The 56,280-nt window shown below is 70.3% G+C and carries 53 protein-coding genes (2 of these 53 cut by a window edge); 29 read left to right on the forward strand and 24 right to left on the reverse strand.

What is annotated here, in order from left to right; all coding sequences use genetic code 11:
- Positions 1 to 400: the 5' portion of a MerR family transcriptional regulator gene (locus AB0I77_RS40270; RefSeq protein WP_363287852.1), read on the reverse strand. It extends 221 nt beyond the left edge of the window; the window shows 400 of its 621 coding nt (coding positions 1–400); the start codon lies at positions 398 to 400; the stop codon falls past the left edge of the window.
- A gap of 158 nt (positions 401 to 558) precedes the next feature.
- Here AB0I77_RS40270 and AB0I77_RS40275 point away from each other — a divergent pair, with 158 nt between their 5' ends.
- The 4 genes from AB0I77_RS40275 (at position 559) to AB0I77_RS40290 (ending at position 4,180) form a co-directional block, all read left to right on the forward strand.
- Positions 559 to 2,079, forward strand: coding sequence for an NAD(P)/FAD-dependent oxidoreductase (locus tag AB0I77_RS40275; protein WP_363287789.1), 1,521 nt, complete (start codon positions 559 to 561; stop codon positions 2,077 to 2,079).
- On the forward strand, positions 2,076 to 2,996 hold the full coding sequence (locus AB0I77_RS40280; RefSeq protein WP_363287790.1) for an alpha/beta hydrolase: 921 nt from the start codon (positions 2,076 to 2,078) through the stop codon (positions 2,994 to 2,996). The genes AB0I77_RS40275 and AB0I77_RS40280 overlap by 4 nt, the downstream gene beginning before the upstream one ends.
- Entirely contained in the window at positions 2,993 to 3,877 is an 885-nt protein-coding gene (locus tag AB0I77_RS40285) for an SDR family oxidoreductase (protein ID WP_363287791.1), read from the forward strand. The genes AB0I77_RS40280 and AB0I77_RS40285 overlap by 4 nt, the downstream gene beginning before the upstream one ends.
- A gap of 87 nt (positions 3,878 to 3,964) precedes the next feature.
- Complete coding sequence (locus tag AB0I77_RS40290) at positions 3,965 to 4,180, forward strand: hypothetical protein (protein ID WP_363287792.1); 216 nt, start codon at positions 3,965 to 3,967, stop codon at positions 4,178 to 4,180.
- A gap of 162 nt (positions 4,181 to 4,342) precedes the next feature.
- Here AB0I77_RS40290 and AB0I77_RS40295 read toward each other — a convergent pair whose 3' ends face one another.
- Positions 4,343 to 7,588, reverse strand: coding sequence for a S41 family peptidase (locus AB0I77_RS40295; protein ID WP_363287793.1), 3,246 nt, complete (start codon positions 7,586 to 7,588; stop codon positions 4,343 to 4,345).
- A 160-nt stretch (positions 7,589 to 7,748) separates the two neighbouring features.
- Between AB0I77_RS40295 and AB0I77_RS40300 the strand changes: the two genes are divergently transcribed.
- Positions 7,749 to 8,348 carry a TetR/AcrR family transcriptional regulator gene (locus tag AB0I77_RS40300; protein WP_363287794.1) on the forward strand — a complete coding sequence of 200 codons (600 nt, stop codon included), beginning with the start codon at positions 7,749 to 7,751 and terminating at the stop codon, positions 8,346 to 8,348.
- Positions 8,349 to 8,449: 101 nt separating this feature from the next.
- Positions 8,450 to 10,702: an MMPL family transporter gene (locus AB0I77_RS40305; RefSeq protein ID WP_363287795.1), complete on the forward strand. Its 2,253-nt coding sequence runs from the start codon at positions 8,450 to 8,452 to the stop codon at positions 10,700 to 10,702.
- A 68-nt stretch (positions 10,703 to 10,770) separates the two neighbouring features.
- Here AB0I77_RS40305 and AB0I77_RS40310 read toward each other — a convergent pair whose 3' ends face one another.
- From AB0I77_RS40310 to AB0I77_RS40320, 3 genes are read right to left on the reverse strand one after another with little or no spacing between them, the layout of a single operon-like run.
- Positions 10,771 to 11,256 (reverse strand): MarR family transcriptional regulator, encoded by a 486-nt coding sequence (locus AB0I77_RS40310; RefSeq protein ID WP_363287796.1) that lies wholly within the window; start codon positions 11,254 to 11,256, stop codon positions 10,771 to 10,773.
- On the reverse strand, positions 11,249 to 11,899 hold the full coding sequence (locus tag AB0I77_RS40315; protein ID WP_363287797.1) for a GNAT family N-acetyltransferase: 651 nt from the start codon (positions 11,897 to 11,899) through the stop codon (positions 11,249 to 11,251). The genes AB0I77_RS40310 and AB0I77_RS40315 overlap by 8 nt, the downstream gene beginning before the upstream one ends.
- A 29-nt stretch (positions 11,900 to 11,928) precedes the next feature.
- Positions 11,929 to 12,351 (reverse strand): ATP-binding protein, encoded by a 423-nt coding sequence (locus AB0I77_RS40320; protein ID WP_363287798.1) that lies wholly within the window; start codon positions 12,349 to 12,351, stop codon positions 11,929 to 11,931.
- Between the two features lie 136 nt (positions 12,352 to 12,487).
- Between AB0I77_RS40320 and AB0I77_RS40325 the strand changes: the two genes are divergently transcribed.
- The 5 genes from AB0I77_RS40325 (at position 12,488) to AB0I77_RS40345 (ending at position 16,745) form a co-directional block, all read left to right on the forward strand.
- A complete protein-coding gene (locus AB0I77_RS40325) occupies positions 12,488 to 13,333 on the forward strand; it encodes a helix-turn-helix transcriptional regulator (protein ID WP_363287799.1) in 846 nt (281 codons plus the stop codon).
- Positions 13,330 to 13,515 (forward strand): DUF397 domain-containing protein, encoded by a 186-nt coding sequence (locus AB0I77_RS40330; RefSeq protein ID WP_363287800.1) that lies wholly within the window; start codon positions 13,330 to 13,332, stop codon positions 13,513 to 13,515. The genes AB0I77_RS40325 and AB0I77_RS40330 overlap by 4 nt, the downstream gene beginning before the upstream one ends.
- 893 nt (positions 13,516 to 14,408) lie before the next feature.
- Complete coding sequence (locus tag AB0I77_RS40335; RefSeq protein ID WP_363287801.1) at positions 14,409 to 14,978, forward strand: YbaK/EbsC family protein; 570 nt, start codon at positions 14,409 to 14,411, stop codon at positions 14,976 to 14,978.
- Positions 14,975 to 15,820 carry a DMT family transporter gene (locus AB0I77_RS40340; RefSeq protein WP_363287802.1) on the forward strand — a complete coding sequence of 282 codons (846 nt, stop codon included), beginning with the start codon at positions 14,975 to 14,977 and terminating at the stop codon, positions 15,818 to 15,820. The genes AB0I77_RS40335 and AB0I77_RS40340 overlap by 4 nt, the downstream gene beginning before the upstream one ends.
- A gap of 649 nt (positions 15,821 to 16,469) precedes the next feature.
- Entirely contained in the window at positions 16,470 to 16,745 is a 276-nt protein-coding gene (locus AB0I77_RS40345; protein ID WP_363287803.1) for a DUF1876 domain-containing protein, read from the forward strand.
- A 40-nt stretch (positions 16,746 to 16,785) separates the two neighbouring features.
- Here AB0I77_RS40345 and AB0I77_RS40350 read toward each other — a convergent pair whose 3' ends face one another.
- The 6 genes from AB0I77_RS40350 to AB0I77_RS40375 all read right to left on the reverse strand — a co-directional run bounded on the left by AB0I77_RS40350 (position 16,786) and on the right by AB0I77_RS40375 (position 21,655).
- A complete protein-coding gene (locus AB0I77_RS40350) occupies positions 16,786 to 17,964 on the reverse strand; it encodes a serine hydrolase domain-containing protein (protein WP_363287804.1) in 1,179 nt (392 codons plus the stop codon).
- Between the two features lie 66 nt (positions 17,965 to 18,030).
- Positions 18,031 to 18,480 carry an organic hydroperoxide resistance protein gene (locus tag AB0I77_RS40355; protein ID WP_363287853.1) on the reverse strand — a complete coding sequence of 150 codons (450 nt, stop codon included), beginning with the start codon at positions 18,478 to 18,480 and terminating at the stop codon, positions 18,031 to 18,033.
- Between the two features lie 105 nt (positions 18,481 to 18,585).
- On the reverse strand, positions 18,586 to 19,056 hold the full coding sequence (locus AB0I77_RS40360) for a MarR family transcriptional regulator (protein ID WP_363287805.1): 471 nt from the start codon (positions 19,054 to 19,056) through the stop codon (positions 18,586 to 18,588).
- A 10-nt stretch (positions 19,057 to 19,066) separates the two neighbouring features.
- A complete protein-coding gene (locus AB0I77_RS40365) occupies positions 19,067 to 19,855 on the reverse strand; it encodes an ABC transporter ATP-binding protein (protein WP_363287806.1) in 789 nt (262 codons plus the stop codon).
- Complete coding sequence (gene cbiQ / locus AB0I77_RS40370) at positions 19,831 to 20,592, reverse strand: cobalt ECF transporter T component CbiQ (RefSeq protein ID WP_363287807.1); 762 nt, start codon at positions 20,590 to 20,592, stop codon at positions 19,831 to 19,833. The genes AB0I77_RS40365 and cbiQ overlap by 25 nt, the downstream gene beginning before the upstream one ends.
- Position 20,593: 1 nt before the next feature.
- The gene (locus AB0I77_RS40375; protein WP_363287808.1) at positions 20,594 to 21,655 is read right to left on the reverse strand and encodes an energy-coupling factor ABC transporter permease; all 1,062 of its coding nucleotides are present in this window, start codon (positions 21,653 to 21,655) and stop codon (positions 20,594 to 20,596) included.
- 184 nt (positions 21,656 to 21,839) lie between these two features.
- On the opposite strand from AB0I77_RS40375, the gene AB0I77_RS40380 reads away from it, so the two are divergent.
- Positions 21,840 to 22,214: an SsgA family sporulation/cell division regulator gene (locus AB0I77_RS40380; protein ID WP_363287809.1), complete on the forward strand. Its 375-nt coding sequence runs from the start codon at positions 21,840 to 21,842 to the stop codon at positions 22,212 to 22,214.
- Here AB0I77_RS40380 and AB0I77_RS40385 read toward each other — a convergent pair.
- The 7 genes from AB0I77_RS40385 to AB0I77_RS40415 form a co-directional block, all read right to left on the reverse strand.
- Positions 22,191 to 23,873: a penicillin-binding transpeptidase domain-containing protein gene (locus AB0I77_RS40385; protein ID WP_363287810.1), complete on the reverse strand. Its 1,683-nt coding sequence runs from the start codon at positions 23,871 to 23,873 to the stop codon at positions 22,191 to 22,193. The genes AB0I77_RS40380 and AB0I77_RS40385 overlap by 24 nt on opposite strands.
- A gap of 108 nt (positions 23,874 to 23,981) precedes the next feature.
- Positions 23,982 to 25,622, reverse strand: coding sequence for a penicillin-binding transpeptidase domain-containing protein (locus AB0I77_RS40390; protein WP_363287811.1), 1,641 nt, complete (start codon positions 25,620 to 25,622; stop codon positions 23,982 to 23,984).
- Between the two features lie 182 nt (positions 25,623 to 25,804).
- Positions 25,805 to 26,767: an agmatinase gene (gene speB, locus AB0I77_RS40395; protein ID WP_363287812.1), complete on the reverse strand. Its 963-nt coding sequence runs from the start codon at positions 26,765 to 26,767 to the stop codon at positions 25,805 to 25,807.
- 30 nt (positions 26,768 to 26,797) lie between these two features.
- Positions 26,798 to 27,568, reverse strand: a complete 771-nt coding sequence (locus AB0I77_RS40400) for an SDR family oxidoreductase (RefSeq protein ID WP_363287813.1) — start codon at positions 27,566 to 27,568, stop codon at positions 26,798 to 26,800.
- A 1-nt stretch (position 27,569) separates the two neighbouring features.
- Positions 27,570 to 28,265: an SDR family oxidoreductase gene (locus AB0I77_RS40405; RefSeq protein ID WP_363287814.1), complete on the reverse strand. Its 696-nt coding sequence runs from the start codon at positions 28,263 to 28,265 to the stop codon at positions 27,570 to 27,572.
- A complete protein-coding gene (locus AB0I77_RS40410) occupies positions 28,262 to 29,722 on the reverse strand; it encodes an amino acid permease (protein ID WP_363287815.1) in 1,461 nt (486 codons plus the stop codon). Before AB0I77_RS40410 ends, AB0I77_RS40405 begins: the two co-directional genes overlap by 4 nt.
- A 143-nt stretch (positions 29,723 to 29,865) precedes the next feature.
- A complete protein-coding gene (locus AB0I77_RS40415) occupies positions 29,866 to 30,822 on the reverse strand; it encodes a polysaccharide deacetylase (protein ID WP_363287816.1) in 957 nt (318 codons plus the stop codon).
- A 194-nt stretch (positions 30,823 to 31,016) separates the two neighbouring features.
- On the opposite strand from AB0I77_RS40415, the gene AB0I77_RS40420 reads away from it, so the two are divergent.
- Positions 31,017 to 32,609 (forward strand): PucR family transcriptional regulator ligand-binding domain-containing protein, encoded by a 1,593-nt coding sequence (locus AB0I77_RS40420; RefSeq protein WP_363287817.1) that lies wholly within the window; start codon positions 31,017 to 31,019, stop codon positions 32,607 to 32,609.
- A 214-nt stretch (positions 32,610 to 32,823) separates the two neighbouring features.
- On the opposite strand, the gene AB0I77_RS40425 is transcribed toward AB0I77_RS40420, so the two are convergent.
- Together AB0I77_RS40425 and AB0I77_RS40430 are read right to left on the reverse strand one after the other, a co-directional pair.
- The gene (locus tag AB0I77_RS40425; protein WP_363287818.1) at positions 32,824 to 33,630 is read right to left on the reverse strand and encodes a hypothetical protein; all 807 of its coding nucleotides are present in this window, start codon (positions 33,628 to 33,630) and stop codon (positions 32,824 to 32,826) included.
- On the reverse strand, positions 33,621 to 35,372 hold the full coding sequence (locus AB0I77_RS40430) for a phospholipid carrier-dependent glycosyltransferase (protein ID WP_363287819.1): 1,752 nt from the start codon (positions 35,370 to 35,372) through the stop codon (positions 33,621 to 33,623). The genes AB0I77_RS40425 and AB0I77_RS40430 overlap by 10 nt, the downstream gene beginning before the upstream one ends.
- A gap of 141 nt (positions 35,373 to 35,513) precedes the next feature.
- On the opposite strand from AB0I77_RS40430, the gene rsmI reads away from it, so the two are divergent.
- From rsmI to AB0I77_RS40485, 11 genes are all read left to right on the forward strand, one after another.
- Positions 35,514 to 36,371 (forward strand): 16S rRNA (cytidine(1402)-2'-O)-methyltransferase, encoded by an 858-nt coding sequence (gene rsmI / locus AB0I77_RS40435; protein ID WP_363287820.1) that lies wholly within the window; start codon positions 35,514 to 35,516, stop codon positions 36,369 to 36,371.
- Positions 36,372 to 36,646: 275 nt separating this feature from the next.
- Positions 36,647 to 37,039 (forward strand): hypothetical protein, encoded by a 393-nt coding sequence (locus AB0I77_RS40440; protein ID WP_363287821.1) that lies wholly within the window; start codon positions 36,647 to 36,649, stop codon positions 37,037 to 37,039.
- A gap of 61 nt (positions 37,040 to 37,100) precedes the next feature.
- Complete coding sequence (locus AB0I77_RS40445) at positions 37,101 to 38,000, forward strand: TatD family hydrolase (RefSeq protein ID WP_363287822.1); 900 nt, start codon at positions 37,101 to 37,103, stop codon at positions 37,998 to 38,000.
- Between the two features lie 133 nt (positions 38,001 to 38,133).
- A complete protein-coding gene (locus AB0I77_RS40450; protein ID WP_363287823.1) occupies positions 38,134 to 39,480 on the forward strand; it encodes a ubiquitin-like domain-containing protein in 1,347 nt (448 codons plus the stop codon).
- Positions 39,481 to 39,548: 68 nt separating this feature from the next.
- A complete protein-coding gene (gene rsmA / locus AB0I77_RS40455; RefSeq protein WP_363287824.1) occupies positions 39,549 to 40,439 on the forward strand; it encodes a 16S rRNA (adenine(1518)-N(6)/adenine(1519)-N(6))-dimethyltransferase RsmA in 891 nt (296 codons plus the stop codon).
- Complete coding sequence (locus tag AB0I77_RS40460) at positions 40,436 to 41,332, forward strand: 4-(cytidine 5'-diphospho)-2-C-methyl-D-erythritol kinase (RefSeq protein ID WP_363287825.1); 897 nt, start codon at positions 40,436 to 40,438, stop codon at positions 41,330 to 41,332. Before rsmA ends, AB0I77_RS40460 begins: the two co-directional genes overlap by 4 nt.
- Before the next feature lie 347 nt (positions 41,333 to 41,679).
- On the forward strand, positions 41,680 to 43,491 hold the full coding sequence (locus AB0I77_RS40465) for an ABC-F family ATP-binding cassette domain-containing protein (protein ID WP_363287826.1): 1,812 nt from the start codon (positions 41,680 to 41,682) through the stop codon (positions 43,489 to 43,491).
- Between the two features lie 193 nt (positions 43,492 to 43,684).
- Complete coding sequence (locus AB0I77_RS40470) at positions 43,685 to 45,580, forward strand: PQQ-binding-like beta-propeller repeat protein (RefSeq protein WP_363287827.1); 1,896 nt, start codon at positions 43,685 to 43,687, stop codon at positions 45,578 to 45,580.
- Between the two features lie 87 nt (positions 45,581 to 45,667).
- A complete protein-coding gene (locus AB0I77_RS40475; RefSeq protein WP_363287828.1) occupies positions 45,668 to 47,557 on the forward strand; it encodes a PQQ-binding-like beta-propeller repeat protein in 1,890 nt (629 codons plus the stop codon).
- Between the two features lie 292 nt (positions 47,558 to 47,849).
- Positions 47,850 to 48,551, forward strand: a complete 702-nt coding sequence (locus AB0I77_RS40480) for a LuxR C-terminal-related transcriptional regulator (protein ID WP_363287829.1) — start codon at positions 47,850 to 47,852, stop codon at positions 48,549 to 48,551.
- A gap of 131 nt (positions 48,552 to 48,682) precedes the next feature.
- Positions 48,683 to 49,330 carry a dihydrofolate reductase family protein gene (locus AB0I77_RS40485; RefSeq protein WP_363287830.1) on the forward strand — a complete coding sequence of 216 codons (648 nt, stop codon included), beginning with the start codon at positions 48,683 to 48,685 and terminating at the stop codon, positions 49,328 to 49,330.
- Between the two features lie 64 nt (positions 49,331 to 49,394).
- Here the strand turns inward: AB0I77_RS40485 and AB0I77_RS40490 are convergent, their stop codons facing one another.
- Both AB0I77_RS40490 and AB0I77_RS40495 read right to left on the reverse strand, forming a co-directional pair.
- Positions 49,395 to 49,625: a DUF397 domain-containing protein gene (locus AB0I77_RS40490; protein ID WP_363287831.1), complete on the reverse strand. Its 231-nt coding sequence runs from the start codon at positions 49,623 to 49,625 to the stop codon at positions 49,395 to 49,397.
- On the reverse strand, positions 49,622 to 50,494 hold the full coding sequence (locus tag AB0I77_RS40495; RefSeq protein WP_363287832.1) for a helix-turn-helix transcriptional regulator: 873 nt from the start codon (positions 50,492 to 50,494) through the stop codon (positions 49,622 to 49,624). Before AB0I77_RS40495 ends, AB0I77_RS40490 begins: the two co-directional genes overlap by 4 nt.
- A 204-nt stretch (positions 50,495 to 50,698) precedes the next feature.
- Between AB0I77_RS40495 and AB0I77_RS40500 the strand changes: the two genes are divergently transcribed.
- Both AB0I77_RS40500 and AB0I77_RS40505 read left to right on the forward strand, forming a co-directional pair.
- A complete protein-coding gene (locus AB0I77_RS40500) occupies positions 50,699 to 51,037 on the forward strand; it encodes a hypothetical protein (protein ID WP_363287833.1) in 339 nt (112 codons plus the stop codon).
- 326 nt (positions 51,038 to 51,363) lie between these two features.
- Positions 51,364 to 51,810: an ATP-binding protein gene (locus tag AB0I77_RS40505; protein ID WP_363287834.1), complete on the forward strand. Its 447-nt coding sequence runs from the start codon at positions 51,364 to 51,366 to the stop codon at positions 51,808 to 51,810.
- A 40-nt stretch (positions 51,811 to 51,850) separates the two neighbouring features.
- On the opposite strand, the gene AB0I77_RS40510 is transcribed toward AB0I77_RS40505, so the two are convergent.
- Positions 51,851 to 52,171: a hypothetical protein gene (locus tag AB0I77_RS40510; RefSeq protein ID WP_363287835.1), complete on the reverse strand. Its 321-nt coding sequence runs from the start codon at positions 52,169 to 52,171 to the stop codon at positions 51,851 to 51,853.
- Positions 52,172 to 52,192: 21 nt separating this feature from the next.
- On the reverse strand, positions 52,193 to 53,881 hold the full coding sequence (locus AB0I77_RS40515; protein ID WP_363287836.1) for a sodium:solute symporter family protein: 1,689 nt from the start codon (positions 53,879 to 53,881) through the stop codon (positions 52,193 to 52,195).
- 201 nt (positions 53,882 to 54,082) lie between these two features.
- On the opposite strand from AB0I77_RS40515, the gene galT reads away from it, so the two are divergent.
- The 3 genes in view from galT to galK are tightly spaced (at most 54 nt apart) and all read left to right on the forward strand, a layout consistent with a single transcriptional unit that may run on beyond the window.
- Positions 54,083 to 55,144, forward strand: coding sequence for a galactose-1-phosphate uridylyltransferase (galT, locus tag AB0I77_RS40520; protein WP_363287837.1), 1,062 nt, complete (start codon positions 54,083 to 54,085; stop codon positions 55,142 to 55,144).
- A complete protein-coding gene (gene galE / locus AB0I77_RS40525) occupies positions 55,141 to 56,103 on the forward strand; it encodes a UDP-glucose 4-epimerase GalE (protein WP_363287838.1) in 963 nt (320 codons plus the stop codon). The genes galT and galE overlap by 4 nt, the downstream gene beginning before the upstream one ends.
- A gap of 54 nt (positions 56,104 to 56,157) precedes the next feature.
- A protein-coding gene (gene galK / locus AB0I77_RS40530) for a galactokinase (protein WP_363287839.1) crosses the window boundary here: on the forward strand, positions 56,158 to 56,280 show its start. Its footprint extends 1,041 nt past the window's final position; the window shows 123 of its 1,164 coding nt (coding positions 1–123); the start codon lies at positions 56,158 to 56,160; its stop codon lies beyond the right edge, outside the window.

The following is a 56,280-nucleotide window of genomic DNA, read 5'->3' on the forward strand; positions in this document are numbered from 1 at the left end:
CGTCGAGGAGGCGGCGGCTGATGTGGACTATCTCCTCGCCGTCGGTGCCCAGGTAGCCGAGTTCCAGTGCGGCGGCGAAGTTCTCCGGGGTGACCTGGCCGGCGAAGCGGTCGGCGAGTTCCTCGGGGGTGAGGTGGACCGGGACCTCCTCGGTGGGGGAGTCCATGCCGAGCAACTCGCCCACGTTGCGGCCGTTGTCGAAGGCCTCGGCCAGTTCCGCGATGCCGTTCAGGGTGTGGCCGCGTTCCAGGAGCGCCGAGATGGTGCGCAGGCGGGCCAGGTGATGGTCGTCGTACCAGGCGATGCGGCCCTCGCGGCGGGGTGGCGGGATCAGTTTGCGTTCGCGGTAGAAGCGCAGGGTGCGCACTGTGATGCCGGCCTCCCTGGCCAGCTCCTCCATGCGGTATTCACGCGTCTGTGCCACGTCCGCAGCCTATGTCGTACCCTCGGTAACTTTCCTTCGCCCCGACCCCTACCCATCAGTACGGAGCTGCTCTACTCTCCCCATTGCGCCAGTGTTCACTGGCGCAGTCGCGAGCGATGTGTGGAGGCTTCGGGATGGCCGAGCACGAGCACGAGCACGAGCATGTGCGGGTGGCGGTGGTCGGGTCCGGATTCGGCGGGCTGGGGGCGGCCGTACGGCTGCGGCGCGAGGGCATCACCGACTTCGTCGTCCTGGAGCGGGCCGACAGCGTCGGCGGCACCTGGCGGGACAACAGCTACCCGGGGTGTGCCTGCGATGTGCCGTCCCACCTGTACTCGTTCTCCTTCGCGCCCAACCCGGACTGGCCGCGCGCCTTCTCCGGGCAGCGGCACATCCGCGCGTACCTGGAGCACGTGGCGGACGTCTTCCGGATCCGCCCGCACATTCGCTTCAACTCCGAGGTGAGGAAGATGACCTGGGACGGCGAGAAGCTTCGCTGGGACATCGAGACCAGCGGTGGCTCGCTCCACGCCGACATGGTCGTCTCCGCCACCGGACCGCTGTGCGATCCGAGGATCCCGGACATCCCGGGTCTCGGCTCCTTCCCCGGGAAGGTCTTCCACTCGGCCCGCTGGGACCATGACTACGACCTGCGCGGCAAGCGGGTCGCGGTGGTCGGGACCGGTGCGTCGGCCATTCAGATCGTGCCGGCGATCCAGTCGGACGTCTCCCGGCTCACCCTCTTCCAGCGCACCCCGTCGTGGGTGCTGCCCCGCGTGGACCGGGCGATCAGTGGTGTGGAACGTGCGTTGCACCGGGCGCTGCCCCTCACCGCGCTGGCCCGGCGCGGACTCCTGTGGGGCATCCGGGAGTTGCAGGTCCAGGCGTTCACCAAACACCCCGGGGAGATGGGGCTGGTCGAGCAGGTGGCCAAGCGCAACATGGCCCGCGCCGTCAAGGACCCGGCCCTGCGGGCCAAGCTCACCCCGGACTACCGCATCGGCTGCAAGCGGATCCTGCTGTCGAACGACTACTACCCGGCGCTCGCCCGGCCCCATGTGGACGTCGTCGCCGGCGGGCTCGCGTCGGTGCGCGGCTCGACCGTCGTCGCCGCCGACGGCAGCGAGGCCGAGGTCGACGCGATCATCTTCGGTACGGGCTTCCGGGTCACCGACATACCGATCGCCGAGCGGGTGGTGGGTGCGGACGGCCGTACGCTCGCCGAAGCCTGGGCGGCGGGCGGCGGGATGGAGGCGCTGCGGGGCGCCTCGATGCCCGGGTTCCCCAACTGGATGGCGATCATCGGGCCCAACACCGGCCTCGGGAACTCGTCCATGATCCTGATCATCGAGTCCCAGCTGAACTATCTGGCCGATTTCGTACGGCAGTTGAACGTCCTCGGCGGCCGGGTCGCCCTCGACGCCCGCCCCGGCGCCATGCGCGCCTGGAGCGGCCGGGTGCAGGAGCGCATGCGGCGCACGGTGTGGAGCACGGGCGGCTGCACCAGCTGGTATCAGGACGCAGGCGGCCGCAACACCACGATCTGGCCGGGGACGACGACCGAGTTCCGGCGGGCGACGCGCAGGGTGGATCTGGCGGAGTACGACGTCCTACGGGTCCCCGCCGTCAAGAAGGCCCCGGAGCCGGCCGCGTGAGCCGGCGCGGCACGCATGTGACGTCGGGCGCTTACGCCCCGCCCGCCCCCGCCCGCACCCTCACCGCCGTCTCCGCCGACGGCGCCCGCCTGCACGTCGAGGTGCACGGTCCCGAACAGGGACCCGCCGTGATCCTCGCCCACGGCTGGGTCTGCTCGACCGCCTTCTGGGCGGCGCAGATACGCGAACTGGCCGTCGACCACCGGGTCATCGCCTACGACCAGCGCGGCCACGGACGCAGCCCGGCCGGCGCCGCCTGCGGTACGGAGGCGCTCGCCGACGACCTCGAAGCCGTACTGGACGCGACCCTCGCGCCGGGCGAGAAGGCCGTGATCGCCGGTCACTCCATGGGCGGGATGACGGTGATGGCCGCGGCCGGGAGGGCCGGCTTCCGGGAGCACGCGGTGGCCGTACTGCTGTGCAGCACGGGCTCGTCGCGGCTGGTCGCCGAAGCGCTCGTGATACCGATCCGGGCGGGCCGGCCGCGCACCTGGCTGACCAGGCGGCTCCTCGGCTCGCGCGCCCCGCTCGGACCGGTCACGCCGCTGGCCCGGCGGATCCTCAAGTACGGGACGATGGGCGCCGGTTCGGCCCCGCACATGGTCGAGGCGTGCGCCCGTATCGTGCACGCGTGTCCGCGCAAGGTGCGGTACGCCTGGTCGCAGGTGCTCGACCTGCTCGATCTCGACCACGGTGTACGGGAACTCAAGGTGCCCACGGCCGTCCTCGTGGGCTCGGCCGACCGGCTGACCCCGCCGGTGCAGGCCCGCGCCCTGGCTGCCGCGCTGCCGAACTGTGTGGGAGTCACCGAGCTGCCGGGGCTCGGGCACATGAGTCCCGTCGAGGCGCCCGAGCTGGTCACCGGCAAGATCCGGGAACTCGTCATGACGTACGCGGGGATCAGGGAGGGCGCATGAGCAGGGTGAGCCTCGAAGGACAGGTAGCCGTCGTCACCGGAGCCGCGCGGGGCGTCGGGGAGTCGCTGGCCCGCAAGTTGTCCGCGCGCGGGGCGAAGGTGGCGTTGGTCGGGCTGGAGCCGGACGCGCTCAAGCAGGTGGCCGGACGGCTGCACGGCGACAACGGCCACTGGTACGCCGATGTCACCGACCACGAGGCGATGGCGCGGGTCGCCCAGGAGGTCAAGGAGCGGTTCGGGAAGGTCGACATCGTCGTCGCCAACGCCGGTGTCGCCACCGGCGGGCCGTTCGTCGACTCCGATCCGCAGGCCTGGCGGCGGGTGATCGAGGTCAACCTGATCGGGTCGGCGGTGACCGCCCGGGCCTTCCTGCCGGTGCTGCTGGAGAGCCGCGGGTACCTGCTCCAGATCGCGTCCCTCGCCGCGATCGCCCCCGCGCCGATGATGACCGCGTACTGCGCGTCCAAGTCGGGCGTGGAGGCGTACGCGCACAGTCTGCGGGCCGAGGTCGGGTACAAGGGCGTGCGGGTCGGCGTCGGGTACCTGTCGTGGACCGACACCGACATGGTGCGCGGCGCCGATCAGGACGACGTGCTGCGGGAGTTGAGACGGCGGCTGCCGTGGCCGGCCGACAAGACGTATCCGGTGGGGCCGGCGGTGGACCGGCTCGTGGCCGGGATCGAGCGGCGGTCGAGCCATGTGTACGGGCAGTGGTGGCTGCGCGGGATGCAGGGGGTGCGCGGGTACCTGCCGGGGCTCGTCGGGACCGTCGGGCAGCGGGAGATGCGGCGGTTCGCGACCCGGCTGGAGGGGATGCGGGCCGGGCTCGTCGGCGCAGGTGGGGCGGCGGATGAGGAAGCCCGCGCTACGCAGCGTAGTTGATCGAAATGCGCACTGTGTCCGGCCATGTGAATCTGGTCGAGGCCCCACCACGGGGCCCAACCCCTCACCCCACGGGAGTGAACCCACATGGGTATGAAGGACAAGTTCCAGGACCAGTCGGAGCAGTGGCAGCAGCAGGCCAAGGAGAAGGCGCAGCAGGCCCGGGAGAAGGGTCAGGAGCGCGGCCGGCCGCAGCGTGGTCAGGAGGATCCTGAGCGTATGCGTCGTGAGCGTGAGCGCGAGGAGACTGAGCGGATGCAGCGGGAGGAAGAGGACCGGATGTCTCAGGACTATGACGCCTGACGTTGCGGTTGGCTTCGGCCTGTGAGCGTGGGTGCCCTTCCCTTTTGGGGGAGGGCACCCTGCGTTTTTGTTTGGGGTGTGGGGGTGCGTTGTTGGGTGCGGGTGCGTGGGGGCTGGTCGCGCAGTTCCCCGCGCCCCTGGGTTGGTCACCTGCACCCCTGTTTACAAGCGCGGGGGGAGCTTTGGCCTCGATCTGTTCGGGACGTGTGTGTAGTCCGGCGGCGTTGCCGGGGGGTTGGTTTCCAGGAGGTTGAGGGCCAGTTGTACTGCGTCTGTCAGTTGGGCATGGCGGCCCTCTGCCCAGTCCAGAGGGGTGCGGAGGATTTCCAGGTCCGGGGTTACGCCGTGGTTTTCGATGGACCAGCCGTAGGCGTCGAACCAGGCCGCGTTCATCGGGACCGTGATCACCGTGCCGTCGCCCAGTTGGTGGCGGCCGGTCATGCCGACCACTCCGCCCCAGGTGCGCTGACCGACCACCGGGCCGAGTTTCAGGAGTTTGAAGGCGGCCGTGATCATGTCGCCGTCCGAGGAGGTCGCCTCGTCGGCGAGGGCGACGACCGGGCCCCTCGGGGCGTTCGAGGCGTACGACACCGGCTGGGCGTCGCGGGTCAGGTCCCAGCCGAGGATCGTGCGGGTCAGCTTCTCGACGACCAACTCGCTGATGTGGCCGCCCGCGTTGCCGCGCACGTCCACGATCAGGGCGGGCCGGGACACCTCCATGCGCAGGTCCCGGTTGAACTGGGCCCAGCCCGAGCCGCCCATGTCGGGGATGTGCAGATAGCCGCAGCGTCCGCCGCTCAACTCCCGTACGACGGCCCGGCGTTTGGCCACCCAGTCCTGGTAACGCAACGGCCGCTCGTCGAGGAGCGGGACGACCGCGACCCGCCGCGCCCCGCCCTCGCCTTCGGCCGGGAGGAACGTCAGCTCCACCGTCGTACCGCCCGCCGCCGCCAGCAGCGGATACGGGCCCGCCGTCGGATCGACCGGCCGGCCGTCGACGTGGGTGAGTACCGCGCCCTCGCGGATGCCCGTGCCGGCCAGCGGGGAACGCGCCTTGGAGTCGGAGGACTCGCCGGGCAGGATCCGCTTGACCATCCAACCGTCGTCCCGTCGGACGAAGTTGGCGCCGAGCAGGCCCTGGCGGCGCTGGTAGTGCGGCGGTCCCTCGTTGCGGCGGGCGGCGGAGACGTAGGCGTGGGAGGTGCCCAGTTCGCCGAGCACCTCGCGCAGCAGGTCCGCGAACTCGTCCGGCGACGCGACCCGTTCGACCAGCGGGCGGTACTGGTCGAGCACCGCCTCCCAGTCGATGCCGCACATCCCCGGCTCCCAGAAGTACGCCCGGATCAGCCGCCCGGCCTCCTCGTACGCCTGGCGCCACTCGGCGGCCGGGTCGGCCTTGTGCAGGATGCGGCGCGCGTCGATCCAGACGGTCGTATCGCTGTCTCCCGACTCGTTGGAGGGCACCGCCCGCAGTTCGCCCTCGTCCACGACGACCAGCCGCGTGCCGTCGCCGCTGACCGCGAACCAGTCCAGGTGCTCGACGAGTTCGGCCTTCTTCGCCTTGCTGATGTTGAAGTACTCGAGGGTCGGCCGGCCGGTGGTGTCGTCGGGATTCGCGAACGTCTCGCCGAGCGCGCCCGAGATCGGCCAGCGCAGCCAGACCAGTCCGCCGCCCGCGACCGGGCACAGCGCCGAGTACTTGGAGGCGGCGACCGGGAAGGGCGTCACCCGGCTCTCCAGGCCCTCGATCTCGACGGCGGTCACCGTGCCCTCGCCGCCCTCGTCCTCCTCCGAGGTCACCGGGTCCAGGCCCCCGGCTGCCGGGCGGCCCTCCGGGCTCAGGGCGAAGGGGGAGGGGGTGGCGGAGGACAGGGGGACCAGGTATGGGCGGCAGCCGAGCGGGAAGGACAGGTCGCCGGTGTGCACGTCGTACACCGGGTCGAAGCCGCGCCACGACAGGAACGCCAGGTAGCGGCCGTCCCGGGTGAACACCGGGTTCTCGTCCTCGAAGCGGCCGTTGGTCACGTCGACGATCAGACGGTCCTTTATCCGCGCCATCTTGATCTGGCGCAGCGAGCGGCCGATTCCCGGGTGCGACCAGGTCAGCCAGGCCCCGTCCGGGGAGAAGGCGAGGTCGCGCACCGGGCCGTTGATCGACCGGATCAGCTCGGTGACATGGCCGTCCTCGCCGTCGGAGTCATCGGTCGCGTCGATGAGCAGCAGCCGTCCGTCGTGTGCGGCGATGGCGAGGCGCTCGCCCCGCGGATCGGAGACCAGCTCCAGGGCCCGGCCCAGCTCGCCCGAGGCCAGCCGCCTCGGCTCGCGGTCGCCCGTCGCCCGCGGCAGGTAGGCGATCTCGATCGCGTCCTCGCCCTCCGCGTCCGTCACATACGCGACCTGGCCGACCGAGCCCAGCATCTCCGGGAGCCGGACCCGTACGCCGGGCCTGTCGGTGATGGTGCGGGCGGGCCCGTCGCGGTGGGTGAGCCAGTACAGGCTGCCGCGGACGACGACGGCGCTGGCGCGGCCCGTCTCGTCGACCGAGATGCCGTCCACGTGCTGGGCCGCCGGGACCTGGTACGTACGCCGTCCCGCGCGCGGCCCGCGCAGCCGGACGTCGAGCCGGCGCGGCGCCGAGTCCGCGGCGAGGTCGTCGACGATCCACAGGTCGCCCGCGCACTGGTACACCACCCGCGTGCCGTCGCTCGCCGCGTGCCGGGCGTAGAAGGCGTCGTGGTCGGTGTGCCGGCGCAGGTCGGAGCCGTCGTGGGCGCAGGAGTAGAGGTTGCCGACGCCCTCGTGGTCGGAGAGGAAGGCGATACGGCCGTCGACGAAGAGGGGGGAGTGGAGGTGGCCGGGAAGTTCGGGGAGCAGCCGCTCCCCGTGCAGCCACAGCCGTCCCATCGCGCCGCCCCGGTAGCGCTTCCAGGCGGCCGGTTCGTGCGGCGGGGTGCCGGTGAGCAGCAGGGTCTTGCGCTCGCCGTCGAGGTCGGCGACCTGGATGTCGGAGACGGGGCCCCAGGGGAGCTTGCGGCCGGGGTCGCCGTCGGGGTGGAGCTTGTAGGCCCAGGTGAAGTAGGAGAAGGGCTCGCCGTGGGAGGCGACGGCGAGGATGTCGCCCTCGGGGGTCCAGCCGCGGACCTGGGTGTCGGGCGAGCCCCAGTACGTCAGCTGCGCGCCCGGTCCGCCGTCCACGGGTACGAGGTGGATCTCGGGCACCAGGCTGCGCCAGCTCGTGTACGCGATGTGGCGGCCGTCGGGGGAGAAGCGGGGGTGGCCGATCTTGGTGCGGTCGACGGTGAGCCGCCAGGCGCGGCCCGGTTCGTCGAGGGGCGCCAGCCAGAGGTCGTCCTCGGCCACGAAGCACAGCAGTTCGCCGCTCAGATGCGGCAGGCGCAGATAGCTCACCTCCCCATGCTTTGCCGGGGGATGGGACAGGGCAAGTCAGACAATTGATTGCGGCGTGCCTCACAATACGAACGAAACAGTTTCGTTTCGCTTGGGGGTGCGCTACATTCGCCATGTACGAAACCGTGTCGTCCGGCGAAGGATCAGGAAGGTGAGAGTCATGACTGAGGTCGCAACGGCGCGTCGCAGTCGGATCACCCCCGAGCGCGAGGCCGAGCTGTACACGGCCGTGCTCGAACTGCTCCGGGAAGTCGGCTACGACGCCCTCACCATGGACGCCGTGGCCGCCCGTACCCGATCCAGCAAGGCGACGCTCTACCGCCAGTGGGGCGGCAAGCCCGAGCTGGTCGTGAAGGCCATGCGGCACAGCAAGCCGGGCCGGATCGGCGGTATCGACACCGGATCCCTCCGGGGTGACCTCCGTACCCTCGCCTCGGTCGAGGACGACTGCACCATGGAGCGGAACTCCGACCTGATGCGGGCGCTGGCCATGGCTTCGCACTCGAATCCGGATCTGATGCGGGCATTCAAGGAACTGCTCATCGAGCCGGAGATGAACGAGTTCAAGCAGGTCATGCAGCGCGCGGTCGACCGCGGTGAGGTCGAGCCCGACTGTCCGGCGATTCAGTACATCGTGCACATGATGGTCGGCGCCTTCGCCACCCGCACATTGATCGACGAAGCGCCGCCCACGCAGGGTTTCCTGCTTTCGTACATCGACGCCGTGGTCCTCCCCGCCCTCGGCGTGCCCACCTCCTAGCAAGTCCCCACAGCTGGACCCCACCTGACGTATCCGCTCACGTCGTCGGGCTGATCTCCCCTGCCCTGAAACACTCACGACCTGACCGGGAGTACGCCTTCGTGGCCACTTTCCTCTACAAACTCGGCCGGCTCGCCTTCCGCCGACGACATTTCGTCGCCCTGATATGGGTGGCTCTGCTGACCCTCGCGGGCGTCGGCGCGGCCAGCGCGCCCGCCGCCGGCACCACCTCCTTCTCCATCCCCGGCACCGAAGCGCAGAAGGCCTTCGACCTGCTGGAACAGCGCTTCCCGGGGGGCAGCGCCGACGGAGCGACCGGACGCATCGTCTTCAAGGCGCCCGAGGGCCAGAAGATGACGGACGCCGACAACAAGGCGACCGTCATGAAGACCGTCGACGAACTGCGCGACGGCTCCGAAGTCGCCTCGGTCACCGACCCGTTCACGACGAACGCCGTGAGCAAGGACGGCACGGTCGCCTACACGTCCGTGAAGTACGACGTCCCCGGCATGGAGCTGAAGGACGCGACCCGGGACGCCCTGGAGGCGGCCGCGGACCAGGCGCAGGCCACCGGCCTGACCGTCGACGTCGGAGGTGACGCGCTACAGGCCGGGGCCGAACCGGGAGCGGCCGGCGAGATCGTCGGCATCGCCATCGCCGCGGTCGTCCTCGTCATCACCCTGGGCTCGCTGGTCGCGGCCGGACTGCCGCTGCTGACGGCGATCATCGGCGTCGGCATCGGTGTCTCCACCATCACCGCCCTCGCCAAGGCGCTCGACCTCGGCGACACCACCTCCACGCTCGCGCTGATGATCGGTCTCGCGGTCGGCATCGACTACGCGCTGTTCATCGTCTCCCGCTACCGGAGCGAGCTGGCCGAGGGCCGGGACCGGGAGGAGGCGGCGGGCCGGGCCACCGGCACGGCCGGCTCGGCGGTCGTCTTCGCGGGTCTCACGGTCGTGATCGCCCTGGCGGGCCTCGCGGTCGTCAACGTCCCGATGCTGACCAAGATGGGCCTCGCCGCGGCGGGCACGGTCGTGGTCGCCGTCCTCATCGCGCTGACCATGATCCCGGCGCTGCTCGGGTACGCGGGCAGGAAGGTCCGGCCGACGGGCGAGAAGGGCAAGCTGCGGGGCCGCGACAAGTCCGAGAAGGCGAGGTCTGAGAAGGCTGGGACGCAGGCCAAGCCCGGCCTGGGCACCCGCTGGGCGAGCTTCGTCATCCGCCGTCCGGCCGCCGTGCTGCTGCTCGGCGTGGTCGGCCTCGGAGTGATCGCCGTCCCGGCCACCCAGCTGGAGCTGGGCCTGCCCGACGACGGCTCGCAGCCGACCTCCACGACGCAGCGACGGGCGTACGACCTGCTGTCGGAGGGCTTCGGCCCCGGCTTCAACGGCCCCCTGATGATCGTGGTCGACGCCAAGAACAGCGACGACCCCAAGGCGGCGGCCACCACGGTGGCCGACGGGATCAAGGGCCTCAAGGACGTCGTGACGGTCACCCCGGCCGCGTTCAACAAGGCCGGCGACACCGCGACGATCACCGTGATCCCGGACTCCAAGCCGTCCTCGGTACAGACCGAGGACCTGGTACACGTCATCCGTGGCCAGGGCGCCGACGTCAAGGCCGACACGGGCGCGGAGGTCCTGGTCACCGGCACCACCGCGATGAACATCGACTTCTCGCAGAAGCTCAACGACGCGCTGATCCCGTACCTGGCCCTGGTGGTGGGCCTCGCCTTCCTCCTCCTGATCGTGGTCTTCCGCTCCATCCTGGTCCCGCTGAAGGCGGCCCTCGGCTTCCTGCTCAGCGTGCTCGCCGCGCTCGGCGCCGTGGTCGCGGTCTTCCAGTGGGGCTGGCTCTCCGGCCTGATCGGGGTCGAGCAGACCGGCCCGATCATGTCGATGATGCCGATCTTCATGGTGGGCGTGGTCTTCGGTCTCGCGATGGACTACGAGGTCTTCCTCGTGACCCGCATGCGGGAGGCGTACGTCCACGGCGAGTCGCCGAGCCAGGCCATCGTGACCGGCTTCCGGCACAGTGCCCGGGTGGTGGCCGCCGCCGCGATCATCATGATGGCCGTCTTCGGCGGCTTCATCAGCTCCAGCGAGTCGATGATCAAGATGATCGGCTTCGGTCTTGCCATCGCGGTCTTCTTCGACGCGTTCGTCGTCCGCATGGCGATCGTCCCCGCCGTACTCGCGCTCCTCGGCAAGAAGGCCTGGTGGCTGCCGAAGTGGCTGGACCGGGCTCTGCCCAACGTGGACGTCGAGGGCGAGGGCCTGCGCACACAGGCCGACAAGGACGGGGACGCGGACGCTGACCCGGACGAGGAGAAGGAGCTGGTGCGCGCCTGAGGCGCGGCTGATTTCCTGATGTCCTGAGCAGAACTGGCCGGTGAGGGCTCCGTGGGGACGGGGCGCCCTCACCGGCTTTCTGTCGGGGCCTGGTGGCCGAGAGGCGCGTCGAGGAGGTCGGTGAGAGTGCGCTTGAAGTCCTCGGTACGTACGTCGTCCAGCCCGCCCAGCGGAGCGAGGAGCTGGTCGAGCAGCACCTGTACGGCGTCAATGGCGGGCCGCACGGCGCCCAGCCCGGCGTCGGTGAGCGCCAGCCGTACGACCCGGGTGTCCTCGGCGTCGCGAGTACGGCGGACAAGTCCGCCCGCCTCCAGCGAACGGGCCAGCTTCGACACGTACAGCGCTTCCAGCCCCGTGTAGTCGGCGAGCTCCCGCTGACTGGGCCCCCGGCCTGGCTGTCCGGAACGCTCCATCCCGGACAGGGAGGCCAGCAGCACGTACTGGGCGTGGGTCAGGTTCAGGGGGGCCAGGGCCTGGTCGACGGCGGTGCGCCACTTGTTGGCCAGGCGCCAGACGAGGTAGCCGGGGGTGGGCCCCTTGGGTGTGTCACTCACCCGGGATACTGTACATAGCTACTGTCTTCCGTCCGAGATAGGTGATGCTCGGATCGGCTTCCGGCACGTCGATCTCGTGGAAGCCGAGGCGGTCGTAGAAGGACCGGGCGGGGGTGTTGGCGGTGAGCATGGAGAGGTGCACGGCCGGTACGGCCTTCTTGTGCAGGGCGTCGAGGAAGGTCTCCATCAGCGCCCGCCCGTACCCGCGCCCCTGCCATTCCGGGAGCAGGTCGATGTGGAGATGGGCCGGGTAGCCGGCGACCTCGGGCACGAGCATGCGCTCGGGGTGGTGGAGGAGAGGGACGATCTCGTCGTCGGGGGTGCGGGGCGGGATGCCCGTCTTGGGATACCGCTCGGCGACCAGCGGCAGCCACTTCGCCCGGAAGCCCTCGACGAAACGGGGCGTGTCCACCGTGCCGAGGATGTAGCCGACGGCTTGCCCGTGACCGCCGTCGTCGTCCAGTACGAAGGCCAGGTCAGGCTCCAGGTGGACGTACGGTGCCGCGAAGATCGCCGGGAAGATGCTGGGGTCGGCGTAATGGGGGCGGCTGTCCTGGCCGCCGTGGGCGGTGCGGATGCAGATGTCGTCGAGGGCGGGGCGGTCGGCGGGGCGATAAGGGCGTACGGCGGGAGGCGAAGTCACTGGAGCATCCTCCCGTTGGGAGAACGCTCTCACCACCCCTTACATCGGCAGTCCACCTCCGCCCAGACCGTCTTGCGCGGACGCGGACCCGGGACCACACCCCAACGGTCGGCCAGGACGTCCACGAGGACGAGCCCTCGACCGGATTCCGCGTCGAGGGCGGTCGCGGTGAGCTGAGGGTCACGGTCACCCCGGGTGTCCGTGACCTCGATGCGGAGGGTGTCACCGACGACGTAGAGGGTCAGCCGGAAGTCCCGGCCGGGGACGCGCCCGTGGGTCGCCGCGTTGGCGGCGAGCTCGGCGACGATCTGGGGAGCCTTGTCCAACGGGAGCCCCCAGGAGCGGAGTTGCTCGGTGGCGAGGAGGCGGGCGAGGCGGGCGCCTCGGGGCGTGGGGGAGAGGAGGACGGTGAAGTTGCGGGTGGGGGTGGGGCTTTGGGTTTGTTGTTTCACGTCACTCAGAGTGGCGGATTCTGCTTACGCTGATGAGTGACGACGCCTGTGCGTACGGTGACTGTCCTGGCTTTGTCCTGCGCTGTCTCGGCTGTCTCGGGTGACGCACGGGTACGGGAGCGCGTTGGAGGTGGACATGAACGAGGGTGCGGATGAGGCGGGTTGGGATGTTGAGCCCGGGGACGAGATCGAGCCGTTGATTCAGGCGGTGGGACGTCTGCTCAGGGTGTGCCGGGAGGCCGCCGGTGTGCGAGCAGTGGATCTCGCCGAGGTCATGGGCTACGGCGAGGACATGATCCGGAAGATCGAGCGCGGGGCCCGCATTCCCCGCCCGGAGTTCCTGGACAAGGCGGACCAGTACCTGAAGGCGCAAGGGCACCTCAGGGCGTTCATGGAGGACGTACGCAAGGCTCGGTATCCGAAGAAAGTGCGGGAGCTCGCACAGTTGGAGGAGCGGGCGGTGGAGATGTTGCTGTACAGCAGTCACAACATCCACGGCCTGTTGCAGACGCCGGAGTACGCGCGGACGCTGTTCGAGATGAGGCAGCCTGCGCTGAGCGAGGACGTCGTAGAGCGGGAGACTGCCGCACGCGTGGCCCGTAACGCCGTCTTCGAGCGGGATCCAGTGCCGACGCTCAGCTTTGTCCAGGAGCAGGTGACCCTCGAACGCCCTTACGGTGGGAAGATGGTGCTGCGCCGACAGCTCGAACACCTCTTGGAGGTCACGCAGTTGCGGAACGTCACGCTTCAGATCATGCCGACTGATCGCGAGGAGCACGCCGGAGCGGCGGGCCGGATTCAGGTGCTGAAGTTCGCCGACGGCACGGCGATCGGACGTTCCAGCGGCGCGTTCAACGGGCGCCCGGTATCGAACCCCAGGGATCTTCGAATCCTTGAACTGCGCTATGGCATGATCCGGGCGCAGGCTCTCACGCCGAGGGAGTCACAGGCCTTCATCGAGCAAGCGCTGGGGAGACTATGAGCACTGCTGAACTCCACTGGTTCAAGAGCAGCTACAGCGACAGCAACGAACCCGGCGACTGCGTCGAAGTAGCCAACACCCCCACCACCATCCACATCCGCGACTCCAAGACCCCCGGCACCGACCACCTCACCGTCTCTCCGAGCACTTGGTCCGCCTTCGTGGACGGCGCGTTCAAGTGACCGTTGGGGCCACTCGCTTCTTTGCCAGTGTCGTGCTTCCACGACCCGAGTAAAGGGCGCTCCGCGTCGCCTTCGGCGATGACCCTTCGGGCCACCCTTGACTCGGCTCGCTCCAGCACGGGGAAGAAGCGAGCGAGCGGCCCGGAGAGAAACGGGTGTCCTGACCGGGGTCTGCGCCCAGGCCACCTGCCATCCGACCGGCGTTCACGGACGCGTCCGCGCCTCGCCAGCACGCCGGGCCGGTTCAGCGGCGATCGGCGAGTGGGTGGTTCGGCCGCTCGGCAGGCTTGGCAACCTCCACAGGCCAGGAACCGGACAAATCCCCCTCGCGGCCTGCTCCCGCCATGTAATTGGTGAGTTTGTTCCACTCGCTGACTTGAAAGGCCTGGTGGCACTCGCCTGGGCTGGAACAAACTCACCAATTACCCATCACAAGACCCGGAACCCGAACCGACCGCCACCGGCCGGTGCCCACTCAGCCGTCCCCGGCCGTCGGCCGCCCCCCGCCCCGAGTCGTCCGCTCACCCGCACCACCCACTCGCCGTCAGCCGCTGAACCGGCCCGGCGTGCTGGCGAGGCGCGTCCGCGTCCGTGAACCCCGGTCGGATGGCAGCCGACCTCACCGCAGACCCCGGTCAGGACACCCGTTTCTCTCCGGGCCGCTCGCTCGCTTCTTCCCCGTGCTGGAGCGAGCCGAGTCAAGGGTGGCCCGAAGGGATGTCGGCGTAGCCGACGCGGAGCGCCCTTTAGTCGGGTCGTGTAAGCACGACACTGGCCAAGAAGCGAGTGGCCCCACGGTGACTTTTCAGCTCCGGGTCTCCGGTGGCTTGCCTCCTTCCGCCCGCCCATAACCCGCTCGTCCGGCACCCACACCCGCCGCTACCGTGCCATGCATGACGACGACAGCCGCCACTGACGCCGAAGACGCCGAAGACGCCGAAGACGCCGAAGACGCCGAAGACGCCGAAAATGCCGCACGCTCCGGAGCCAACCCCCGCTTCGCCGAGGCCCTGCGCGAGCTCGGACTCGACGACCTGCACGCCCGTATCCGCCGTTTCCCGGACGCCACCCGTACCGCCGCCGAGGCCGCCGCGGCCGTCGGGTGTGAGCTGAGTCAGATCTGCAAGTCGCTGATCTTCGCGGCGGACGGGGTCCCGGTGCTGGTCCTCATGGACGGCGCCTCCCGCGTGGATGTGGAGCGGGTGCGGGAGGAGCTCGGGGCCGAGAAGGTCACGCGGGCCAAGGCCGACGTCGTGCGGGAGACCACCGGGTATGCCATCGGGGGTGTGCCGCCCTTCGGGCACCGGACCAGGACACGTGTCCTCGCGGACCGCTCCCTCCTGGAGCATGAACTGGTCTGGGCCGCCGCCGGCAATCCGCACGCCGTGTTCCCCATGGGACCCGAGGACCTGGTCGCCCACGCGGGTGCCACTGTGGTGGATGTGCGTGAGCGCACGCCGTGACGCCGCTGGTCACCGCGGCCGTACTGCTGGCCGCGGTGACACACGCCAGCTGGAACGCCATCGCCCACCAGATCACCGACAAGCTGGCCGGGTTCACGTTGATCGCGGGCGGGGGAACGGTCATCGGGCTGGCCATGGTGCCGTTCGTGCCGGTTCCGGCGGCTCGGGCGTGGCCGTATCTGATCGCCTCGGCGGTCATCCATGTCGTGTACTACGTGCTGCTGATGAAGTCCTTCCGGCTGGGGGACTTCGGGCAGGCGTATCCGATCGCGCGCGGCACCGCGCCCCTGGTGGTCACGCTGCTCGCCGCCGTCTTCGCGCACGAGGTGCCGGACGGGTGGGCGGCGGCGGGCATCGCCTTCTCCTGTGCGGGGCTGACCGGCGTCGCCCTGTGGGGGATGCGCGGGCGCCGACCGAAATGGGCGGCGATCGGGGCCGCATTGGCGACCGGGCTGACCATCGCGGCGTACACCGTCGTCGACGGTCTGGGCGTCCGCGCCTCCGGTTCCTCCCTCGGGTACATCGCGTGGCTGATGGCGGTGGAGGGCGTGGCGGTACCGGCGTATGCCTTCACCCGCTGGCGCGGCGAACTCCTCGCTGTCCTACGGCCGTTCGCCGCCGTCGGGCTGCTGGGGGCCGCGCTCTCCGTCGCCGCGTACGGGCTGGTCCTCTGGGCCCAGACCAGGGCCGAGCTCGCGCCGGTCGCGGCCCTGCGCGAGTCGTCGATCATCGTGGGCGCGGCGATCGGGGCCGTGTTCTTCAAGGAGCGGTTCGGGGCGCCGCGGATCGCGGCGGCGGGGCTGCTGGTGGTGGGGATCGGGCTGATGCTGCACGCGGGGTAGTTACGCAACCGCGGGCCCGAGGTGTGCGCACGCCGTTCGTCGCATTCTTTTCCAATCGTGCAGTTATTGCACCCACGAACGACTTCACGGGCGACACCGATCAAAACCCCTCGCTGCGATCAAGCAGCGTTTTTGCGACCAGCCCTTGGGGGAAGAAATGAACCGTCTTATCGCCCGCACGGCCGCGACACTCGGGGTAGCCGGAGCGGCGCTGGCCACCACAGTGGCCGCCGCGCCCAGCGCCGCTGCTGCAACGTATAACGGAGGCTGCGGCTCCGGATATGTCGTTGTGAACTCGGCATCCGTCGGCACAGTGGGGACTGTTTTCCTCACCTACAACTCGTCGACCGCGAGAAACTGTGTCGTCACGGTTCGGAACTCCTCCGGCAGCGGCGTCACAATCTGCGAGAACATACAGGCCGACGGTGGCGCGTCTGACAGCATGTGCGAACCCAACATGACTACTTGGGGCGGTCCCGTCTACCTCTACGCCCCCGGCGAATGCGTCACCTGGAGTGGCCGCATCGGAAGCGCCACCGGCGGCAAGTCGCGCACGAATTGTGGGTGACTTGCTTCGCCGCGTGCCCGAGGTGTGCGGAGGCCGATCCGGAGGGGCACCCTGGAAGCAAGTGTTCCGGAGGTGAACGTCATGATGCACACCACTGTGGGATGGCACGTCGAGCTGGAGTTTCGGGAGGACGATCAGCACACGAGTGCGGTGGCGTTGGTGCGTCTGCCCGACGGCAGTGAGGTTCGGGCGCACGGAAACGCCAGCCGCCACCACTCCGACGCGAATCAGCCGCGTGTCGGGGAGGAGGTCGCGGGAGCCCGCGCCCTCAACGAACTCGCCATGCGGTTGCTGACCAAGGCGCACGACGAGATCGACGGGGCGTCCGGCCGGACCTCCCACCCGATCCACGTGTGAGCCGGTAGAGAAGACCGGTAGAGAGTAGAGAACTGAGCCGCTACGGCCGTACGACGACCTCGCGCACCGCCCGCACCAGCGCCTGCGCCCGCGGATCCGCCGTCACGGTCTTGCGGAAGCCGTTGGTCACATAGCCGAGGGCGATGCCGGTCTCCGGGTCGGCGAAGCCCAAGGAGCCGCCGCGGCCCGGGTGGCCGAAGGAACCCGGGGCGAGGAGCGGTGACGCGCTGCCGTGCAGCATGTAGCCGAGGCCGAAGCGGGTGGTGACGACGAGGACGCGGTCGGGGCCCGCCGACTCCTCGGCGCGGGCCGCCTCCATCGTCTGCGGCGTGAACAGCCGTGCGGCGCCGTCGACCTCGCCGATCAGTGCCGCGTAGACACGGGCGAGGCCGTCGGCGGTCGCGATGCCGTTGGTCGCGGGCAGGGCGGCGGCGCGGTACGCCGGGTCGTTCTGGTCGGGGAACGGGGTGATCGCGGCGAAGGCGCGGCGGGTGACGGAGGCCGGGTCGTCGTAGGCCTCGGTGACCGCGCGCTTCGGGCGGAGGCGCAGGCCCGCCCCGGTGGCGGGCTCCGGTGTCTCGACACGGCCCACCCGGCCCGTCCGGCCGGCGGCTTCCTCGGCTTGCGGCAGGCCCAGCCACAGGTCGGCGCCCAGCGGTCCGGCGATCTCCGCCGCGATCCACTCGCCGGCCCGGCGGCCCGTCACGCGCCGCACCAGCTCGTCCAGCATCCAGCCGTACGTCAGCGCGTGGTAGCCGTGGTCGGTGCCGGGCTCCCAGACCGGGGCCTGCGCGGCGACCGCCTCGGCGCCCCGCGCCGGGTCCAGCGCCTCGGCCGGCGTGAGCGGACGGTCGAGGAAGGGCAGGCCGGAGCGGTGGTTCAGTACGTGCCTGACCAGCACCCGCTCCTTGCCGCGCGCCTTGAACTCCGGCCAGTACTCGGCCACCGGCGCGTCCAGGTCCAGCAGCCCGCGCTGGTGCAGCAGCAGCGGTACGGCGGCGGCGACGCCCTTCGTCGCCGAGCGGACCACCTGTGCGGTGCCTCGCTGCCAGGGCACGGTCCCGTCGATGTCCTTGGTGCCGCCCCACAGGTCGACGACCCTGCGCCCGTCCCGGTACACGGCGACCGCCGCGCCCCGGTCCCCGAGCGCCTCGAAGTTCTGCACGAACGCGTCCCTGACCGGCTCGAAGCCCTCGGCGACTGTGCCGTTCACGTCCACGTCCGTACTCCTCGTCTCGCGGTAGAGCTCCGGTAGATTTCCGGTAGCTCTCCGGTAGCTCTCCCCTCAGCCAAGCAGGATCGTCACGTCGATGTTCCCGCGGGTCGCGTTCGAGTACGGGCAGACCTCGTGCGCCGCGTCCACCAGCTTGGCCGCGATGTCCGGGTCGAGGATCGGGAGCGAGACGCTGAGGGCGACCGCGAGGCCGTAGCCGCGCTGCTGGTTGGGGCCGAGGCCGACCTTCGCGGCGACCGTGGAGCCGGTCAGGTCGAAGCCGGACCGGCGGCCGACCAGGACCAGCGCGTTGTGGAAGCAGGAGCTGTAGCCGGCCGCGAACAACTGCTCCGGGTTGGTGCCGTTGCCGTCGCCGCCCAGTTCCGGGGGCATCGCGACCTTCAGCTCGATCTGGCCGTCCTGGCTGGTGACGAAGCCGTCCCGGCCGCCGTGCGCGGTGGCCTCGGCGACGTACACGATCTTCGACGGACGGGTGTCGACGGCGACCTTCTCAGCGGACATCTCGTTCACGGCAGGACCTCCCCCAGCAAGTACATTGTGCACAAGGTACCGGCCGGTAGGTGACCCTTTGATTACCGGGGGGCAGCAACCGCGGGTAACGCGACGTCAGCGCGCGCGCTCCGCCGCCGCCTCCGCCCGTCGCGCCAGCCGCCACAACTCCTCGCGCAACCGCGCGACCTCCGCGCCGTCGAATTCCGTCGCCGCGAGCAGCGCGCCGGGCACATGCGCCGCGCGCTCCCTGAGCTCCTCCGCGCGCCCTGTGCACGCGATGAGCACCGAGCGCTCGTCGTTCACCGCGCGCTCCCGGCGTACCAGCCCCGCGCTCTCCAGCCGCTTCAGCAAGGGCGACACCGTGCCGTAGTCCAGCCGCAGCGCGCCCGCCAGCTCCTTGACCGTCGTCTCGCCGCGCTCCCACAGCACCAGCAGCACGAGGTACTGCGGGTAGGTGAGCCCGAGATCGTCGAGGAGCGGGCGGTAGGCGGCCGTCACCGCGCGCTGGGCCGCGTACAGCGCGAAGCACAGCTGGTCGTCCAGCAGCGGTGAGCCCTCGGCACCGGCGTCCTCTTGGTTCGTCACGCGCCCATTGTCACGGACGGCCGGGAGTGGGAGCCGCGGAACGCGGGTCGAAACCGAAAGGCAGCTCCAGCCGATGGGCGCCCATCAGCTCGTCGTCGGCGAGCAGCTGTGCCGTCTTGCCGTCGGCGGCGATCGTGCCCTCGCTCAGGATCAGGGAGCGCGGGCACAGCTCCAGCGCGTAGGGCAGGTCGTGCGTGACCATCAGGACCGTCACGTCCAACGACCGCAGGATGTCGGCGAGTTCGCGGCGCGAGGCGGGGTCGAGGTTGGAGGACGGCTCGTCCAGGACGAGGATCTCCGGCTCCATCGCCAGCACGGTCGCCACGGCCACCCGGCGCCGCTGGCCGAAGGAGAGGTGGTGCGGGGGCCGCTCGGCGAAGTCCTGCATGCCGACCCGCCGCAGGGCCACCCGCACCCGCTCCTCCAGCTCGGGCCCCTTCAGCCCGGCCGCGGCCGGTCCGAAGGCCACGTCCTCCCGCACGGTCGGCATGAAGAGCTGGTCGTCCGGGTCCTGGAAGACGATGCCGACCTTGCGCCGGATCTCCGCCATGTGCTGCTTGCCGACCGGCAGCCCGGCGACCGTCACCGTGCCCGTGCCGCCGGTCAGGATGCCGTTGAGGTGGAGGACGAGCGTCGTCTTGCCGGCGCCGTTCGGCCCGAGCAGCGCGACCCGCTCACCGCGCGAGACGGTGAAGTCCACGCCGAACAGGGCCTGGTGCCCGTCGGGGTAGGCGAAGGCCAGACCGGCCACTTCCAGTGAAGGTGTCACAGGTGTCACAGCGTCCATCCCAGCAGACATACGACGAGGGCGGCGAGGGGGAGGGTGAGGGCGTACGACCACTGCGCCCGGGACGCGGTCACCTCGTCGATGACCGGCATCGAACCGGCGTACCCCCGGCTGATCATGGCGAGATGCACCCGCTCCCCGCGTTCGTACGAGCGGATGAAGAGCGCGCCGGCCGACTTCGCGAGGACGCCCCAGTGCTTGACGCCGCTCGCCTCGAAGCCCCGCGACTCCCGCGCGATCCGCATCCGCCGCATCTCGTCCGTGATGACATCGCCGTAGCGGATCATGAAGGAGGCGATCTGCACGAGCAGCGGCGGGAGCTTCAACCGCTGGAGGCCCAGGAGGAGTTCGCGCAGTTCGGTGGTGGAGGCGAGGAGTACCGAGGCGGCGACGCCGAGAGTGCCCTTGGCGAGCACGTTCCAGGCGCCCCACAGGCCGTTCACGCTGAGGGACATCCCGAGTACGCCGACCCGCTCGCCCTCCGCCACGAACGGCATGAGCACCGCGAAGGCCACGAACGGGACCTCGATCAGCAGCCGCTTGAGCAGGAAGCCGACGGGCACGCGGGCGGCGTAGGCGACACACGCGAGGAGGACGGCGTACAGGCCGAAGGCCCACATCGCCTCCCGCGGTGTCGACACCACGACCACCACGAAGGCGAAGCTCGCGGCGAGTTTCGTGTGCGGCGGCAGGGCGTGCACGGGCGAGTGCCCGTGCCGGTAGAGCCTGTGCGCGTGCCCGGCGCCCATCTCAGACGCCCGTGTTCACGGACGAGGCGGGCGAGGCGGGCGAGGTGTCATCCGTACGCCGCCTGCGCACCGCCCAGAACACCGCACTGCCCGCGACGACCGTGACGCCGACGCCGATCACGCCCGCGAGACCGCCGGACAGCCGGGCGTCTTCGACGTCCTTGACGCCGTAGTCGGCGAGCGGGGAGTCGGCGTTGGCGTGCTCCTCGGTCTTCTTGTCGATGCCCTTGTCGGCGGCGACCTTCTCCAGCCCGTCGGGATTCGCGGAGGCGTAGAAGCTGACGAATCCGGCCAGGACGAGGGAGGTGACCAGGCCGATCGCCCACACCTTGCGGTGGGAGCGGGCGGCCACGGGGGAGGGTTCCGCCTCCGGTACGTCCACGAGTTCGCCGTTCACGCGCAGCTTCAGCTTCTGCTGGAGGCCGCGCGCGCCGTACACGAGGTCCGGGCGGACGGCGATGACGGCGCCGACGGTCAGCGCGGTGATCGTGGCCTCGCCGAGGCCGATGAGCACGTGCACGCCGATCATGGCGGTGGCGACCTTGCCGATGGAGACGTCTGTGGTGCCGCCGACGGCGTAGAGGAGGGTGAAGGCGAGGGCCGCGGCCGGGACGGAGAGTACGGCGGCGACGAAGGAGGCGGCCGTGACGGAGCGGCGGGTGCGGGGCAGGATCTTGACCAGGCCGCGGAAGACGGCGTACGCGACGACCGTCGTGACGACCGCCATGACCGTGATGTTCACGCCGAGCGCGGTCAGACCGCCGTCGGCGAAGAGGATGCCCTGCATGAGCAGGACCACGGAGACGCACAGCACCCCGGTGTAGGGGCCCACGAGGATCGCGGCGAGCGCACCGCCGAGCAGATGGCCGCTTGTTCCGGCCGCTACGGGGAAGTTGAGCATCTGTACGGCGAAGATGAACGCCGCCACCAGGCCGGCCAGCGGCGCAGTGCGCTCGTCGAGCTCACGGCGCGCGCCGCGCAGGCTCACGGCGACGGCTGCCGCGGCGACGACACCGGTCGCGGCTGAGGTGGGGGCGTCTATGAATCCGTCAGGCACATGCACCGTTCGATGATAGTGGCTTGTTGCGAACAACTTGCAAGAGCGGTGCGTGGGGAACAGTGTGTGTGAAGAGAGTGAGGAACGGCATTTCCGCTTCCAGAGGCGCCATCCAGGAAATGTGCGACATTGGAAGGGCAGCGGACGCACAGCTTCCACACAGGTCACGCAGCGTGAGAGGGCCGTCACGATGTCTGTAGTCGAACAGTACGCGCGAGCCCACATCGTTTCGGACGCGGACATCGTGGAGGACGAGGCCGTCCCGGTGATCCTGCGCTACGACCCCGAGACCGACCCGCGCTCGGTACGCGTCGGTCTGCCCGGGACCCACGACGAGTGGACCTTCTCGCGCTCGCTTCTGGAACAGGGCCTGCGCGCCCCGGCCGGCAAGGGCGAGGTCCGGGTGTGGCCGTGCGGGCGGGCGCAGGCGGTGGTCGAGTTCCACACCGCGGAGGGCGTCGCGGTGGTGCAGTTCGAGACGAGGGCGCTGCTCAGGTTCCTGCGGCGGACGTACCTGGCGACCCCGGTGGGATCGCGGGAGTCAGCCGCCCATCTTCAGCAGTGACGCCACGATGGGGCCAGCCGTGTCGCCGCCGTGCCCGCCCTGCTGGACCACGCCCGCGGCCGCGAGGTCGCCCCGGTAGGCGGTGAACCAGCCGTTCGGCTTCTTCTGCCCGTCGACCTCCGCCGAGCCCGTCTTCGCGCCCACGTTCCCGGTGACCCCGGACATCGCCTCGGCCGCCGTGCCATAGGCCGCCGTGTACGACATCAGCTCCCGCATGTCGGAGAGCGTGCCCGCGGACAAGGTGCGCGAGGCGGTCGCCAGCTTGCGGTTGTCGACGGTCGGGGACACCAGGTAGGGCTGCTTGAAGGTGCCCGACTCGATCGTCGCCGAGACCGACGCCATGTTCAGCGGGTTCATGCGGACCCCGCCCTGGCCGATGAGCGAGGCCGCCATCTGGGCGTCGCTCTGCACCGGCACCGAGCCGTCGAAGGTCGGGACGCCGATGGCCCAGTTGTTCATGGACAGCCCGAAGACCTGCTCGGCCTGCTTGGTCAGGTCGTCGTCGTCCAGCTTCGGCGCCTGGCTGATGAAGGCCGTGTTGCAGGAGCGGGCGAAGCTCGCCTTGAAGGTGCCGCCCTTGATCTGGAACTTGTCGTCGTTCTGGAACTTCCAGCCGCCGTAGGTGAAGTACTTCGGGCACGGATGCGCCTTGTCCGGCGACGCCAGGCCCTTCTCGATCAGCAACGTCGAGGTGATGACCTTCATGGTGGAGCCGGGGGCCAGTGAGCCCTGGAACGCCGTGTTGAAGCCCTTGGAGGCGTTCGCGACCGCCAGGATCTCGCCGGTCGACGGGCGCAGCACCACGACCGACGAGCGGGCCTTCTTGGCGACCTGCTTCTCCGCCGCCTCCTGGAGCGCCGGGTCCAGGGTCGTCTTCACCGTGCCCGGTGTGCCCTTGCTCAGCTCCAGCAGGGACTTGTCGGAGAGCTTGTCCGCCTTGGCCGCCTTGCCGCGGACGACCTGCAACTCGACGCCCGCCCGGCCGCCCGCCGTCTTGCCGTACTTCTCGCGCAGCCCGTCAAGGACCGTGCCCAGCGACGGGTACTTGGCCTTGGTGATCTCGTCGCCGTCCCGGTCCAGCGCCTTGACGGGCGGGGTGCCGGACTCGCCGGTGACCAGGGTGTCGCCGTCCTGGAGGTCGGGGTGGACGACCGAGGAGTGCCAGGCGACCTGCGGCTTTCCGTCGGTGGTGGCCCGGACGACGGTGAGCGCGCCGGCGTACGTCAGCGGCTTGCTGGTCTCCTTGTACGCCACTGTGGCCTTGACGGTGAAGGGGACCTTGTCGCCGGTGGGGGTGCCCGGGGTGAGCGTGACGCCCTTGATGTGGGCGTCCTTGGTGTATCCGGTCAGCAGGGAGGTGGCCGCCTTGGCGTCGCTCGTGGTGGCTGCCGCCTGGGGCACCTTGCCCTGCTGCCAGGCCGTCAGGAACGCCCGGGCCGTGGTGGTGACCTCGGTCGCGGACAGCGGGCCGGACGGGATGTCCTTCGCCTTCTGCTCCGCTGCCGTGGTCTCCGTCCGCTTGCCGTCGTCGGCGGCGGCCCCACCGCCGTACAGCGCGTAGGCGCCGAAGCCGGCGCCGCCGACGACAACGGCGATCAGCCCGCCGATCACGGCGGGCTTGGTCTTCCGTCGCTCGGCGACGCGCCTTCTGTTACCCACTGCCTTCGATCCTCCGCGAATCTCCAGGGTCCCCGTTGCCCTCAGCCAGCACAGCATTCACGACAACGACGAGGCACAGCCTAGAGTCCCGGTCCGCGGGGGATGACGTCAGCCGCCCGCTCGTAGCACGTCTGCGACAATCGGGCCCGCCGCGTCGCCGCCGTGTCCGCCCTCCTCGGTCATGGCCGCCGCCGCCACGTCGTTGCGGAATCCGGTGAACCAGCTGTTGGACTCGGCCTGCCCGTCGACCTCCGCCGAGCCGGTCTTCGCGCCGATGTCCCCGCCGAGCCCGGCCATCGCCTCCTGGGCGGTGCCCTGGGTCGCGGTCAGCCGCATCATCTGCTTGAGCTGGGAGGCGGTGCCGGCCGGCAGGCCCTTGGCGGTGGCCAGTTGGCGCCCGTCGAGGTCCGGCGAGACCAGGTAGGGCTGGCGGAAGTCGCCGGTGATGGCGGTGGCCGTCACCGAGGCCATGTTCAGCGGGTTCATCTGGACCTGGCCCTGGCCGATGGCGTTGGCGGCGCGGTCCGGGCCGCCGGAGGCGGGGACGCGGCCGTCGAAGGAGACGACGCCGGTCTTCCAGTCCAGGCCGAGCCCGAACCGCGTCTGGGCCTCCGTGGTCAGCGACTCGTCGGTGAGCGGCTTCTCGTCGATGAGCTTGACGAAGGCCGTGTTGCACGACCGCAGGAAGCTGTTGGCGAGCGTGGCGTTCGGGTTGGGGCCCATGCCCCTGAGGTTCTTGAAGGTCTGGCTCTGCCACACGGCCGTGTTGTCGCAGGGAGCCGGGCCGTTCATCGAGGTCACGCCGTTGTCTATGAGCATCGCGGCGGTGATGATCTTCATCGTGGAGCCGGGTGCCTGCGTGCCCTCGAAGGCCGCGTTGAAGGCGTCCGTGCGGTTGTTGGCCACCGCCAGCACCTCACCGGTGCCCGTCTTCACGGCGACGACCGACGAGTTGTCGTACTTCTTGACCGCCGTCTCGGCAGCCGCCTGCGCGGTCGCGCTGAGCGTGGTCTCCAGCTTGCCGGTCTTGCCCTTGGCGAGGGTCAGCAGCGGGGTGTCGGCCGCGGCCTCGTCGGCGCGCCGGATCACCAGTTCGATGCCGGGGGTGCCGCCGGCCTTGTCGCCGTACTTGTCGCGCAGGGCGTCCAGGATCGGGCCGAGGGAGGGGTACTTCTCCTTCGTCAGCACGGTCCCGTTCCGGTCGAGGGCCTCGATCGGCGGGTTCGCCGACTCCTCGGTGACCAGGGTGTCGTCGCGCCGCAACTCCGGGTGGATCACGGTGGGCTGCCAGTCGACCAGCGCCCGGCCGGTGGTGACCCCGCGCACGACGGTCAGCTCGCTCTTGTACGACAGCGGCTTGGACCTGCCGTCGTAGGACACCTTGGCCCGCACCGTGTAGGGCACGGTCGCCCCGGACGCCGTACCGGGCGTGATCTTCACACCGGCGATGCGGGCGGCATCGCCGTACGCCGTCAGCAGCGGCTCGGCCGCCGTGCTGTTGTTCGTGTACCCCGCCGCGGTCGCCGCCTGCCCCTCCTCCCAGGCCGCGAAGAACCTCGCCGACGTCTCCTTGATCTCGTCCGCGCTCGGCGGCCCGCTCTTCTTCGGCGCCGTCCCGGCCGAACCGGCCCCCGATGTACCCCCGTCGCCGTTCAGCGCGGACACGATGTTGAACGCGCCGTACCCGGCCCCGCCGACCATCACAGCGAACACACTGCCGATGACGGCGACCTTTACCCCCCTGCCCATGAGGCAGTCCCCTCCCGTTTCCCGTTTCCCCGTGGAGCCTTCCTCACGTTCTTGAACGCGTTCAGAAAGGCTTGCTGTGCGTGGCACTCTATGCGGAAGGGGTGACCGCTGTAACGGATGTTTCCTTTTTGTTGGGAGGAATGGGGGCCTTATGGGGACCCCGGGCGGGGGCTGTTTCCGGCCTACTTCCGGGCCATGAGGGTGATCAGGTCGAACAGCACGGTGGCGGCGGCGAGCGAGGTCACCTCGGCATGGTCGTAGGCGGGCGCCACCTCCACGACATCACCGCCGACCAGGTGCAGTCCGGTCAACCCGCGCAGTACGTGCAGGAGTTCGCGGCTCGTCAGCCCTCCGGCCTCCGGGGTGCCCGTGCCGGGTGCGAAGGCCGGGTCGAGGACGTCGATGTCGACGGAGAGATACACGGGGAGGTCGTCGACCCGCTCGGTGATCGCCTGAATCGTGCCAAGCAGGCCGAGGACATCGATGTCGCCCGCCCGGATCGTACGGAAGCCGAAGCGCTTGTCGGCGTCCATGTCGCCCCGGCCGTAGAGGGGGCCGCGGATGCCCACATGGATGGAGTGGTCCTCGACCAGCAGGCCTTCCTCGAAGGCGCGGCGGAAGACGGTGCCGTGGGTCGTCGGCGCCTGGAAGTAGGTGTCCCAGGTGTCCAGGTGCGCGTCGAAGTGCACCAGGGCGACCGGACCGTGCTCGCGCACCACCGTGCGCAGCATCGGCAGCGCGATCGTGTGGTCACCGCCGATCGCCAGCAGTCTGCGGCCGCCGCGCGCCACCTCCCGCGCGTGGTCGGCGATCTGGCCGAGCGCCGTGTCGATCGAGTACGGGGTGACCGCGACGTCACCGGCGTCGACGACCTGGATCTCGTCGAACGGCGCGGTGCCCAGCTCGACATGGAAGGCCGGGCGCAGATGACGGGACGCCTGCCGGACGGCCATCGGGCCGAACCGCGCCCCGGGACGGTAGGAGGTGCCGGTGTCGAACGGCACGCCCAGCACGGCGACGTCGTAGTCGCCGACCTGGCCGATCTCCGGCACCCGGGCGAAGGTTCCGCTGCCGGCGAAGCGGGGGACTGTCGTGCCGTTCACCGGGGGGAGCGGTCCCAGCGGACCACGGGATGTTTCGGGCATGGGGGGTTCCTGTTCCGCTGGAGGGATTGTTCAGGCGCGGGCTCTGGTGGAGCCGCCGTTGGGCTGGAGGACCTGGCCGATGAGCGCGCCCGCGCCGGGCGAGGCGAGGAACGAGACGGCCGCGGCGATGTCGGCGGGCTCGGCGAGCCGGCCGACCGGCATCAGACGCCGGTAGCGCTCTCGCAGCTCCTCCAGCGTGAGGCCCGCGTCCTCGGCGTCCACGCGCAGTTGGTCGGTGTCCACGTAGGACGGCGCGACACAGTTCGTGAGGATGCCCTGCGGGCCCAGCTCGCGGGCCAGTCCCTTGGCCATCGCGATCAGCCCGGCCTTCGATGCGGCGTAGGCGGTGGCGTTGCGCTGCCCGATCACCCCCCACTCCGAGGCGATGATCACGATCCGGCCGTGGCCGAGCGTCCGCATCCCCGGCAACACGGCCTGTACGACGCGGAAGTGGCCGGAGAGGTTCACCTCGATCTGGTGCCACCACTCCCGCGGCGGCTGGTCGAGGAAGGGGCTCATCGCCATCGCCGCGGCATTGGCCACCAGCACGGCCACCGGCCGCCCGGCGCGCTGCTCGACGCCGGCGACCATGGCGCGTACGGCGGCCGGGTCGGCGATGTCGGCGGGCGCGGCGAATCCGCCGGTCCGCTCGGCCAGTTCGGTCAGCCGTCCGTCGTCGGTGAGGTCGTTGACCGCCACGGTGTGGCCGTCGGCGGCCAGCCGCAGGGCGGTCGCCCGGCCGATGCCCTGGGCGGCGCCGGTGACCAGGGCGAGGCTGCCCTCCTTGATGCCGGACGCCATGTCAGATCACCGCCCCGGCGTTCGGGGACAGCACGTCCCCGCAGTACATGCCGCCCTCGGTGGCCAGGTAGCGCACGGTGTACGCGACCTCTTCCGGTGTGACCAGCCGGCCCAGGGGCAGGGTGGCCAGGTACGCCGGATCGCGCCACGGTGAAGTCGCGGCCAGGAGCGGGGTGTCGGTGGGGCCCGGCGCGACGATGTTGACGCGGATCCCGTCGTCGGCCACTTCGAGAGCGAGCGACTTGGCGAAGCCGAGCACCGCGCCCTTCGCGGCGACGTAGTGCACATCGCCGCTGCCGCCGGTGAGCGCCAGTTCCGAGGAGATCACCACCACCGCGCCGTCCCCGGCCGAGGCCAGGTGGGGCAGCGCGGCGGCACAGGTGTTGACGGTGCCGCCCAGGATCACGGCGAGCATGCGGTCCCACTGCCCGAGCGTGACGTCGGCGGCGTCGATGCCCTCCTCGTAGTACCCGGCCGCGGTCACCGCCAGGTCGAGCCGGCCGAATCGCTCGACCACGCGCGCGACCGCCTCGGCGACCGCCTGACGGTCGGTCACATCGACGACGACCGGCAGATCCGTCGCGGAGGGGCGGAGGTCGAGTCCGGCGGTGTGCCAGCCCGCCGCTGCCAGCACGTCGGCGGTCGCGGCGCCGATACCGCCGGCGGCACCGGTGATCAGGGCGACCCGGCCGCTCACTTGGAGGTCACCGAGGCGGTACTGCCCGGCCGCGACATCGACCAGTACACGAGCGCGCCGATCGCACCCAGCACCCCGGTCATGATCAGCAGTCCCCAGTCGAGGTACCACACGCCGTTCACGGCGCGCGGCCAGGCGATGTTGACCGACTCGAAGACGATCCATACGGCCGCCGCGTACGTCACCGGCTTGCCCCACCGGCCCAGGGACCACTCGCCGGGCTCCCAGGTGCCGCGCAGCCTGACGTAGACCGCGCCGAGCACGGGCAGGGCGTAGGACAGGTAGAAGCCGGCGTTGGCGAAGGAGAGCAGCAGCGCGTAGATCTTCTCCGCGCTGATGAAGAGCAGCGACCCCGCGACGAGCGCGGTCAGGGCGATGGCGCCGCGCGGCACGCGCTCCTTGCCGGAGAGCCTGCCCAGGAACCGGGCGCCGGGAAGGGCCTTGTCGCGCGCTCCGGCCCAGATGGCCCGGCTGACCGCCGCCTGTACGGCCATCAGACTGGCCGCGAACCCGATGACCAGGGCGATCAGCAGGGCCTTGCCGGTCGCCGAGCCCAGCCCGGCCTCCAGGGTGGTGGTGACCGGGTCGGCGTCCTTGCCGCTCAGGACGTCCGCGATGTTCGGCATGGCCAGCAGGATGCCGAGGCTGGCGTACATGACGAGGATGCCGACGGCGGCCAGCGCCAGGGCCATCGCCTTGGGCAGCACGCGCCGGGACTCCTTGACCTCCTCGGCGATGGAGCCGGCCGACTCGAATCCGACGAAGGACCAGCCGGCGATGGCGACGGCGCCGAGGAACGGTCCCGTGAGCCACGCGGACCCGTGCGCCGTCCCCTCCCCGCTGAAGAGGACCGAGAAGGAGTGGGTGCGGTGGGCGAAGAGCAGCACGGTGCCGATGCCGAGGGTGGCGATCAGCTCGGCGGTCAGGCTCACGTAGAGGAGCGCCTTGAGGAAGCGACCCCCGATCATGTTCGCGGCCGAGCCGAACAGCAGGACGCCCAGCGCGGTCAGCGCCTGCTCGGTGCGGCTGAAGCCGGTGACGCCGAGCGCCCCGAGCAGGAAGCCGGATCCGGCGAAGGACAGGGCCGACAGGGCGAGGGTCAGACCCCACATGTAGGCCCAGTTGGTGAACCAGCCGTAGCGCGGGCCGATCAGGTGGCGGGCCCACTGATAGACGCTGCCCTGGAGCGGCCAGCGGGAGACCAGTTCGCCGAAGACCCCGCACACCAGCAACTGGCCGACGAGGACGACGGGGAAGGCCCACCAGAAGGCGGGCCCGGCGGTGATGACACCGAGGGCGAAGACGCCGTACATGCCCACGATGGGCGAGACGTCGGAGAAGGCGAGGGCGAACGCGGATCTCAGGTTGTACTGCTGTTTGAGTCCGTCGGCGGCTTCGGTGTCGAGTGCGGGGTCGGGCGGACCGGCCAGGGCGGCGGTCTGGGCGCTTGGGGTCATCACAGGGTCCTGTCGCGGAGGGCATGCGGGAGTGACACGACAGGCGCCCTTGCCTGTGTGCGCGGGTGACGAGTCAGGGGTGACGAGTGAGGGGTGACGAGTCAGGGGTGACGAGTGAGGGGTGACGAGTGAGGGGTTGGCGTTCAGGGGCGCTTCTGTACCCAGTACGCCTGGTCCGGGTCGGGGAGCTCCGGCTGCGGGCAGGTGCGCGGGGAGAGACCCAGGGACGCGGTGTGCTCGGCGACCTCGGCGACCGTGGTGATCCACAGGCCGGGCAGCGCCTTCATCCGCTCGATCAGCCGCTCCAGCGCCTCGGCCCGCGAGGGGCGGCCGGTCAGGAACGGGTGGCAGGTCAGGACGAAGCAGGCGCCGAGGCGGTGCATGGCCTCCAGCTCCCAGGTCCACATCTCCAGCACCTTGGCGGGGCTCTCGATCACGCCGGTGCCGATCAGGTCGGGCAGGAAGGCGTACTGCTCCCAGTCGTCCAGCCCCCAGGAGACGGGCACCTGCACGATGCTGGGGGCCTGCGGCCGTCCGTCCACGGCCAGCCGGTAGGGGTGATCGGCGTCCATGAGGCTGGAGTCGTAGAGGAATCCGCGCTCTTCGAGGAGCCGGGGGGTGTGGTAGTTCAGCTCCCACATCGGCGCCCGGTAGCCGACCGGCCTCACGCCCGCGACCTCGTACAGGGCCTTGAGTCCGAGGTCGAGCATGTCCGCCTCGGTCGTGGCGTCCATGCCGACGGTGTTCTCGTGGAAGTAGCTGTGGTGGGCCACTTCGTGACCTGCCTCGACCACCGAGCGCACGACCTGCGGGTAGCGGTGCGCGGTGTATCCGGGGACGAAGAAGGTGGCCTTGAGGCCGTGGCGCTCCAGCATGTCGAGAATCCGGGGTACGCCGACCAGCGGTCCGTAGGACTGGTGGCTCATCGGGCTCATACGGTGGACCGAGGCGAGGTCGGTGCTCAGCACGGCGGCCTCGGCGTCCATGTCGAACGTCAGGCAGGCGGCCGCGGTGAAGCCCTCGGGCCAGCCGATCCGTCCGGCAGCCGTGGTGGCATCACGTGCGACGCCCTCACGCTGAGAAGGATTCGCTTCTGCCATGGCGCATTCTCCGCTCGTTCTCCGCTCGTTCGATGCGCACAGCATGCGGACGGCGGGTGTGGTCCGGCTATCCGACTGCGGCGCAGAACATCGACGCGTATTCGTACTGGAGTATGAGGCTCCATTCGTGTCATACCGGTCGGGGCTGTGTGTGCAGGCGGTAACAGGGAATTCACGCCCGTCTCATCGTGGGCGTGGACGGCACCCGTACGTTCCATACGCTCGGGGACGAGGGAGGCGCGAAGGAGGCGGTGGCGATGGCGGTCACGGTGGGCGAACTCCTCGCGATGCCACACCTCCAGATGTCGCTGCACGCGGGTGCCGGCGGGGTCGACCGCGAGGTCAGCTGGGTGCACCCCTCCGACCTGCCCAACCCGTGGGCCTGGCTGTCCGCGGGCGAGCTGCTGCTGACCAACGGCACCGGGCTGGCCGCCGACCCCGGTGCGCAGACGGCCTTCATCGAGCGCCTCGCGGAGGCGGGCACCAGCGCGTTCGGGCTGGGTCTCGGCATGCAGGGGCCGCCGCTGACGCCCGCGCTCACCGACCGGGCCGACGAGTTGTCGCTGCCGGTCGTCTCCGTGCCGTACAGCGTGCCGTTCAGCGCGGTGGTGCGTGCGGTGGCCGAGGTCAACGAGCGCGAGGAGGCCCGGCAGCTCGCCGGGGTCGCCCGCCTGTACTCCCTGCTGCGGACCTCCATGGCCAGCGGACTGCCCGGACCGGAGATGTTCGGCAGGCTCGGTCTCGAGTTGAAGGCGCGGCTGTATCTGGTCGACCCCGAGACCGGTCTCTCGCTGTTCGAGGACGGTCCCGAGACCGGCTTCGCGCGGGAACTGGTCGCCGAGTACGCGGCGCACGGCGGTGCCATCCCCGGCGTGCTGCGGCTGCGCCGCCGGGCAACGGACGGCTCGGGCGCGACGATAGCCCTGGCCGTCGCGGTACCGGGCGACCAGCCCACCGCGCTGGTCGCCGAGCCGACCGGGGAACAGTTGCCCAGCCTCGACCTGCTCCAGCATGTCGCCACCGTCGGCGCCCTGGAACTGACCCAGCTCACGGCCGACCGGGACAGCCGCCGCCGGCGCGGCACGGACCTGCTCCGCCACCTGCTCGACCGCGGGCTCGACCCGACGACCGCCGGGCATCGGCTGGCGGAAACCGGCATCGGACCGGCTGCCGCTGTGCTGGTACTCACCCCGGTCGCGTGCGACGCCACCGCCGACGACGTCGACCGACGGCTGTCCAGGCTGCGCGTCCCGCACCTGCTGCTGCGGCGCGACGACAGCCTCCACATCCTGCTGGAGGACCGGCCGGAGTGCCTCGCCGAACTGACCCGGCTGCTGGACCCGTCCGCACCGATGGGCGTCAGCGACCGGATCGGCACGGCGGAGCGCGTACCGGAAGCCGGTCAGGAGGCCCGCTGGGCGCTGGGAGCGGCCGAGGCCGAGAACCGGCGGACGGTCCGGTACGGCGACGAGACCGCGCTGCCCCTGCTGCGCACACCGGCCGAGGCGCGGGTGCTGGCGTCCAGAGTGCTGGGGGCGCTATTGGCACACGACGCCGAGCACGGCACCGCCTACCTGCACACCCTGCGGGTCACCCTGCGCTGCAACCGCTCCTGGCAGCTGGCCGCCGACGAACTGCACATCCACAAACAGACCCTCGGCTACCGCCTGCGCAAGATCGAACAGCTGACCGGCCGGGGCGTGTCCCGAACCGACCACATCGCCGAACTGTGGTTCGCGGTACGCGCCCATGACCTGGTGCACGGCGGGACCCGCACAGCGAGCTGACCGGTGCCGTCAGCCTCCGGGCAGGGGGCCCTCGGCGGTGCTGATCTCCCATCGGCGGGGCACGCGGTGCCGGTCGGGCCGGTGTCGCTCACCGGTCTTGGTCGCCGCTGGGGCTGACCGGTCGGGGAGGGGGGGCGGCCCGGTGTGAAGCCGGGGACGTGGCTGTGGTGCGGGACGGCGCGGTTGGCGGTGGCGGCCATGGCGACGCGGGCCGTCAGTTGCCGGGCGCGGCGAGGACGTGGAGGGGGCCCTCGGCGGTGCTGATCTCCCAACGGCGCGGGTACGCGGTGCCGGTCGGGCCGGTGTCGCTCACCGACAGGCCGGCGCCGCCGCTGTCGGTCAGGGTGGGGGCGAGCCTGCGGCCCTCGCGGTGGGGGAGGGTCGAGCGGTCGATGACCCAGCGGTCGTCGGTGATCCGGCCCAGCGACACCTCGACGTCGAGCAGCTCGCGGGCGCGGCCCGCGTCGGCGGCCCCCGCGACCAGTTCCGTCAGTGCGGCGTGGGCCGGCAGCGGTTCGCTCCGGCCGCGGGCGTAGCCGAACCAGGACCCCGCCCGCACGAGCAGCCCGGCCTGCCCGGACCGCGGATCCACCAGCTCGACGGCCGCGCAGGGCCCACCGATGTCCCCGGCCGGGTGCCAGTGCTCGACGTACGGCGCGTACAGGCCCTCCTCCACCAGCACCGGCCCGCGCCACTCCAGCCGCCCCGCGTCCGGGACGGCGGCGGGCGGCCGGTAGTCGATGGTGCGCCCCCAGTGGAAGGCACCGTCGGCGTGGGACAGCCGCCCGGCGAACGCCTCCTGCTCGGCGAGAGCGAGCAACTGCTCGAAGGAGAGGTCGTTCAGGCTCCCGGTCCCCCGGGGGTGCGACAGACCGGCCGGCTGGCGCAGATCGGCGTAGCGGGCGGGACCCTGGACCCAGGTGACGGCCGTGGTGGTGTCGCGACCGCCCTCGCCGTCGACCAGGAGAGAGCGCCGCCACACTCCCGCCAGATCGGTGAGTGCGGGGCCGGCTAGACCCATGTGTCCAGCCACATCCGCGACCGCCACTGGTCGATCGGGATCGCCGTGCCCGTGAACAGGGGCCAGAAATAGATGAAGTTCCACGCGATCAGCAGGACCAGGATGCCCGCGCCCGTCGCGCCCGCGACCCGGCGGGTGTCGCTGGAGCCCGGCGGGCCGATGATCGCGCCGAGGAGCATCGCCACGGCCAGGCAGAGGAACGGGACGAAGACGATCGTGTAGAAGAAGAAGATCGTGCGGTCCTGGTAGAGGAACCACGGCAGGTAACCGGCCGCGATGCCACAGGCGATGGCCCCCGCGCGCCAGTCACGGCGAAAGAGCCAGCGCCACAGGACGTACAGGATCGCGAAGCACCCCACCCACCACAGCAGCGGCGTGCCGATCGCCAGCACCTCGCGCGCGCACTTCTCGCCCGCGTCGGCGGGACAGCCGTCCTTGCCGGGCGCGGGGGACTCGTAGAAGTACGACACCGGGCGGCCGGTGACGAGCCAGCTCCACGGGTTGGACTGGTACGTGTGCGGCGAGGAGAGGTTGATGTTGAACTTGTAGACCTCGTGCTCGTAGTGCCACAGGCTGCGCAGCCAGTCCGGGAAGAGCCAGGTCCAGTTGCCGCCCTTGCCGTCGGTCACCGCCCAGTTGCGGTAGTAACCGCCGCTGCCGTTCGCCGGGGAGAGGATCCAGCCCGCCCAGGAGCCGATGTACGTGACGATCGCGACCGGCACGGTGGCCACGAACGCGAGCCCCAGATCGCGCCTGAGCACCGCCTGGTACGGGCGTCCGGCGCCCGCCACCTTGCGGGAGCCGACGTCCCACAGCACGGCCAGCACGCAGAAGAAGACGAGGACGTAGAGCCCGTTCCACTTGGTGCCGATCGCCAGGCCCATCATCAGGCCCGCCAGCCAGCGCCAGGGCCGCCGGCCGAGGCGGGTCGTCTCGGCGATGTGCGCGTCCGGGCGGACCAGGCCGTCGGAATCCGCCGGAAGCGCCGCCGCGAGTTTCTCGCGTGCCCTGTCGCGGTCGACGACCAGACAGCCGAACGCGGCGAGCACGAAGAACATCAGCACGCCGTCGAGCAGCGAGGTGCGGGCCATCACGAACGCCAGGCCGTCCACCGCCATCAGCGCGCCGGCCAGACAGCCCAGGAACGTGGAGCGGAACAGCCGGCGGCCGATCCGGCACAGCATCAGGATCGACAGGGTGCCGAGCAGCGCGGTCATGAACCGCCAGCCGAACGGATTGAACCCGAACAGCAGCTCGCCGAGCCCGATGACGTACTTGCCGACCGGCGGATGCACGACATACGCCGCGTCCGTCGGGATCGGGACGTTCCCGTTGTTGGACAGGATCAGGTCGTTGACGTTCTTGTCCCAGTTGACCTCGTAACCGCGGTGGACCAGCGCCCACGCGTCCTTGGCGTAGTACGTCTCGTCGAATATCACCGCCTTCGGGCTGCCCAGGTTGTGGAACCGCATCAGGCCCGCGAACAGGGCGACAAGGATCGGACCGCCCCAGGCGGACCAGCGGGTGATCCGCTCGGCGAGCGTCCTGGACACCCCGAAGACCTGCCACAGCCGCGGGCTGGGCCGGACGTACGGCGGCACCAGGCGTTCGCGGACACCGCTGCCGTCGCTTCTGGGCCCCGCCGCATATCCGAAACGGCGCAGCCGCTGCTGCCACGACGGCCGCTGGTCCTGAAGGGCCTGCTCCTGCCGGGTGTCCATGGAGGACGCGGTACTGGTCACCGCGCCATCGTAGGGAACGGCGCTGTGTGAGTCCCGCGCTTGGTGGCAGAGGTGCGGATGCGTCCGCCTTCCACCGGGTGCGGGGAGGATCTTCCACGGGCGCCGGGAGGATCTTCCGCGGGCCCTGGGAGGATGGGAGGCGTGACAGTCGAGCCCGGAACCCTGGTCCTTGCCGGTACTCCCATCGGCGACACCGCCGACGCCCCGCCCCGGCTCGCCGAGGAGCTGGCCGGTGCCGATGTCGTCGCCGCCGAGGACACCCGGCGGCTGCGGCGCCTCACGCAGGCGCTGGGGGTGACGCCCAAGGGGCGTGTGGTGTCGTACTTCGAGGGCAACGAGGCCGCTCGTACGCCCGAGCTGGTCGAGGAGCTCGTCAAGGGCGCGCGCGTGCTGCTCGTCACCGACGCCGGGATGCCGTCGGTCTCCGACCCCGGGTACCGGCTGGTCGCCGCCGCCGTCGAGAAGGACATCCGGGTCACCGCCGTACCCGGCCCGTCCGCCGTGCTCACCGCGCTCGCGCTGTCCGGGCTGCCCGTCGACCGCTTCTGCTTCGAGGGATTCCTGCCCCGCAAGGCGGGCGAACGGCTGTCCCGGCTGCGGGAGGTCGCTCACGAGCGCCGGACGCTCGTCTACTTCGAGGCCCCGCACCGGCTCGACGACACCCTCGCCGCCATGGCCGAGGTGTTCGGCACCGAGCGGCGGGCCGCCGTCTGCCGGGAGCTGACCAAGACGTACGAGGAGGTCAGGCGCGGCGGGCTGGGCGAGCTGGCCGCGTGGGCGGCGGAAGGCGTACGGGGTGAGATCACCGTCGTCGTCGAGGGCGCGCCGCAGAAGGGGCCCCAGGAACTCGACGCCGAGGAACTGGTCCGGCGGGTGCGGGTGCGCGAGGAGGCGGGGGAGCGGCGCAAGGAGGCGATCGCCGCGGTGGCCGCCGATGTCGGGCTGCCGAAGCGCGAGGTGTTCGACGCGGTGGTGGCGGCGAAGAACGCGGGGGCGTGAGCTGAGGGGCGCCGGGGGAGGGTGTGAGCCGGGGTTGTGAGCCGGCGCACTATGCCCTCTGAGCAGGGCGTATCTCCTCTGAGCGAGCGCCCCATGGGTGGGCAAAGAGCCATCGTAAAAGGCAAAGCCCGGACCGGGTCAACAGGGCGCTTTGGCAAGGAACGCCCAAATCGGCTCCAACACTCGACAGGCCTGCTGCGCTCGTGCTGGTGGAGGCGTCCACTGGGTTGAGGGGCATACCGGCCCCTCGCCCCAGCGGACAAACAGGAGCTGGCATGAGCGAGATCGCAGCGCGGACCGACCTCCGCGCCGGTGCGACGGCTGTCGTCAACGAGTCGTATTCCTTCGCCTGCATGCGCTGCGGGCACGGGTGGGAGCAGTCGTACGAGATAGAGCACCACGTGGACGCCGATGGCCGGGAGTTCGTGATGTACGTGGTGAACGGCCAGGTGGTGCCCTCTCCGCTCAGCAGGCCCTCCTGCGCGAACTGCGACCACCGTGTCGTACGGATCATGCGGCCGGGGCGGGTCGCGTCGGCCCAGGACGCGGCGCACTCGCAGCGGCCCGCGGGATCGGTGAAGGCGCCGACGGTGGACGGGGAAGGCACGGAGCAGCACCACTGGCATCTGTCCGATCTCCTGCACGCGTTCCAGCGCCGGGCGAGCTGAGCCGATCGCCGGCAAAGATCGCCGGCAAAGGGGGGCCATGCCCCTTTCGTAGGATCGGGGCATGCCTTCGAACACCTCCGGCACCGCGGACAAGCACGGCAAGAACACAGCGCCGCCCCTCCCGGAGCCACTCCGGGTTCCGGTCGCCGACTCCCACACCCACCTCGACATGCAGTCCGGGACGGTGGAGGAGGGGCTCGCGAAAGCCGCGGCGGTCGGGGTGACCACGGTCGTGCAGGTCGGGTGCGACGTACGCGGCTCGCGGTGGGCCGCCGAGACGGCCGCGCGGTACGACGCCGTACACGCGACGGTCGCCCTGCACCCCAACGAGGCCCCGCGCATCGTCCACGGAGACCCCGACGGATGGTCCCGGCAGGGCGCGCGCACGCCGGGCGGGGACGCCGGGCTCGACGAGGCGCTCGCCGAGATCGACCGGCTGGCCGCGCTGGAGCAGGTCAAGGGCGTCGGCGAGACGGGACTGGACTACTTCCGCACCGGGCCCGAGGGCAAGGAGGCGCAGGAGAGGTCCTTCCGCGCCCACATCGAGATCGCCAAGCGGCACGGCAAGGCCCTCGTCATCCACGACCGCGACGCCCACGCGGATGTGCTGCGCGTCCTGAAGGAGGAGGGCGCCCCCGAGCGCACGGTGTTCCACTGCTACTCCGGGGACGCCGAGATGGCGGAGATCTGCGCCCGCGCCGGATACTTCATGTCCTTCGCCGGCAACGTCACCTTCAAGAACGCCCAGAACCTGCGTGACGCCGTGGCCGTGGCCCCCCTGGAGCTGCTCCTGGTGGAGACGGACGCCCCCTTCCTCACCCCCGTGCCGTACCGCGGACGGCCCAACGCCCCGTATCTCATTCCGGTCACGGTGCGCGCCATGGCCGCCGTACGCGACATCGACGAGGACGCGCTGGCGTCGGCAGTAGCGGCCAACACGGCACGTGCGTTCGGCTACTGACCTGATCTACTGACCGATACCGACCGACCCGAACGCAACGCTGGGTAGTCGCGTCGCTTTGGAGAGTGACGATCGCTCCGCTAGGTTCCTGGGGCCCGATCCTGACCCCTCTGGCTCCCTGGAGCGTGTCGGCGTGAGCAACTCGCAATTCCAGACGTACGAGACGTATGACCAGACGTACGAGCCGCATCAGCCGTGCCAGCCGTACGAGCTGTGCCAGCCGTACGAGCCGTACGAGCCGTACTTGCCGTACGAAGACACGTACCGGCCCGCTTACGAGACGACCGCGGCGACGCCCGGGCCCGAGCTGCCGCGGCAAAGCGCGCCAGGCGGGCGTCCAGGTGGGCGTGGCGCGCGTCGGCGCAAGGCGCGGTACGCCGAGCGCTCGGACGGCACCATGCGCCGTCTGCTGCCCCAGGCGCTGGTCGTCGCCTTCCTCGCGGGCGGCACCACCGCGTTCGTCGCCGACGACAAGGCGATCGAGCTGAGCATCGACGGCACACCGCGCACGCTGCACACCTTCGCCGACGACGTCACCGAACTGCTCACCGAGGAGGGCGTGGCGCTCGGCGCGCACGACGTGGTCGCGCCCGCCCCCGGCGAGGAACTCGCCAGCGGCGACGAGGTCGCGGTGGAATACGGGCGTCCCGTACTGCTCACCCTCGACGGCCACCGGCACGAGGTGTGGACGACGGCACGCACGGTGGAAGGGGCGCTCGAACAGCTCGGGGTGCGTGCGGAGGGCGCGTACCTGTCCGCTGCGCGCTCCCGGCGCATCGGACGCGAGGGCCTCGCGCTGGACGTACGTACCGAGCGCTCCGTGACGATCATGGCGGACGGCCGGGCGCGCACGATCCGCACGAACGCGGCGACCGTGGGCGAGGCCATCGAGGAGGCCGGGATCACGCTGCGCGGGCAGGACACCACGTCCGTCCCGTCCGGCAGCTTCCCGCGCGACGGGCAGACCGTCACCGTGCTGCGGATCACCAGGACGAAGGAGGTCCGCGAGGAGCGGATCCCGTTCGAGGTGGAGCGGACCGACGACCCCTCGCTGTTCCGGGGCACGGAGGTCGTCGAGCGGGCCGGGCAGCCGGGGCTGCGGCGGATCACGTACTCCCTGCGCACCGTCAACGGCGTCAGGCAGAAGCCGCGGTGGATCAAGTCCGAGGTGGTGCGCGAGCCGCGCGCGCAGGTGGTGAAGGTCGGGACGCAGCCGCTGCCGACGTCCGTGCGGGGCGCGGATCATCTGAACTGGCAGGGGCTCGCGGCCTGCGAGTCCGGGGGCCGGCCGAACGCGGTCGACTCCTCGGGGACCTACGGCGGGCTGTACCAGTTCGACACGCACACCTGGCAGAGCCTCGGCGGGGAGGGCCGCCCGCAGGACGCACCGGCGGCGGAGCAGACGTACCGGGCGAAGAAGCTGTACGTACGGCGGGGGGCCAGTCCTTGGCCGCACTGTGGGAGGCGGTTGCAGGGGTGAGCGGGGCGAGGGGGGCCTCCGCCCTGTACCGTCACGGCCCCTCCCCGCCGCCCCGTACCCTTGTCGCCGTGAGCAGCAGCCCCACCCCAGACGCCCTCCTCGGGCCCGCCGAAGTCCGTGAACTGGCGGCCGCCCTCGGCGTACGCCCCACCAAACAGCGCGGCCAGAACTTCGTGATCGACGCGAACACGGTCCGCCGTATCGTCCGCACCGCTCAGGTCCGCCCCGACGACGTGGTGGTCGAGGTGGGACCCGGGCTCGGCTCGCTCACCCTGGGACTGCTGGAGGTGGCCGACCGGGTCGTCGCCGTCGAGATCGACGACGTCCTGGCCTCCGCGCTGCCCGCGACCGTCGCGGCGCGGATGCCTCAGCGGGCGGACCGTTTCGCGCTGGTGCACGCCGACGCGATGCACGTGTCCGAGCTGCCGGGCCCCGCCCCGACGGCGCTGGTGGCGAATCTGCCGTACAACGTCGCCGTACCGGTCCTCCTCCACATGCTCGAAACCTTCCCGGGCATCGAGCGCACCCTCGTCATGGTCCAGTCGGAGGTCGCCGACCGCCTCGCCGCCCCGCCCGGCTCGAAGGTCTACGGCGTCCCCTCGGTCAAGGCCAACTGGTACGCCGAGGTCAAGCGGGCCGGCGCCATCGGGCGGAAGGTCTTCTGGCCGGCGCCCAACGTCGACAGCGGGCTGGTCGCGCTGGTACGGCGGACCGAGCCGCTCAAGACGACCGCCTCCAGGCGCGAGGTCTTCGCCGTCGTCGACGCGGCCTTCGCCCAGCGCCGCAAGACCCTGCGGGCGGCGCTCGCCGGGTGGGCCGGGTCGGCCGCCGCCGCCGAGGCGGCCCTCGTCGCCGCGGGCGTCTCGCCGCAGGCGCGCGGGGAGGCGCTGACGGTGGAGGAGTTCGCGCGGATCGCCGAGAACCGCGTCGCCGCGGAGAACGAGGAGCCCGGTAAGTGAGTGTCACCGTCCGCGTCCCCGCCAAGGTCAACGTCCAGCTCGCGGTGGGCGCCGCCCGCCCCGACGGCTTCCACGACCTGGCCAACGTCTTCCTCGCGGTCGGCCTCTACGACGAGGTGACGGTGACCCCGTCCGACGAGCTGAGCGTCACCTGCGCGGGCCCGGACGCCGACCAGGTCCCCCTGGACCGTACGAACCTGGCGGCGCGCGCGGCGGCAGCACTGGCCGAGCGGTACGGCCGTACCCCTGCCGTCCACATCCACATCGCCAAGGACATCCCGGTGGCGGGGGGCATGGCGGGCGGCAGTGCGGACGGCGCGGGCGCGCTGGTCGCGTGCGACGCGCTGTGGGGCACCGGCGCCTCCCGTGAGGAACTCCTCGACATCTGCGCCGAGTTGGGCAGCGATGTGCCGTTCAGCCTGGTGGGCGGGGCGGCGCTCGGCACCGGGCGTGGCGAGAAGCTCCGGCCCCTGGAAGTGGGCGGGACCTTCCACTGGGTGTTCGCGATGGCGGGGCGCGGGCTGTCGACCCCGGCCGTGTTCCGCGAGTTCGACCGGCTGGGCGAGGCTCTGGACATCCCCGAGCCGGTCGCCTCCCAGGAACTGCTCGACGCCCTCGCGAAGGGCGACCCCGACGCACTCGCCGCCGCCGTCTCCAACGACCTTCAGCCCGCCGCCCTCTCCCTCTTCCCGGAACTGTCCGACACCCTCGCGGCGGGCCGCGCCGCCGGCGCCCTCACCGCGCTGGTCTCGGGCTCGGGCCCGACCACGGCGTTCCTCGCGCGGGAGGGCGAGTCGGCGGGGCGGGTGGCGGAGGGGTTGCGGGCGTCGGGTACGTGCCGGACGGTGCGGATGGCGTCGGGGCCGGCGCTGGGGGCGACGGTCCTGCGCTGACCCCCCGGTGCCGGTGCGGGCGGGTGCCGGTGCGGGCGCTGCTGGGGGCTCCGCCCCCAGACCCCCGGCCTGTGCCCACCCACCACCCGACGCGGAATCCAGCCCGTCCGGCGTTTGAGGACGAGGCCGTTCAGGCCGAAGGGGGTCTGGGGCGCAGCCCCAGCGGGGTGCGGGGGCGGAGCCCCGCGAGGGGTGCAGGGGACGCAGTCCCCGCCGGGGTGGAAGGGGCGGAGCCCCTGGGATGGGACGGGTAGGGGCGGCGGGGGCGAGGAAAACCCGGCTCGCGCAGGACCACCCGCCCCGCCGACTACCCTGGAAGGTCGATCGTCCCCCCTGTCAGGAGAGAAATGGCCGTCAATCTGGTCAATGTCGAGAACGTCAGCAAGGTGTACGGCACTCGTGCCCTCCTCGACGGCGTGTCCCTCGGCGTCTCCGAAGGGGACCGCATCGGTGTCGTAGGACGAAACGGCGACGGCAAGACCACCCTGATCCGGATGCTCGCCAAGCTGGAGGAGACCGACACCGGACGGGTCACCCACTCCGGCGGCCTCCGCCTCGGCGTGCTCACGCAGCACGACTCCCTCGACCCGGCCGCCACCGTCCGCCACGAGGTCATCCGGGACCTGGCCGACCACGAATGGGCCGGCAACGCGAAGATCAGGGACGTACTCACCGGCCTGTTCGGCGGACTCGACCTGCCCGGCTTCCCGCAGGGCCTCGACACCGTCATCGGCCCGCTGTCCGGCGGCGAGCGCCGGCGTATCGCGCTCGCCAAGCTGCTCATCGACGAACAGGACCTGATCGTCCTCGACGAGCCCACCAACCACCTCGACGTCGAGGGCATCGCCTGGCTCGCCCGGCACCTGCGCGAGCGACGCTCCGCGCTCGTCTGCGTCACCCACGACCGGTGGTTCCTCGACCAGGTGTGCACGCGGATGTGGGACGTGCAGAAGGGCACCGTCCACGAGTACGAGGGCGGCTACTCCGACTACGTCTTCGCCCGCGCCGAGCGCGAGCGCATCGCCGCCACCGAGGAGACCAAGCGGCAGAACCTCGTCCGCAAGGAGCTGGCGTGGCTGCGCCGCGGCGCCCCCGCCCGTACGTCCAAGCCGCGCTTCCGCGTCGAGGCCGCCAACGAGCTGATCGCGGACGTACCGCCGCCCCGCGACAGCAGCGAGCTGATGAAGTTCGCGTCCTCGCGGCTCGGGAAGACCGTCTTCGAGCTGGAGGACGTCACCGTCCAGGCGGGCCCCAAGGTGCTGCTCAAGCACGTCACCTGGCAGCTGGGCCCCGGCGACCGCATCGGTCTCGTCGGCGTCAACGGCTCTGGAAAAACCTCCCTGCTGCGGGCCATGACCGAGGCGGCCCGGACGGGCGGCGAGGTGCAGCCCGCGGGCGGCCGGGTCGCCGTCGGCAGGACCGTCAAGCTCGCCTATCTCTCCCAGGAAGTCGGCGAACTCAACCCGAAGCTACGTGTGTTGGAGGCCGTCCAGCAGGTGCGGGAGCGCGTCGACCTCGGCAAGGGGCGCGAGATGACCGCCGGACAGCTGTGCGAGACCTTCGGCTTCAACAACGAGAAGCAGTGGACGCCGGTCGGTGACCTGTCCGGCGGCGAGCGGCGCAGGCTCCAGCTGCTGCGCCTGCTCATGGACGAGCCCAACGTCCTCTTCCTCGACGAGCCCACCAACGACCTCGACATCGAGACGCTGACGCAGCTGGAGGACGTCCTCGACGGCTGGCCCGGCTCGATGATCGTCATCTCCCACGACCGGTTCTTCGTCGAGCGGACGACGGACCGGGTCTTCGCCCTCCTCGGCGACGCCACCCTGCGGATGCTGCCGCGCGGCATCGACGAGTACCTGGAGCGGCGGGGGCGGATGGAGGCGACGGCGGCCGCCGCGGGTCCCGCACCCGCCGTCGACAAGGCCCTCGGCACCGAGAAGAGCGCCGCCGACCAGCGCGCCGCCAAGAAGGAACTCCAGAAGATCGAGCGGCAGTTGGACAAGGTCTCCGACAAGGAGACCAAGCTGCACGGCCAAATCGCCGAGAACGCCACCGACTTCGCGAAGGTGGCCGAACTCGACGCCGAGCTGCGGGACTTGGTCGCTCAGCGTGACGAACTGGAGCTGCGGTGGCTGGAACTCGCCGAGGACGCGTGAAGGGTGCGTGAAGGCGCATAACGGCGGCATCACGGGCCGGTCCGCCCTTGGGAACAGGGGCGGAACCGGCCCGTTGCGTTGTCAGTCCCGGGTGATAGAAAGGGCCGTCTGAGAACTTTATGAGTACGCGTCCGGGTCCCTTGCGGACCTCGGGCGTGGCTAAAAATCAGTGATTGAACGGGGGAACGCGCTGATGGCTCAGCCGCCGAATCAGCCGCCGCAGGGTGGCTTCGGAGCGCCGCAGGACCAGCCGCCGGGGCAGGGGGGCTTCGGCGCACCGCCGCCGCCCCAGGGCGCGCCTCAGACGCCACCGCCGCCACAGGGTCCGCCCCAGACGCCACCGCCGCCGCAAGGTCCTCCGGCTGGTGCCCCTCAGCCCGGGTACGGCTACCCGCAGCAGCCTCAAGCGCCTCAGGCACCCCAGGCGCCCCAGCAGCCGCCGGCGGGTCCGTACGCCCAGCCGGGTCCGTACGCCCAGCCCGGTCCCTATGGCCAGCCTCAGCCGACGGGTCCGTACGACCAGCCCCAGGCCGCGGGCCCGTACGGCCAGCCCCAGCCGCCCGGCCCGTACGGACAGCAGCCCGGCTACGGCTACCCGCCGCAGCCGCAGTACCCGGGCGGACCCGGCACCCCGCCGCCCGGCCCCGGCTCCCGGAGCCCCTTCAAGGGCAAGCCCGCGGTCATCATCGGTGCCGCCGTGGCCGTACTGCTCGTCATCGGCGGGACGGTCTTCGCGGTCACCAGCGGCGGCGACGACGAGACCCCCGCCAAGAAGCCGGTCGCTGGGCCGACCGACGACGCCAAGCCCACCGCCACCGAGGACCCGGTCAACTCCGGTGACGGCAGCGGCGACGGCAGTTCGGACCCGGAGAACCTCAACGAGGGCCGGCAGGCCGGCGAGGCGAAGGTGCTCTGGTACAAGGAGGCGCCCGACGCGCCCGGTTCCGGCGCCGACGCCGACGGCATGTGGATCACCGACAAGACCGCGGTGAAGGCGGCGTACAAGCAGCTCTTCGCCTACAACGTCGGGGACGGCAACCCCACCTGGGACCCGATCGCCTTCCCGCAGAAGATCTGCGCGGTCACCCCGCAGAAGACGTCCGCCGACAAGATCGTCGTGGCGTACATGAACGGCTCCAGCGACCGCGCCAAGTGCAACCAGCTCCAGGAAGTCGATCTCAACACCGGCGAGAAGGGCTGGGACGGCGAGGTCGCGGACGGTGGGCTGTTCGACAGCGCGCTCCAGGTCGAGCTGACCGTCACCGGCAACACGCTGATGGTGGGCCGCTCGCAGTCCGGCACGGCGTACGACGTGCGGACCGGCAGGAAGCTGTTCGACAAGAAGAAGTACGGCCAGGCCTGCTTCCCGACCGCGTTCGCGGGCGGCAGCAAGCTGATCGCCGTCTCCTCCTGCGACGCCACCGGGACGAACGAGCACGACGAGATGCAGGAGCTCGACCCCACGACCGGCAAGGCCAAGTGGACACAGAAGTTCGACAAGGGCTGGACGGTCGCGCGGACCTACTCCGTCGACCCGCTGGTCATCTACAGCACCAACGAGGACAAGAAGGCGTGGAACATCTCCACGTTCACCGCCGGCGGCAAGTTCCGCTCGCAGGTCGGCTTCGACGAGGACTTCGCTCCCGAGTGCGGCTGGGCGATCCTGGAGCGTGACCTTCAGGGCTGCGAGGGCGTGGCCGCCGACGCGGACACCCTCTACCTGCCGACCGAGGCGACCACCGGGCCGAACGAGATCGTCGCGATCAACCTCGCCACCGGCAAGGAGAAGTGGCGCGTGAAGTCCCCGGCGGACGAGTCGATGCTGCCGCTGAAGGTCGAGGGCGGCAAGCTCGTCGCGTATGTGCAGCCGTCGTACGACGCGGGCGGCCAGGTCGTCTCGATCCCGACGACCGGGAGCAGCCGTACGCCGACGAAGCTGCTACAGAATCCGGCGGGCACAGCGGACATCGAGAACGGCTTCTACTCGAAGGAAGTCGACTGGATCGACGGGCGCTTCTACATCTCGACGACTCGGCTGACCGGCAATGACGACTCGAAGGAGAAGTTGATGCTCGCCTATGGCAAGTAGCCCTTCTCTTCCCCTGTTTGTCGTCCCCGTCCCCTTCCCGGTCGTCCCCGCCGTCTCGGCCCCCTCCGCTTTCGAGGTACTCACGCCATGACCCAGCCGCCGCCCCCTCCGCCACCCAACCAGCCTCCGCAGCAGGGCGGTTTCGGCCCGCCGCAGGACCAGCCGCCGCAGCAGCCCGCGCAGCCTCCGCAGGGCGGCTTCGGCGCACCTCAGCAACCCCAAACCCCGCCGCAGGCTCCGCCGCAGACCCCTCCCGGTTACGGCTATCCGCAGGCGGCGCAGACTCCACCCCAGCCGCCCCCGCAGGCACCCCCCGGCTACGGCTACCCCGACCAGGCACCGAACCCGTACGGCCAGCAGCAGGCGCCGCAGCAGGCACCGTACGGCCAGCAGCCGAATCCCTATGGCCAGTACGGCCAGCAGCCGCCGGCCGGCTACGGCTACCCGCAGCCGACCATGCCGATGCACCCGCAGCCGGGGCAGGCGGCCGGTGGCGGGCGGAAGTTCAACGCGCAGCTGACCATCATCGTCGCGGCCGTCGTCGCGATCGCGCTGATCGTCGGCGGCGGTGTCTGGTACGCGTCCTCGTCCGGCGACGACACCAAGAAGGACGACACCGCGAGCTCCAGCGGCGGCACCGGCACGGACGGCAAGGAGGGCGACGGCGGCAGCGGCGGTGACAGCGACGGCACTTCGGGCACGACGTCCACCAAGCCGGTGGAGAAGGTGCCCGCCAACCCCGCCTCCAAGGTCCTCTTCCAGATCCCGGCGCCCGAGGTCAAGAGCGACAGCACGGTCGCCACGGCCGGTTCCTGGCTCACCGACAAGGTGTACGCCAAGAGCGGCATCGCCGAGATCGTCGGCTACGACCCCGACAAGGGCACCAAGCTGTGGACGATCCCGCTGCCCGGCCCGGTGTGCCAGGGCAGCAACCACACCACCGCCGACCACAAGACGGCGGTCATCTTCCAGCCCGCGATGCCGACCAAGGCCGAACCCTCGCACGGCTGCACCCAGGTCGCGGTGATCGACCTCGACGCAGGCAAGAAGCTGTGGACGAAGACCGCCAAGGCCGGTGACGAGCCGATCAGCTTCAACAACGTCACCGTCAGCGGGAACACGGTCGCCGTGGGCAGCACCAGCGGCGGCGCCGCCTTCGACGTCTCCGGCAAGCAGCTGTGGGCCCCGAAGCCGACCGACACCTGCTACGACTCCGGCTACGGCGGCGGCGCCAAGCTGGTGGCGGTGCGCAGGTGCGGTACGTACGACGCGGCCCAGCTGCACATCCAGACCATCGACCCGAAGTCCGGGAAGGTGATCTCCGACTACAAGATGGCGACGGGCATCGCGTACGCCAGCGTCGTGTCGACCGACCCGCTGGTGGTCGCCGCCGACGTCGGCGAGGCCGCCGAGGACGGCAGCGGCATCTCGGACTTCTTCTCCATCGACAACAAGACCGGCAAGCTGCGCACGCGCATCTCGGCGCCGAGCGACCAGTACGCGGCCAGCTGTGACGGCATCACCAAGATCGAGGAGTGCCACCAGATCGCGGTCGGCAACGACCGGATCTACCTGCCGACGGAGGAGCACGACGGCGGCGGCGAGTACAGCCAGACCAACGAGATCATCGCCATCGACCTGACCACCGGCAAGCAGACCGGCCAGCGCGCCGACGCCGGCGACGACTACACGATCTCCCCGCTGCGCATGGACGGCACCAACCTGATCGCGTACAAGCGCCCGCCGTACGACAAAGGCGGGCAGATCGTCAGCATCGACGGCGGTTCCTTCAAGATGACGAAGCTGCTGGAGAACCCCGCCACGGAGTCGGTACGGGACGCGGAGACCAGCATGCTCCCGGACTACGCCGAGATCCTGTACTCGCAGGGGCACCTGTTCATGTCCGCGGTGTACGCCAGCGAGCCGACGAGTTCGGACGACAAGGAGTACCTGGCGCTCGCGTTCGGCGCGAGCTGAACCACCTGATCGTGGTGTTGACGGACACGGCCCCGCCCCTGCTCAGGGGCGGGGCCGTGCGCGTACCGTGCATCCACCCTCGTATGCGGGGAAAGCCAGAAATTCCGTCGATCCGGGGCAGTTCTCGCCGGTAGGGGAAGCGCAACGTCGAACAAGCGTGTAGCTTCCGGGGGCATGAAGGGCGGGGGAGCCGGGAGGGGGCTCCTGTCCGCGGGGACCAGTGGGCCATCCATAGTGGGGGCAGCCACGGAGATCCATGGATGGGGATCCATTGGGGGGACTGGGGGGTTCGATGGGAGTTCGGCTCATGGTGGTCGACGACCACCGATTGCTCGCCGAGGCACTGGCCTCGGCGTTGAAGCTGCGCGGGCACCGGGTGCTCGCCGCGGCGGCGCCCGCCGCGGGCGCGGCGGAACTGGTGATCAGCCGGGCACCGGAGGTGTGCCTGCTGGGGACGGCGACACCGGCGGAGCCGGGAATGTTCGACCCGGTGGTGAAGATCAAGCGAGAGCGCCCGCAGGTGGCGGTCCTGGTGCTGGGCCCCGTACCGAGCCCGCGCGGCATCGCCGCGGCCTTCGCCGCGGGCGCGTCCGGTTATGTACGGCATGACGAGCGCATCGAGGGGGTCGAGCGAGCGATCATGAAGGCGAGGGCGGGGGAGGCGGCGGTGGCGCCGCAACTGCTGCAAGGCGCGTTCAGCGAACTCCTCAATCCGGCGGTCCAGCCGGACGACGAGGGCCAGCGCCTGCTCCAGATGCTCACCCCGCGAGAGGTGGAGGTCCTGGTCCGGGTGGCCGACGGCGAGGACACCCGCCTGATCGCGGCCGGCATGGGCATCGCGCCGTCCACGGCCCGCACCCATGTCCAACGGGTCCTGATGAAGCTGGGCGTGGGTTCGAGGCTGGAGGCGGCGGCGCTGGCGGCGCGGACGGGGTTGCTGGACCGGGCGGGGCCGGTATCGCATTCGGCGGGCGGGGAGACGCGGCCGGAGTGAGATCGCCGCATCGCGGTGGACGCCTACGGTGACCGGCCGATGGCTGACAGTAATGCGGGCGGCTACCTTCGCCTCATGAAACCGAGCTGATCCGACGAAGCTCGACCGACCGAGGGAAAGGAACACCAGCCATGTCACTCGCCCGCGTCCAACACGTCTCCATCTCGCTCGACGGTTTCGCCACCGGCGAGGGCCAGAGCCTCGACGCACCGTTCGGCCACGCCGGCGAGCGGCTGCACGACTGGATGCTGGCCACCCGGTGGGGCCGCCGGATGTTCGGCGGGACCGGCGGCACGGGCGGAGTCGACGACGCCTTCCTGCGGCTGTTCGCTCCCGGGATCGGCGCCGAGATCATGGGTGCCAGAAAGTTCGGCCACCCCGGATGGCACGAGGACCCGGAGTGGAAGGGGTGGTGGGGTCCCAACCCGCCGTTCCACACACCGGTCTTCGTCCTCACCCATCACCCGCGTCCGTCGATGGAGATGGAGGGCGGCACGACGTTCCACTTCCTCGACGCTTCCCCCGCCGAGGCGCTCGAGAAGGCCCGCGAGGCCGCGGGCGGCCAGGACGTACGCATCGGCGGCGGCCCCACCACGATCCGCGACTTCCTCGCCGCCGGGCTCGTCGACCACATGCACATCGTGGTGGTCCCGATCCTGCTCGGCCGAGGCGTCCGCCTCTGGGACGGACTGGAGTCCCTCGAGAAGGACTACCAGGTCGAGGCGACCTCCTCCCCCAGCGGAGTCACGCATGTGACGTTCACCCGTGCGGGTCTGTGAGCGGTTTCGTTCAGCGGCCGGGTTGACTTTCGTTCAACGGTAGGACCGGCATGTGTGTCGACCCTTACGACGGCGAGGTTCCGGGCCGGCCTTGTGCCACGCCCTCAACGAACGCGGTGAAGGCGCCGGTCGAGACGGTGAGCGTGCCTCCACGGGGGTTCTTGGAGTCCCGTACGGTCACTTCGGTTCGGAGGTCGGCGACTTCGACGCACTCGTTGCCTTCGCCGCCGCTGTGGCTGCTCTTGAACCACGCCACAGCCGTCGGCTCGGTCGGGGGAGTCGCTATGTCGGTCATGAGGACAGCTCCTGTCGCGCTCCGGCGATCAGCCGCGACGAGGCAGTGGTGTCGGCGGCCTGTGAACGAAGGTAGTCGAAGGTCAACTTGTAGTCACCCACGTCCTCCGCGTCATCGAGATACACACCGCGACGGCGCATTTCGATGTACACAACTGCCATGGAGTTGAGGGGCTCTCGTTCGTCGTCACGCCCGAGGATCACGAAGTGCCCGGCTCCCGCAGCGTGTGCCCCCGCGCTGAACGGGAGGATCTGAACGTCGATGTTGGGGCTCTTGGCCGCCTCGTCAAGGTGCTTGAGTTGCCGGATCATGGTTTCGGTGTCCCCGACTGTCCTGCGCAGCACTGCCTCGTCCAGGACCACCCACAGATGCAGTGCCGGGTCTTGGCGCAGGATGCTCTGGCGTTTCATCCGTGCTTCCACCATCAGCTCGATGTCCTCGTTCGAGCTGCGCACTTCACGCGCCTGATGGATGGCGAGGGCGTACTCCCTTGTCTGGAGCAGGCCGGGAATGACCGTGTTCGCGAAGACGTGCTCGTACGCCGCCGCGTGCTCGAAGGACACGAGCGGATCCAGCCATTCCGGTACCGCGCTGTCGCCGACCCACCAGCCATCGGCCTGTGACTTGGCGATGGCTACCAGGGCTTCGCGTTCCTGGGTTGTGGCTTCACAGGCGTCGGTCAGAGCCTTGACCGTGGCCCATCGGATGCGAGCGCGATCCTGCCATGCCTCGTACCGACTGACCGTTGTGGTGCTGACGCCCGCGCGTTCGGCGACTTGAGTCTGCGTCAGCCCGCATCGCTCGCGCAGCGAGATCAGGCCTCGTGCGATTTGCATCCGTCCGGCCGGGCCTGTCTGCGTGGCGGTCATGTGCCAGGTCCTTCCTGCCCCGGAGCGAACGCTCCGGCTTCCCTCAGCCAACGGCGCTGACCTTATGGGCTGTTGCGCTGTGCCGGACGTGAATTCGAAGCACGTCACCCACATCGGTGAACTCCCTTCACGGTCCCTCCTGTTGTGGGATTCCCATGGAAGGCTTCCCACGAGATGTCCGGCAGATCGCCAGGAGTTGAGAGCATGAGCAGATTCGTGGAGCGCATGGCCCGCTGGCTGCGGAGGGCCACCCTCGCCTCTGGGTGTCACCATGCAGGTCAGCCGCCTGCGGTGCGATGTCCCTCCGGCTCGTCGTACGAGCACTTCATGCCGCCCCCTCCCCGCATCGCTGCCACGGTCCAGGCTTGGTACGGGCCCATCGACGGCTCCGCCACCCCTCTCGTCCGCCCCTACCTCACGGCCCACGAGCGCGAGGAGAAGGCGCGGCTCCAGCGGCTGCGGCGCGATGCCCTGTGGCTCGCCACGTACGGCGTCGACCTCGATACACGTGACATCCACGCCTGTTTGGGGGCGGCGTCATGAGTGAGGAAGTCAATCGCGTACGACTCTTGCCATGGACCGGCGCTCACGGTCAGCCCTGTCTCCTCCTCACGGATGGTGACGGGGCCGCCTCCCGGCTCGCCGACCGGATCGAAAGCGTGCAGCTCGGGCTCGCTGACCGACTCCTCGGCCGGACGCGGGACGTGCTTGCGGCGAGAGGAACGGGCGAGGCTGAACTTCGAGCGCTGGCAGAACAGTTGGCCGACGCTCTCTCCGACGCGCTGCTCATCGCCAGATGGCGAGGCACGCGACTCGGGGGACGGCAATCGGCTCCTCCGGGCGGAACCAAGGCGGTGGCGCCGTCGCCCATGGAGGTCGGCCAAGACCTACTCGCCTTCACCCTGCTCACCCTCCCCGGCCACGACCTCGCCTCCGCACGAGCCGCGCGGCACCACGTCCGTGACATGGCCCGGTCGTGGAGCCTGCCCACGGGCGCGGCGGACGATCTGGAGTCCATCACCGCGGAGCTGGTCGCGAACGCCCTGGAACACAGCGACAGCCGCACCCTCACGGTCACTTGTGCCCTCACCGTCGGCAGGGTCGCCGTCAGCGTGACCGACGAGGGGGAGGCACGCGACGGTCGTACACCGATCGCACCAGGAGCACCCCGGACGCCGCCCCCGGAGCACGAACACGGCCGCGGACTGCTGATCACCGACTCACTCGCCGCCCGCTGGGGAAGCCGGCAGAGCGGCGAAGGCCTGACCGTCTGGGCCGAGGTCCTCGCCGGCGCCTCCAAAGACGCCGCGCGATGACCCCGTACGGGCGCTTCGAATCAAGCGGGGCGAGGGACCGTCACTCCACGGACTCCTCCCCCGCCACCACATCCGGCGGCGGCGGAGCCGTAGGGCTCAGCTTCAGCCAGGCCAGGAAGAACAGGCCCAGGAGCAGCATGCCCAGGCCGGTCCACAGGTTGATGTTGACGCCCTCGGCCTTGTCGATGTCCGCGTCCGACGCGGTGATGCCGGCGATCGTGACGATGACGCCGTACACCACGAACAGGCCGCCGATGATGCGGCGGATGTCGAAGAGGCGGGCGGCGGTCGTGGACTTGGTCTCCAGTTCGGAGACCTCCCGGTGGACGTCCTTCTCGGAAAAACCGGAGTGTTCAGACATGGTGCTTCCAATCCTTCCGCGTCAGAACGAGAACGGGATGTAGCAGGCGGCCGCGATGATCACCGCGCCCCAGCCCAGCAGGGCCGGCTTGCGGTACCAGGCGTCGTCGCCGGCGGCGGGCGGTTCCTCCATGCCGGGGGAGCGGGTGCCGTACACCAGGCCCTGGAGTTCCTCGGTCGGCTTGGGGGCCGTGAACAGGCTTACGGCGATCATGACCACCGCGCCCGCGACGAACCCCGCGATGGCGGAGACGAAGTTGGCGCCCTGGTCGGAGGGGATGTCGATGATGCCCTGCTTGTAGATCCAGAAGTAGTTCACCATCGCGGCCGTCGTGCCCGCGAGCAGCCCCCAGAAGCCGGACTTCATGGACGCGCGCTTCCAGAACATGCCGATGATGAAGACGACGAACATCGGGACGTTGAAGAAGGAGAACAGCGTCTGGAGGTAGCTCATGATGTTCGAGAAGGAGGAGGCGAGGAACGCCGTGCCGATCGAGGCCAGGACGCCGATCGCGGTGATCAGGCGGCCGAAGCGGACGTAGTAGCCGTCCTCGCGGTCCTTCTGGATGTACTTCTGCCAGATGTCCGTGGTGAACACCGTGTTGAACGACGAGATGTTGGCCGCCATGCCCGCCATGAACGCGGCCAGGAGGCCGGTCACCGCGATGCCCAGGACGCCGTTGGGGAGCAGGGACTCCATCAGGTACGGGATCGCGTCGTTGTACTGGAGGTCAGAGCCGGACGTGCCGATCTTCGGGACCAGGACCGCGGCGACCAGGCCCGGGATCATCACCAGGAAGACGATGAAGATCTTCGGGAACGCGGCGATCAGCGGGGTGCGCTTGCCGGCGGACATGTTCTTCGCGGACAGGGCGCGCTGCACCTCGGCGAAGTTCGTCGTCCAGTAGCCGAAGGAGAGGACGAAGCCGAGGCCCAGCACGATCGTCAGCCAGTTGGCGCCCAGCGGATTCGGGCTGCCGATGCCGGTGCCGCCCCAGGAGGTCATGAAGTCGGCGCCGTGCGTCTTGGTCAGGGAGTCGGACAGGCCGTCCCAGCCGCCGACCTTCTTCAGGCCCAGCACGGAGAGGGGGATCAGGGCCGCCAGGATCACGAAGAACTGGAGGACCTCGTTGTAGATGGCGGAGGAGAGGCCGCCGAGGGTGATGTAGGCGAGGACGAAGGCGCCCGCGACGACGATGGCCACCCACTCCGGCCAGCCCAGCAGCGCCTCGACGACGATCGCGAGGGCGTAGAGGTTGACGCCGGCGATCAGGATGGCGGCGAAGGCGAACAGGATCGAACTCAGCAGGTGGGCTGCCTTGTCGAACCGCAACAGCAGGAACTCGGGGACCGAGCGGACCTTGCTGCCGTAGTAGAACGGCATCATCACCAGGCCGAGGAAGACCATGGCCGGGATGGCGCCGATCCAGTACCAGTGGGTGGTGTAGACGCCGTACTGCGCGCTGTTCGCCGCCATGCCGAGGATCTCGGTGGCGCCCAGGTTGGCGGCGATGAAGGCGAGGCCGGTCACCCAGGCCGGCAGGGAGCGGCCGGAGAGGAAGAAGTCGAGGGAGGTCTTGACCGAGGCGCGGGCGGCGAATCCGATGCCCAGGACGACGACGAAGTAGATGCCGAGGATCGTGTAGTCGAGCCAGTTGGTGGGGAGCCGCAACTCGGCTGCCAGATATATGGAGTTTGTGGGGGTTTGCATAAGCACTCGCTTCGTTGCGCGAACTGATCCAACGCGGAACCTACGCCGCCGCGTTCAGTTGATGAACACTCCTGTTGACGCTTTTTGTTTGATTGTGACGTTGACGGCCGTGGTGACTTGTGTTTCGATGTGTTTAGTTCTGTTTGATGATCTGCTTGATGACCTGTTTGGTGATTCGGTGGCTCGAATGAGGAGTCCGGCGTGAAGAAGACCTCGACCCGACTGGCCGACGGTCGTGAGTTGATCTACTACGACCTGCGTGACGACACCGTGCGGGACGCGATCGACCGCCGCCCGCTGGAGCGCACCGTCACCACCTCCGAGGTCCGCCAGGACGTGCTGCTCGGCGACTGTGTCGCCATCGCCTCGCACCGCCAGGGCCGCACCTACCACCCGCCGGCCGACGAGTGCCCGCTGTGCCCCTCGCAGGGCGAGCGGCTGAGCGAGATCCCGGACTCGTCGTACGACGTCGCGGTCTTCGAGAACCGTTTCCCCTCGCTGGCCGGCGACTCCGGCCGCTGCGAGGTCGTCTGCTTCACGTCCGACCACAACGCCGCCTTCGCCGATCTGACTCAGGAGCAGGCAGGGCTGGTCCTGGAAGCGTGGACCGACCGTACGTCGGAGCTGTCGCATCTCCCCTCCGTGGAGCAGGTGTTCTGCTTCGAGAACCGTGGCGCGGAGATCGGTGTGACCCTGGGTCACCCGCATGGCCAGATCTACGCCTACCCGTTCACCACCCCGCGCACCGCGCTGATGCTGCGTTCTGTCGCAACTCATAAGGAAGCGACGGGCGGTGAGAATCTCTTCGACGCCGTACTGGAGCGTGAACTCGCCGGCGAGCGGGTCGTCCTGGAGGGTGAACACTGGGTCGCCTTCGTGCCGTACGCCGCGCACTGGCCGTACGAGGTGCACCTGTATCCCAAGCGCCGCGTCCCCGACCTGCTCGGTCTCGACGAGGGCGCGCGCACAGAGTTCCCCAAGGTCTATCTGGAACTCTTGCGGCGCTTCGACCGGCTCTTCGGCGAGGGTGAGCCTCCGACGCCGTACATCGCGGCCTGGCACCAGGCCCCGTTCGGCGCGCTGGAGGAGTTCGAGGGCGTGAGCCGCGACGACTTCGCGCTCCACCTCGAGCTTTTCACCATCCGCCGTACGTCCGGCAAGCTGAAGTTTCTCGCGGGCTCCGAGTCCGGCATGAACGTGTTCATCAACGACGTGCCGCCGGAGTTCGCGGCCGAGCGACTGCGAGAGGTAGCGAGTTCATGAGCGGTAAGTACCTGGTCACCGGTGGCGCCGGCTACGTCGGCAGCGTCGTCGCCCAGCATCTGCTGGAGGCGGGGCACGAGGTGGTCGTCCTCGACAACCTCTCCACCGGCTTCCGCGAGGGCGTCCCGGCCGGGGCCACCTTCGTCGAGGGCGACATCCGCGACGCAGCCAAGTGGCTGGACTCCTCCTTCGACGCCGTCCTGCACTTCGCCGCCTCCTCCCAGGTAGGCGAGTCGGTCGTCAAGCCCGAGAAGTACTGGGACAACAACGTCGGCGGCACGATGGCGCTGCTCGGCGCCATGCGCGAGGCGGGCGTGCGCAAGCTGGTCTTCTCCTCCACGGCGGCCACGTACGGCGAGCCGGAGCAGGTACCGATCGTCGAGTCCGCGCCGACCAGGCCCACGAACCCGTACGGCGCCACGAAGCTCGCCGTCGACCACATGATCACCGGCGAGGCGGCGGCCCACGGGCTGGGTGCCGTGTCGCTGCGGTACTTCAACGTGGCGGGCGCGTACGGCGCGCAGGGCGAGCGCCACGACCCCGAGTCGCACCTGATCCCGCTGGTGTTGCAGGTCGCGCAGGGCACCCGAGAGGCGATCTCCGTCTACGGCGACGACTACCCGACGCCGGACGGCACCTGTGTCCGCGACTACATCCACGTCGCGGACCTCGCCGAGGCGCACCTGCTGGCGCTGCGCGCCGCGGCGCGGGGCGAGCACCTGATCTGCAACCTCGGCAACGGCAACGGCTTCTCGGTCCGCGAGGTCATCGAGACCGTCCGCCGGGTGACCGGCCACCCGATCCCCGAGGTCGTGGCCCCCCGCCGGGGCGGCGACCCGGCGGTCCTGGTGGCCTCGGCCGCCACCGCCCGCGAGAAACTGGGCTGGAACCCGTCCCGCGCGGACCTCGCGGGGATCGTCGCGGACGCGTGGGACTTCGCGCAGCGGCGCGGCAAGTAGCCGTGCAGCTGTAGCTGTGTAGCTGTTACGTACGGAAAGGTCAGGGGTCAGGGCATGAGCGAGGCTGTCGCAGAGGCTGTCGCCGAACGGTTCGAGGAGCTGTACGGGACCGAGCCGGAAGGGGTGTGGGCGGCGCCCGGCCGGGTCAACCTCATCGGCGAACACACCGACTACAAC

Source organism: Streptomyces sp. NPDC050619 (assembly GCF_040654815.1).
Classification (GTDB): Bacteria; Actinomycetota; Actinomycetes; order Streptomycetales; family Streptomycetaceae; genus Streptomyces.

Excerpts from the sequence above, each read along its gene's own strand:
- AB0I77_RS40275 (WP_363287789.1), top strand. The coding sequence starts at position 559 with ATGGCCGAGCACGAGCACGAGCACGAGCATGTGCGGGTGGCGGTGGTC.
- AB0I77_RS40285 (WP_363287791.1), top strand. The coding sequence starts at position 2,993 with ATGAGCAGGGTGAGCCTCGAAGGACAGGTAGCCGTCGTCACCGGAGCC.
- AB0I77_RS40290 (WP_363287792.1), top strand. The coding sequence starts at position 3,965 with ATGGGTATGAAGGACAAGTTCCAGGACCAGTCGGAGCAGTGGCAGCAG.
- AB0I77_RS40300 (WP_363287794.1), top strand. The coding sequence starts at position 7,749 with ATGACTGAGGTCGCAACGGCGCGTCGCAGTCGGATCACCCCCGAGCGC.
- AB0I77_RS40325 (WP_363287799.1), top strand. The coding sequence starts at position 12,488 with ATGAACGAGGGTGCGGATGAGGCGGGTTGGGATGTTGAGCCCGGGGAC.
- AB0I77_RS40330 (WP_363287800.1), top strand. The coding sequence starts at position 13,330 with ATGAGCACTGCTGAACTCCACTGGTTCAAGAGCAGCTACAGCGACAGC.
- AB0I77_RS40335 (WP_363287801.1), top strand. The coding sequence starts at position 14,409 with ATGACGACGACAGCCGCCACTGACGCCGAAGACGCCGAAGACGCCGAA.
- AB0I77_RS40345 (WP_363287803.1), top strand. The coding sequence starts at position 16,470 with ATGATGCACACCACTGTGGGATGGCACGTCGAGCTGGAGTTTCGGGAG.
- AB0I77_RS40355 (WP_363287853.1), bottom strand. The coding sequence starts at position 18,480 with ATGTCCGCTGAGAAGGTCGCCGTCGACACCCGTCCGTCGAAGATCGTG.
- AB0I77_RS40365 (WP_363287806.1), bottom strand. The coding sequence starts at position 19,855 with ATGTCTGCTGGGATGGACGCTGTGACACCTGTGACACCTTCACTGGAA.
- cbiQ (WP_363287807.1), bottom strand. The coding sequence starts at position 20,592 with ATGGGCGCCGGGCACGCGCACAGGCTCTACCGGCACGGGCACTCGCCC.
- AB0I77_RS40380 (WP_363287809.1), top strand. The coding sequence starts at position 21,840 with ATGTCTGTAGTCGAACAGTACGCGCGAGCCCACATCGTTTCGGACGCG.
- AB0I77_RS40390 (WP_363287811.1), bottom strand. The coding sequence starts at position 25,622 with ATGGGCAGGGGGGTAAAGGTCGCCGTCATCGGCAGTGTGTTCGCTGTG.
- speB (WP_363287812.1), bottom strand. The coding sequence starts at position 26,767 with ATGCCCGAAACATCCCGTGGTCCGCTGGGACCGCTCCCCCCGGTGAAC.
- AB0I77_RS40400 (WP_363287813.1), bottom strand. The coding sequence starts at position 27,568 with ATGGCGTCCGGCATCAAGGAGGGCAGCCTCGCCCTGGTCACCGGCGCC.
- AB0I77_RS40410 (WP_363287815.1), bottom strand. The coding sequence starts at position 29,722 with ATGACCCCAAGCGCCCAGACCGCCGCCCTGGCCGGTCCGCCCGACCCC.
- AB0I77_RS40415 (WP_363287816.1), bottom strand. The coding sequence starts at position 30,822 with ATGGCAGAAGCGAATCCTTCTCAGCGTGAGGGCGTCGCACGTGATGCC.
- AB0I77_RS40425 (WP_363287818.1), bottom strand. The coding sequence starts at position 33,630 with ATGGGTCTAGCCGGCCCCGCACTCACCGATCTGGCGGGAGTGTGGCGG.
- AB0I77_RS40440 (WP_363287821.1), top strand. The coding sequence starts at position 36,647 with ATGAGCGAGATCGCAGCGCGGACCGACCTCCGCGCCGGTGCGACGGCT.
- AB0I77_RS40445 (WP_363287822.1), top strand. The coding sequence starts at position 37,101 with ATGCCTTCGAACACCTCCGGCACCGCGGACAAGCACGGCAAGAACACA.
- AB0I77_RS40465 (WP_363287826.1), top strand. The coding sequence starts at position 41,680 with ATGGCCGTCAATCTGGTCAATGTCGAGAACGTCAGCAAGGTGTACGGC.
- AB0I77_RS40470 (WP_363287827.1), top strand. The coding sequence starts at position 43,685 with ATGGCTCAGCCGCCGAATCAGCCGCCGCAGGGTGGCTTCGGAGCGCCG.
- AB0I77_RS40475 (WP_363287828.1), top strand. The coding sequence starts at position 45,668 with ATGACCCAGCCGCCGCCCCCTCCGCCACCCAACCAGCCTCCGCAGCAG.
- AB0I77_RS40480 (WP_363287829.1), top strand. The coding sequence starts at position 47,850 with ATGGGAGTTCGGCTCATGGTGGTCGACGACCACCGATTGCTCGCCGAG.
- AB0I77_RS40485 (WP_363287830.1), top strand. The coding sequence starts at position 48,683 with ATGTCACTCGCCCGCGTCCAACACGTCTCCATCTCGCTCGACGGTTTC.
- AB0I77_RS40490 (WP_363287831.1), bottom strand. The coding sequence starts at position 49,625 with ATGACCGACATAGCGACTCCCCCGACCGAGCCGACGGCTGTGGCGTGG.
- AB0I77_RS40495 (WP_363287832.1), bottom strand. The coding sequence starts at position 50,494 with ATGACCGCCACGCAGACAGGCCCGGCCGGACGGATGCAAATCGCACGA.
- AB0I77_RS40500 (WP_363287833.1), top strand. The coding sequence starts at position 50,699 with ATGAGCAGATTCGTGGAGCGCATGGCCCGCTGGCTGCGGAGGGCCACC.
- AB0I77_RS40505 (WP_363287834.1), top strand. The coding sequence starts at position 51,364 with ATGGAGGTCGGCCAAGACCTACTCGCCTTCACCCTGCTCACCCTCCCC.
- AB0I77_RS40510 (WP_363287835.1), bottom strand. The coding sequence starts at position 52,171 with ATGTCTGAACACTCCGGTTTTTCCGAGAAGGACGTCCACCGGGAGGTC.
- AB0I77_RS40515 (WP_363287836.1), bottom strand. The coding sequence starts at position 53,881 with ATGCAAACCCCCACAAACTCCATATATCTGGCAGCCGAGTTGCGGCTC.
- galE (WP_363287838.1), top strand. The coding sequence starts at position 55,141 with ATGAGCGGTAAGTACCTGGTCACCGGTGGCGCCGGCTACGTCGGCAGC.